This window comes from Caballeronia sp., assembly GCF_028292365.1.
Taxonomy (GTDB): Bacteria; Pseudomonadota; Gammaproteobacteria; order Burkholderiales; family Burkholderiaceae; genus Caballeronia.
The window spans coordinates 1-42,065 of sequence record NZ_JAQGMM010000651.1 but is presented as its reverse complement, the minus strand read 5'-3'; the positions used below and the strand labels follow the sequence as shown (position 1 = coordinate 42,065).

At 59.5% G+C, this 42,065-nt stretch carries 35 protein-coding genes; 19 read left to right on the top strand and 16 right to left on the bottom strand.

Features of this window, described 5'->3' with window-relative positions; genetic code table 11:
* Positions 1 to 411 precede the first annotated feature (411 nt).
* On the bottom strand, positions 412 to 2,199 hold the full coding sequence (locus JWR14_RS37685) for a thiamine pyrophosphate-requiring protein (RefSeq protein WP_299719790.1): 1,788 nt from the start codon (positions 2,197 to 2,199) through the stop codon (positions 412 to 414).
* 191 nt (positions 2,200 to 2,390) lie between these two features.
* Here JWR14_RS37685 and JWR14_RS37680 point away from each other — a divergent pair, with 191 nt between their 5' ends.
* The 4 genes from JWR14_RS37680 to JWR14_RS37665 all read left to right on the top strand — a co-directional run bounded on the left by JWR14_RS37680 (position 2,391) and on the right by JWR14_RS37665 (position 6,874).
* A complete protein-coding gene (locus JWR14_RS37680) occupies positions 2,391 to 4,703 on the top strand; it encodes an ATP-dependent DNA helicase (protein WP_299719787.1) in 2,313 nt (770 codons plus the stop codon).
* A 50-nt stretch (positions 4,704 to 4,753) separates the two neighbouring features.
* A complete protein-coding gene (locus JWR14_RS37675; protein WP_299719785.1) occupies positions 4,754 to 5,257 on the top strand; it encodes a hemerythrin domain-containing protein in 504 nt (167 codons plus the stop codon).
* Positions 5,258 to 5,385: 128 nt separating this feature from the next.
* Positions 5,386 to 6,000 carry a recombinase family protein gene (locus JWR14_RS37670; protein ID WP_299719783.1) on the top strand — a complete coding sequence of 205 codons (615 nt, stop codon included), beginning with the start codon at positions 5,386 to 5,388 and terminating at the stop codon, positions 5,998 to 6,000.
* A 151-nt stretch (positions 6,001 to 6,151) separates the two neighbouring features.
* Positions 6,152 to 6,874 carry a 2OG-Fe(II) oxygenase gene (locus JWR14_RS37665; RefSeq protein ID WP_299719792.1) on the top strand — a complete coding sequence of 241 codons (723 nt, stop codon included), beginning with the start codon at positions 6,152 to 6,154 and terminating at the stop codon, positions 6,872 to 6,874.
* A 33-nt stretch (positions 6,875 to 6,907) separates the two neighbouring features.
* Here JWR14_RS37665 and ribA read toward each other — a convergent pair whose 3' ends face one another.
* Positions 6,908 to 7,558 (bottom strand): GTP cyclohydrolase II, encoded by a 651-nt coding sequence (gene ribA, locus JWR14_RS37660; RefSeq protein WP_299719781.1) that lies wholly within the window; start codon positions 7,556 to 7,558, stop codon positions 6,908 to 6,910.
* Positions 7,559 to 7,903: 345 nt separating this feature from the next.
* On the opposite strand from ribA, the gene JWR14_RS37655 reads away from it, so the two are divergent.
* Entirely contained in the window at positions 7,904 to 9,562 is a 1,659-nt protein-coding gene (locus tag JWR14_RS37655) for an ABC transporter substrate-binding protein (protein ID WP_299719779.1), read from the top strand.
* 82 nt (positions 9,563 to 9,644) lie between these two features.
* Here the strand turns inward: JWR14_RS37655 and JWR14_RS37650 are convergent, their stop codons facing one another.
* A complete protein-coding gene (locus JWR14_RS37650; RefSeq protein ID WP_299719777.1) occupies positions 9,645 to 10,340 on the bottom strand; it encodes an NAD(P)-binding domain-containing protein in 696 nt (231 codons plus the stop codon).
* 307 nt (positions 10,341 to 10,647) lie between these two features.
* On the opposite strand from JWR14_RS37650, the gene ahpC reads away from it, so the two are divergent.
* The 3 genes from ahpC (at position 10,648) to JWR14_RS37635 (ending at position 13,682) form a co-directional block, all read left to right on the top strand.
* Positions 10,648 to 11,211 carry an alkyl hydroperoxide reductase subunit C gene (ahpC, locus tag JWR14_RS37645; RefSeq protein ID WP_299719775.1) on the top strand — a complete coding sequence of 188 codons (564 nt, stop codon included), beginning with the start codon at positions 10,648 to 10,650 and terminating at the stop codon, positions 11,209 to 11,211.
* 121 nt (positions 11,212 to 11,332) lie between these two features.
* Positions 11,333 to 12,934, top strand: a complete 1,602-nt coding sequence (ahpF, locus tag JWR14_RS37640) for an alkyl hydroperoxide reductase subunit F (protein ID WP_299719773.1) — start codon at positions 11,333 to 11,335, stop codon at positions 12,932 to 12,934.
* A gap of 271 nt (positions 12,935 to 13,205) precedes the next feature.
* Positions 13,206 to 13,682, top strand: a complete 477-nt coding sequence (locus JWR14_RS37635; protein WP_299719771.1) for a hypothetical protein — start codon at positions 13,206 to 13,208, stop codon at positions 13,680 to 13,682.
* Between the two features lie 169 nt (positions 13,683 to 13,851).
* On the opposite strand, the gene JWR14_RS37630 is transcribed toward JWR14_RS37635, so the two are convergent.
* From JWR14_RS37630 to JWR14_RS37620, 3 genes are read right to left on the bottom strand one after another with little or no spacing between them, the layout of a single operon-like run.
* Complete coding sequence (locus JWR14_RS37630; protein ID WP_299719769.1) at positions 13,852 to 14,718, bottom strand: hypothetical protein; 867 nt, start codon at positions 14,716 to 14,718, stop codon at positions 13,852 to 13,854.
* A complete protein-coding gene (locus JWR14_RS37625) occupies positions 14,715 to 16,256 on the bottom strand; it encodes a hypothetical protein (RefSeq protein WP_299719767.1) in 1,542 nt (513 codons plus the stop codon). The genes JWR14_RS37630 and JWR14_RS37625 overlap by 4 nt, the downstream gene beginning before the upstream one ends.
* A gap of 17 nt (positions 16,257 to 16,273) precedes the next feature.
* On the bottom strand, positions 16,274 to 17,929 hold the full coding sequence (locus JWR14_RS37620; RefSeq protein WP_299719765.1) for an OmpA family protein: 1,656 nt from the start codon (positions 17,927 to 17,929) through the stop codon (positions 16,274 to 16,276).
* Between the two features lie 403 nt (positions 17,930 to 18,332).
* On the opposite strand from JWR14_RS37620, the gene JWR14_RS37615 reads away from it, so the two are divergent.
* The 6 genes from JWR14_RS37615 (at position 18,333) to JWR14_RS37590 (ending at position 25,046) form a co-directional block, all read left to right on the top strand.
* Positions 18,333 to 19,409, top strand: a complete 1,077-nt coding sequence (locus JWR14_RS37615) for an LLM class flavin-dependent oxidoreductase (RefSeq protein ID WP_299719763.1) — start codon at positions 18,333 to 18,335, stop codon at positions 19,407 to 19,409.
* A 14-nt stretch (positions 19,410 to 19,423) separates the two neighbouring features.
* A complete protein-coding gene (locus JWR14_RS37610; RefSeq protein WP_299719761.1) occupies positions 19,424 to 20,020 on the top strand; it encodes a cysteine dioxygenase in 597 nt (198 codons plus the stop codon).
* On the top strand, positions 20,017 to 21,606 hold the full coding sequence (locus JWR14_RS37605) for a rhodanese homology domain-containing protein (RefSeq protein WP_299719759.1): 1,590 nt from the start codon (positions 20,017 to 20,019) through the stop codon (positions 21,604 to 21,606). The genes JWR14_RS37610 and JWR14_RS37605 overlap by 4 nt, the downstream gene beginning before the upstream one ends.
* 131 nt (positions 21,607 to 21,737) lie before the next feature.
* Positions 21,738 to 22,673, top strand: a complete 936-nt coding sequence (locus JWR14_RS37600; protein ID WP_299719757.1) for an ABC transporter substrate-binding protein — start codon at positions 21,738 to 21,740, stop codon at positions 22,671 to 22,673.
* A 25-nt stretch (positions 22,674 to 22,698) separates the two neighbouring features.
* The gene (locus JWR14_RS37595; protein WP_299719755.1) at positions 22,699 to 23,931 is read left to right on the top strand and encodes an acyl-CoA dehydrogenase family protein; all 1,233 of its coding nucleotides are present in this window, start codon (positions 22,699 to 22,701) and stop codon (positions 23,929 to 23,931) included.
* On the top strand, positions 23,928 to 25,046 hold the full coding sequence (locus tag JWR14_RS37590) for an LLM class flavin-dependent oxidoreductase (protein WP_299719753.1): 1,119 nt from the start codon (positions 23,928 to 23,930) through the stop codon (positions 25,044 to 25,046). The genes JWR14_RS37595 and JWR14_RS37590 overlap by 4 nt, the downstream gene beginning before the upstream one ends.
* Positions 25,047 to 25,085: 39 nt before the next feature.
* Here the strand turns inward: JWR14_RS37590 and JWR14_RS37585 are convergent, their stop codons facing one another.
* Positions 25,086 to 26,069: a CobW family GTP-binding protein gene (locus JWR14_RS37585; RefSeq protein WP_299719751.1), complete on the bottom strand. Its 984-nt coding sequence runs from the start codon at positions 26,067 to 26,069 to the stop codon at positions 25,086 to 25,088.
* On the bottom strand, positions 26,066 to 27,673 hold the full coding sequence (locus JWR14_RS37580; RefSeq protein WP_299719749.1) for an amidohydrolase family protein: 1,608 nt from the start codon (positions 27,671 to 27,673) through the stop codon (positions 26,066 to 26,068). The genes JWR14_RS37585 and JWR14_RS37580 overlap by 4 nt, the downstream gene beginning before the upstream one ends.
* A gap of 335 nt (positions 27,674 to 28,008) precedes the next feature.
* Between JWR14_RS37580 and JWR14_RS37575 the strand changes: the two genes are divergently transcribed.
* The 3 genes from JWR14_RS37575 (at position 28,009) to JWR14_RS37565 (ending at position 32,407) form a co-directional block, all read left to right on the top strand.
* Positions 28,009 to 29,325 (top strand): MFS transporter, encoded by a 1,317-nt coding sequence (locus JWR14_RS37575; RefSeq protein WP_299719747.1) that lies wholly within the window; start codon positions 28,009 to 28,011, stop codon positions 29,323 to 29,325.
* Between the two features lie 27 nt (positions 29,326 to 29,352).
* Positions 29,353 to 30,909, top strand: coding sequence for a PucR family transcriptional regulator (locus JWR14_RS37570; protein ID WP_299719744.1), 1,557 nt, complete (start codon positions 29,353 to 29,355; stop codon positions 30,907 to 30,909).
* Positions 30,910 to 31,012: 103 nt separating this feature from the next.
* Complete coding sequence (locus JWR14_RS37565; RefSeq protein WP_299719742.1) at positions 31,013 to 32,407, top strand: aspartate aminotransferase family protein; 1,395 nt, start codon at positions 31,013 to 31,015, stop codon at positions 32,405 to 32,407.
* A gap of 34 nt (positions 32,408 to 32,441) precedes the next feature.
* Here the strand turns inward: JWR14_RS37565 and JWR14_RS37560 are convergent, their stop codons facing one another.
* The 3 genes from JWR14_RS37560 to JWR14_RS37550 all read right to left on the bottom strand — a co-directional run bounded on the left by JWR14_RS37560 (position 32,442) and on the right by JWR14_RS37550 (position 34,523).
* Positions 32,442 to 32,936 (bottom strand): Lrp/AsnC family transcriptional regulator, encoded by a 495-nt coding sequence (locus tag JWR14_RS37560; RefSeq protein WP_299719739.1) that lies wholly within the window; start codon positions 32,934 to 32,936, stop codon positions 32,442 to 32,444.
* A gap of 45 nt (positions 32,937 to 32,981) precedes the next feature.
* Complete coding sequence (locus tag JWR14_RS37555) at positions 32,982 to 33,707, bottom strand: haloacid dehalogenase type II (protein WP_299719737.1); 726 nt, start codon at positions 33,705 to 33,707, stop codon at positions 32,982 to 32,984.
* A gap of 90 nt (positions 33,708 to 33,797) precedes the next feature.
* Entirely contained in the window at positions 33,798 to 34,523 is a 726-nt protein-coding gene (locus JWR14_RS37550) for a haloacid dehalogenase type II (protein WP_299719735.1), read from the bottom strand.
* Between the two features lie 274 nt (positions 34,524 to 34,797).
* On the opposite strand from JWR14_RS37550, the gene JWR14_RS37545 reads away from it, so the two are divergent.
* Positions 34,798 to 35,718 (top strand): EamA family transporter, encoded by a 921-nt coding sequence (locus JWR14_RS37545; protein WP_299719733.1) that lies wholly within the window; start codon positions 34,798 to 34,800, stop codon positions 35,716 to 35,718.
* Between the two features lie 59 nt (positions 35,719 to 35,777).
* Here the strand turns inward: JWR14_RS37545 and JWR14_RS37540 are convergent, their stop codons facing one another.
* The 5 genes from JWR14_RS37540 to JWR14_RS37520 form a co-directional block, all read right to left on the bottom strand.
* Positions 35,778 to 36,764: an NrtA/SsuA/CpmA family ABC transporter substrate-binding protein gene (locus JWR14_RS37540; protein WP_299719731.1), complete on the bottom strand. Its 987-nt coding sequence runs from the start codon at positions 36,762 to 36,764 to the stop codon at positions 35,778 to 35,780.
* Between the two features lie 94 nt (positions 36,765 to 36,858).
* Positions 36,859 to 37,581 carry an ABC transporter ATP-binding protein gene (locus JWR14_RS37535; RefSeq protein ID WP_299719729.1) on the bottom strand — a complete coding sequence of 241 codons (723 nt, stop codon included), beginning with the start codon at positions 37,579 to 37,581 and terminating at the stop codon, positions 36,859 to 36,861.
* Positions 37,581 to 38,450 carry an ABC transporter permease subunit gene (locus tag JWR14_RS37530; RefSeq protein WP_299719727.1) on the bottom strand — a complete coding sequence of 290 codons (870 nt, stop codon included), beginning with the start codon at positions 38,448 to 38,450 and terminating at the stop codon, positions 37,581 to 37,583. The genes JWR14_RS37535 and JWR14_RS37530 overlap by 1 nt, the downstream gene beginning before the upstream one ends.
* 154 nt (positions 38,451 to 38,604) lie before the next feature.
* A complete protein-coding gene (locus tag JWR14_RS37525) occupies positions 38,605 to 39,837 on the bottom strand; it encodes a sensor histidine kinase (protein ID WP_299719725.1) in 1,233 nt (410 codons plus the stop codon).
* A gap of 173 nt (positions 39,838 to 40,010) precedes the next feature.
* Entirely contained in the window at positions 40,011 to 40,970 is a 960-nt protein-coding gene (locus tag JWR14_RS37520) for a LysR family transcriptional regulator (RefSeq protein ID WP_299719723.1), read from the bottom strand.
* 120 nt (positions 40,971 to 41,090) lie between these two features.
* On the opposite strand from JWR14_RS37520, the gene JWR14_RS37515 reads away from it, so the two are divergent.
* Positions 41,091 to 42,023, top strand: a complete 933-nt coding sequence (locus tag JWR14_RS37515; protein WP_299719721.1) for a dihydrodipicolinate synthase family protein — start codon at positions 41,091 to 41,093, stop codon at positions 42,021 to 42,023.
* The last annotated feature ends 42 nt before the right edge of the window (positions 42,024 to 42,065 follow it).

Genomic DNA, 42,065 nt, shown 5'->3' with positions numbered 1-42,065 from the left:
AGATGTGCACGTCACGCCGCGCGTGGGCATCGGATCATCCGGCTTTTATCGTCAGAGGCACAAGCGGCGCTCATTATATTCACGCGGCATTTTTTGCGCGCGTAGGGGCACTTTTTTAGCGTGGCCGGCGCCAGCTGCCCGCTCCGCGTGCGCGCGCCAGAGTTGTTCGTAGTTAACCGAGGACTATTGAGCACGCCTGGGGAACGCGGCGTGGTGGACTTTAAATGCCCTGGTGCCCGCCTTCTCAGGTCAAGCAGCTCCATGGGATTGATCGGTCATTCTTGCTTCCTGTGCTCCGCGCAAGATGAGATAGACAATCCGCATACCAACTGGCTTTCTTTATATGAGCCGCAGTAAGCACCGACGCTGCGACTTGCTCGATTCTCCCGTCAAGCACGAGGACGACTTCCCTTAGTTTTTCGATCCGGGAAGGACGCTGGACAGCACCTGCTTCGCCGTGTCGACAATGACGCTTGCCTGCGCGGGATCGCCTTGCAGCAACGTGGACGCGAACGCTTTGGCTTGCTTGACCGTGATATGCGGTGGCAGCGGCGGCACGTTCGGATCCGTCTTCACTTCCAGCACGACGGGCCGATCAGATGCAAACGCCTCATCGAACGCGGCACCCAGCCGCGCAGGGTCATCGACGAAAATTCCCTTCAAGCCGATCAACTCCGCAAACCGGTGATACGCCACATCGGGGATCTGCTGGGAGGCTTCGAACTTCGGGTCCCCTTCCATCACGCGCTGCTCCCACGTGACCTGATTCAGATCCTGATTGTTGAACACGACGCAGACCCACGCCGCATCGGTCGGCTTGCGATACTTCGCGAGCGTAATGAGTTCCGCCATGTTGTTCATCTGCATGGCGCCGTCGCCGACCATTGCAACCACCGGCCGGTCCCTGTACGCGAGCCGCGCAGCGATCGCGTAGGGCACGGCGGCGCCCATCGACGCAAGACCGCCCGACAGCGAACACAGCATGCCGCGCCTGATTTGCACGTCACGGGCATACCAGTTAGCGCATGAACCGGAGTCGCTCGTGACAATAGCGTTGTCCGGCAACCGCGAAGACAGCTCGAACGCCACGCGTTGCGGATTGACCGGCGTGGCCGACTGCATGGCGCGATCCTTCAGTGTCTCGTGCCAACTGCGATTCCAGCGAAAAATCCGGTCGCGCCAGCTCCCGGTTGTCTTAGGTTCGAGCAGCGGCAGCAGCGCACGGAGAGTCTCGGCGGCGTCGCCTTGAAGGTTGACTTCCATCGGGTATCGCAGGCTTAGCATGTCGCCCTTCAGATCGATCTGGACACCGCGCGCCTGCCCTTCCTTCGGCAAAAACTCCGCATAGGGAAATCCCGATCCGACCATCAGCAACGTATCGCATTCGGTCATCAGCTTGTAGCTGGGTTCCGTGCCGAGCAAACCGATTGACCCCGTCACCCAAGGCAAATCGTCCGGCAGCGCGGCCTTGCCGAGCAGCGCCTTCGCGACGCCCGCCCCCAGCCTGTCAGCGACCGCGATGAGTTCCTCCGTGGCGTGCAACGCGCCCGCGCCGGCCAGAATGGCGACGCGCCGCCCGTCGTTCAGCACGGCGGCGGCCCGCGCGAGATCGGCATCGTAAGGGACCACCTTCGGTGCGGTCCATCCCACGCCCGAGTGCAGCGTTCCGTGCGCGCGTTCGGGCTCTTCGTAGGGCGTCTCCTGCAAATCGTTCGGCAGGATGATCGCCGTCACACGCCGCTCCGACAAAGCCGTACGGATCGCCCTATCGATAAGATGCCGCACTTGCGACGGCACGCTTGCTTGTTGTACGAATGACCCGGCCACGTCCTTGAACATGGACGCGAGATCCAGTTCCTGCTGATAGTGCCCGCCCATTGCCGAGCGTGCTTGCTGTCCGACGATCGCAAGCACGGGCATATGGTCCATGCGTGCGTCGTAGAGTCCGGTAATCAAATGCGATGCGCCGGGCCCTGAGGTGGCAATGCACACGCCCAGTTCGCCCGTGAATTTCGCGTGCGCGCACGCCATGAACGCGGCCATTTCCTCATGCCGCGCCTGAATAAACTCAATCTTGTCCTGAGCTCGACGCATTGCGCCGAACACGCCGTTGATGCCGTCGCCGGGATAACCGAACATTTTTCGCACGCCCCATTCATGGAGCCGTGCCACGATAAAGTCACCTACTGTCTGCGCCATTGCGCTCTCCTGTGCTTTAGCTATCGCCACGGTCCGGCTCTCGCGAACGAAGAACGCGGTTCGTTTCTCCGTGGGTCCATGGTTGCCATGGCTCCAACTTCGTATCCTGAATTCACAGCAACCGGCGTTCCACACGATGTTCCCAGCCGATGGCATCGTGATAATATTTACTGTATATCCATACAGTAATCATGTCCGACCAACCCGCCTACTCCATCGCGGTACGCGCGTTGTGCGAGTTCACCGCCAAGCGCGGCGACCTCGACCTGCGCTTCACGCCGTCGCCTACTGCGCAACAGGGCATGGCGGGGCATAAGCTCGTCACCGCCCGTCGCGGCGGGCGCTACCAAGCCGAACTAAGCCTTTCCGGCACCTTCGGTCCACTACACGTTCGCGGCCGCGCGGACGGCTACGACCCCGGCCTGAACCAGCTGGAAGAGATCAAGACGTATCGCGGCAAGCTCAGCGCAATCCCTGACAACCATCGGCATCTGCACTGGGCTCAAGCACGCATCTACGGCTGGCTGTGCTGCAAAATGCTTAATCTGCAGGAGATCCGCGTTGCCCTCGTCTACTTCAATATCAACAGCGAAGAGGAGACGGTCTTCACCGAACTGCAATCCGCCGACGCACTCCGCGACCACTTTCACATGCACTGCGAGCGTTTTCTGGATTGGGCGCAACAGGAGCTCGACCATCGCGCCAAACTGGACGGCGCACTGGCCGATATGGTTTTCCCTCACGCGTCTCTGTATCCGGGACAACGGGAACTGGCGGCGGCGATCTACCGTTGCGCGTTGCACGGCCGCAGTCTGCTGGCGCAAGCGCCAACGGGTATAGGCAAGACGCTGGGCAGCTTGTTTCCGTTATTGAAAGCATGGCCGTCCGCGCAGCTCGAGAAGATCTTCTTCCTCACCGCGAAGCGTTCGGGCCGCCAACTTGCGCTTGACGCACTCACCACGCTTGGCCGCAACACACCGCTGCGCGTGCTCGAACTGGTCGCGCGGGAGAGCTCCTGCGAGCATCCCGACAAAGCCTGCCACGGCGAATCCTGCCCGCTCGCACGCGGCTTCTATGACCGCTTGCCCGCCGCACGGACCGCTGCTCTTGAGGTTGGGCAATTTAACCGCCACGTGTTGCGCGAGGTTGCCATTGAGCACGCTGTTTGTCCGTACTACCTGAGCCAGGAAATGGCGCGCTGGAGCGACGTCATTGTTGGCGACTACAACTATTACTTCGATACCCACGCCATGCTGTATTCCCTCGCAGAGTCGAAGGAATGGCGCGTTGGCGTGCTGGTGGACGAAGCGCATAACCTGGTTGAGCGTGCCCGCGCGATGTATTCGGCCACGCTGGATGAAGTGCGTTTTCGCAGCCTTCGCCGCACCGCGCCGCCACCGTTAAAGCGCGCATTCGACAAGATCGCGCGGGAATGGAAAACCATTTCGAGTGAGCAGCAAACCGATTACGACGTGCATGCAGCCCTGCCTCGACGCTTCATTGAAGCGCTGGAAAACATGATTGCGGTGGTAACCGAGTTCGTGGGCGAACAACCCGCCGAGCTCGATCACGAGATGCTGCGTTTTTACTTCGACGCCATGCATTTCGTGCGTATTGCCGAGCGCTTTGACACCCACACTCTCTTCGATACCACCTTGTCCCCGCATGCTGCGACGCGGCGCAACACCGTGCTGTGCCTGCGCAACCGTGTGCCGGGACCGCATCTGAAATCGCGCTTTGCCCGCGCTCATTCAGTTGCGCTGTTCTCAGCCACGCTCACGCCCATGCATTTCTATGGCGACATGCTCGGTCTTCCTGAAACCTGCCTGCAAGTGAATGTGGAATCGCCCTTTCACGCGGATCAGTTGCAGGTGCGGGCCATAGCGAATGTGTCCACGCGGTTTCGCGATCGCGAGGAGTCCGTACCACCACTCGTCGATCTCATCGCGGCTCAATACCGGCGCACGCCCGGCAATTACCTGAGTTTCTTCAGCAGCTTCGACTACCTCGATCAGGTCGCCAGCGCGCTGCTTCGCGAGCACCAGGACATTCCGGTGTGGACGCAGTCGCGTTCAATGAGCGAAGCGGATCAGCAAGCTTTTCTCGCACGCTTCACGCAAACGGGTCGTGGTATCGGCTTCGCCGTGCTTGGCGGATCGTTCGGGGAGGGTATCGACCTGACCGGCACGCGGTTGATCGGCGCGTTCATCGCTACGCTTGGACTGCCGCAGCTCAATCCGGTCAACCAGCAGATGAAAGCACACATGGACGAAGAGTTCGGCGCCGGATTCGACTACACGTACCTGTTCCCCGGGCTGCAGAAAGTGGTACAGGCTGCAGGGCGTGTGATTCGAGGACAGACCGATCAGGGCGTGCTGTATCTCATCGACGACCGCTTTGCCCGTGCCGACGTGCGCCGCCTGCTACCCGCGTGGTGGAGGGTGGAGATCGTCCGGCACAGCGTGGCTTCGGCTCCTGCTGCTCGGGCATCCGTTTTGCTGTGAGTCCCGCGAGCGAGTCACCCCCACGCTCCCACTCCACGCGAGGAATCATCATGGCTGTCACTACGGCTGCAACTCACACGACCCGGCAGGATGCGCTCACGCTGCTTGAAGAAGAACATCGAGCGGTAGAGAAATTGTTCGATGCGTTCGAACGCGCCGCCGACGACGACCTGGAACGCAAGGCGACCCTCGTACAACGCGCATGCGAACTGCTCACCATGCATGCCATGGTGGAAGAGGAGATCCTTTATCCGGCGGCCAAGGAAGCGCTGGGCAAAGACGATAAGGACGATGTCAATGAAGCATTCGTCGAGCACTTCCTGGTGAAGACGCTCATCGAAAAATTCTCGACGATGAAAGCGGGCGACGAAGGCTTCGACGCGACCTTCAAGGTCCTGACCGAAAGCGTCAATCACCATGTGGAGGAAGAGGAGTCGGCGCTGTTCCCGGAACTGCGCAAGACCCGGCTTGATCTCGCGAAACTGGGTGAGCGGATCGCCGCACGCCGCGAGGCGCTGCAAAGCCGGATCACCCAAGTCGCAATGCAGCATTGAGGCCGCAGCATTGAGACCGCGTCGCGCATCGTCCGGCAGTTTGCTAACATGGACCAAGCCGCAGCCGCCGGAGGCGCCACTGCGGCGCTCCCGGCGGACTGTGCAAAGGCAATATCGGAGTGCGCCTCGTGACCCTCATCGTGTATATCAATACCGCCGGCAATCAGGACGGACGCGACAACGACCTGTTCCAGATCGACGCGGCCGGCTTCCTCGTCGACATGGGTTGCGTTCTGGTCGATCACTGCAGCCATGCCGTGAACGCCGCGTCGCGCCTCGCGCTGCAACGGGCCATCCGCCGTATCAAGCCCGGCGACACGCTGGTCGTCGCGCATCTCGGGTACCTGGGAAGCAGCATCAGCGACGCCGTGTCTACACTTACCATGCTGGCCGGCAAAGGAGCGCACGTCTTCTGCCTCGACGCAGGCAAAGCCGATCTTTGCGCGAGCGGGGAAGGCTCGCCCATCCGCATGCTTCAGCTGTCCGCCGAACTGGAGCGCGATGCCAAACGCGCGCGCGCGCTCGACGCGGCCGCGATCGCCAAGAAGGACGGCACGCATCAGGGACGTCCCGCCTCGTTGTCCGACTCACAGCGGCAACAAGCACTGAAGGCGCTTGCCTCTGGAAGCACCGTGACGGCGATCGCGCGGGTGCTCAGCACGTCGCGGCAAACGATCATCCGCCTGCGCGACGCGGCATCGCGCGATTCCGCTGCGGTGCAGTCACCGCCAGTGGAGCACTAACGCGCCGTCCTGTTCGGGAAGGTTTCAAGAAGGCCTTGAATTATTCATCATACGATTACGCACATCTAATATGAACGCAACATCCGGAGTGTTTTAAAGCGCCGTGCAGCGGACACTTGGGGTCATCAAAACCTGCATGGAGAAGCTGCCAATGGATGCCCTGGTGACGAATATCGAAGCCCGCGTGAACGCCATCGACTGGCATGCGGTGCAAGAGGAACTGGATGATTTCGGCTGCGCGACGGTCGAGCGCCTGCTCACACCCGCGGAATGTGACGCATTGAAAGCGCTTTATGTGCGCGACGAGTTGTACAGAAGCCGCGTAGTCATGGCACGCCACGGTTTCGGGCGCGGCGAGTACAAGTACTACGCTTATCCGCTGCCTGAGGTGATCGGCACCTTACGCGAAGCGGTGTATCCGCACCTTGTTCCCATTGCTAACCGATGGAACGAGATCATGCGGATCGACACCCGCTATCCACCGGACCACGCCGCGTTTATCGATCGATGCCACGCTGCCGGCCAGCTTCGCCCCACACCGCTGATCCTGCAATACGCGCAGGGCGACTACAACTGCCTGCATCAGGACTTGTACGGCGAGCACGTGTTTCCGCTTCAGCTTGCGTGTCTGCTGTCGGTACCAGGGCGAGATTTCACTGGCGGGGAATTTGTGATGACCGAGCAGCGGCCGCGCATGCAGTCGCGGGCCGAAGTCGTACCGCTAGCGCAAGGCGACGCCGTGATTTTCGCCGTTCATAACCGGCCGGTGAACGGGACGCGCGGGGCATATCGCGTGAATCTCAGGCACGGCGTGAGCCGGCTGAGATCGGGCCACCGCCATACGGTAGGCGTCATTTTTCACGATGCAACCTGAAGCTCAAGGCGTCGAAGCACGCCTTGCAGTCAGCTATTCGTTTTCGTCGAAGTAGTGACCGAAGCGGACCTGCTTCGTCTTGATGTAGCGCTCGTTTTCCTCACGCACGGGAATGGCCAGCGCCACCCGTTCGCAAACCGGGATATCGTGCTTGAGCAGCGTGTCGAACTTCGACGGATTGTTGCTCATCAAGCGCACCGAGCGCACGTCGAGCGCGCGCAGAATAGCTGCTGCCGAGTCGTATTCCCGCGCGTCATCGGGCAAACCGAGATGCAGGTTGGCGTCGACAGTGTCGTACCCCTGCTCTTGCAGCGCATACGCACGGATCTTGTTTGCGAGCCCGATGCCGCGCCCTTCATGACCCCGCAAATACAGCAAGATGCCGCGATTTTCAGCCGCGATATAACGCATCGCGAGGTCCAGTTGCTCGCCGCAATCACAGCGATACGAGCCGAATACGTCGCCCGTGACACACTCGGAATGCAGCCGGCACAGCACGGATTCGCCGGCACTGACATCGCCCATGACAAGCGTCAGATGCTCCGCGCCCGTGCTTTTCACCCGATACACATGCGACTCAAACACGCCGTAACGCGTGGGAATCGTGGCCTTCGCCACGAGTTCGACGCATTCTTCGTGGGCTGCTACGGCAGTGGCTGCCGGTGAATCAGAAACGTTTTTCATGTTCTCTTGTACTGCATAGGAGGGCGTGGGCCGCGTGCCGGTCATTAATCGGTAACTTTAGCAAGAAGCCGGAAAAAAGCGGGAGCGCCCGGTCCGACATGTTAAAACGCCCGGGAAATATTTGCAGCCTGCGGACCCATAGGCCCTTGGCGGCTGAATGAAAAGCTGCGTGAAAAGGCGCGCGAAAGGGTGCATGAAGTTGCCCCAAATACCCACGGCTGATTTCCTTATATCTAAAGAAGAACGTATCGCTTCGTCAAAAATTCCGTGGTTGGTAAAGTATCCGGTTACTTCGGCACGCTTGGTCGCCTCCGGGCGCCGCCTCTCAACCTTCACCGACCTTACATGCCACATAAAAGCCTGCCGTCCGACTCATTCCTCGCCCCCGCCCGCAAGCTGGCCCGCACCGCCGTTTGCACCGCCGTTTGCGCATTTGCGGCCCTTGGGGCGCTCGCCGGCACGGCCCACGCGGCGGGCAAAACCCTGGTGTTCTGTTCCGAAGGCAGTCCGGCCGGCTTCGATTCCGCGCAGTACACCACCAGCACCGACTTCGACGCCGGCGCGCACGCAGTCTACGACACCCTGGTCGAATTCGAGCGCGGTTCGCTCAACCTGGTGCCGGGTCTGGCCGAGTCATGGGACGAGTCGCCCGATGCCAAGACTTTCACGTTTCATCTCCGCCACGGCGTCAAGTTTCAGACCACACCCTGGTTCAAGCCCACGCGCGACTTCGATGCGGACGACGTCGTCTTCACGTTCAAACGCATGATCGATCCGGACAATCCGTTCCAGAAAGCGCATCCGGTCAGCTTCCCGTATCTCAGCGATCTCGGCTACGACAAGAACATTGCATCGGTTGAAAAACTCGACGACTACACCGTGCGCTTTACGCTGCACACGTCGGACGTGGTCTTCGTGCGTAACATAGCGATGGAGTTCGCCTCCATTGTGTCGGCGCAATACGCCGACCAGTTGCTCAAGGCCGGCAAGACAGAAGACCTGAATCAAAAGCCCGTGGGCACCGGCCCATTCGTGTTCCGTGACTACCAAAAAGACGCGATCATCCGCTACGACGCGCATCCGTACTTCTGGAACAAGAAGGACGTGCATATCGCGAAACTGGTGTTTGCCATCACGCCCGACGCGGCTGTGCGCATGCAGAAGCTCGCAGGCGGCGAATGCCAGATGACAGCTTTCCCGCGCCCCGCCGATATCCAGACCGCGCGCAGCAATCCCAAACTCGCGGTGCTCTCGGGAGTGGGTTTCAACGTGGCCTATGTTGGCTACAACACCACGCATAAGCCACTTGATAACGTGCTGGTGCGTCGTGCTCTGGACATGGCCGTCGATAAACCGGCCATCCTGAAGAGCGTCTACGACGGGGCCGCGACTGTGGCTTCGAATCCGATGCCGCCATCGCAATGGTCGTATAACAAGGCGTTGAAAGACGCTCCCTACGATCCCGCGAAGGCCCGTGATCTGCTGAAGCAAGCGGGTTTTCCGAACGGCTTTTCGATCACGCTATGGGCCATGCCCGTGCAGCGCGGCTACAACCCGAATGCTCGCCTGATGGCGCAATTGATTCAATCGGACTGGGCGAAGATCGGCGTTAAAGCGAACATTGTGACGTACGAATGGGCCGAATATAACAAGCGCGCGAAAGAAGGCGGCGAGCACGACGCCATCCTTTACGGCTGGATGGGCGACAACGGCGACCCGGACAACTGGCTCGGCACGACCCTCGGCTGCGACGCCGTGCATGGCAGCAACGTGGCGAAGTGGTGCAACAAGCAATTCGACGATCTGCTCGGCAGAGCTCGGCTGATTACCGACCAGCCGACCCGCACCAAGCTGTATGAGCAGGCGCAGGTCGTGTTCAAGGATCAGGTCCCGTACACGCCGATCGCCCACGCCAACGCGTTTCAGTTGATGACGAAAGACGTCAAGGGCTACGAGATCAGCCCGCTGGGCGGTCATCGTTTCGACGGCATCTCGCTCGACTAAGAAGTTGGCTTCACCCGCCGGCTTCAACTTTCGGTTTGAACCACGCGGCGACGGGCTTTGGAAGGCCCGTCGCCGTGCGGCTTCATGCGGGGTGATCGAAGCTTCCGGGGCTCTTGTCCGTCGCACTCCATTGCGGCTTGCGAGCCCGCTCCGCCTTCTGCAAACCGGCCTTCAGGCCTTCTCTGTCGAAATCCTTCGTGTAGACCGGCGTGCCAGGCTGCTGACGCCAGGAGTCGCCGATGCTGCCGTTATCCACCGGATCGAAGCCCATCTCATTGACCAGTTGCATCACGACGGCTTTCGCATCGGCGGTATCGCCCGAAACCGGCAACGCCACGCGTCCCGGCGTGCCCTCGGGCTTGCCGAGATCGCGTAAATGCGCCGCGTAGATGTTGTTGAAAGCCTTGATGACCGGACGCCCGATCTGCTGCGCGACCCATGCGCTTTCCATCATGCCGGACTCGATGCCGTCGATACGGCCATCGCGCTCACGCGGATAGTAGTTCCCGGTATCGATCACGACCGTGGTTTCCGGCACATCGTTGAACAAGCCGGCTGGCAGATTCAGCACTTTCTTTTCGGGGATCGTGACGACGATTACAGCGGCGCCGCGTACCACGTCCGCGAGCTCCGCCGGCTTCGCGCCGGTTTCGCTGGCGACGTCGGCCAGCGTGTCCGGCCCTCGCGAGTTGCCGATCAGGACCTCATGCCCCCGCTCGACCCAGCGCAGCGCCAGCACGCGACCAATATTACCCGCGCCAATGATGCCAATTTTCATACACCCTCCTGGTTAATTCAGTTAGCTAAAGCGGCATGCGCGCAACGCCCATGCCCGTGGTGTTCGTTCACCTGCCGTGCGGCCACGGTACTGGCAACAGGTTCCCGGTAACGATAAAATGCGGCCCCCGTTCATGCGGCGGCCTGCGTGTTCGACTTCTGACGTCGCATGATGATGCCGTGTTAACCCTGATAGCCTCACCACATCGACCCCATTAAATCATTCGATTTTCCATATTGGGCGCCCCCCTTCATACTTCGTTCACTTCTCCCTAACCACTTAATCACTTAACACAAGGACACGCGCAATGCCGATTATCAACAGCCAGGTCAAACCGTTCAAAGCCAACGCTTACCACAACGGCGACTTCACCACCGTGACCGATGAAAGCCTGAAGGGCAAATGGTCCGTCCTGGTGTTCTACCCGGCTGACTTCACGTTCGTTTGCCCGACCGAACTCGGCGATCTGGCCGACCGTTACGCTGAATTCAAGAAGCTCGGCGTGGAAATTTATAGCGTGTCGACTGACACCCACTTCACGCACAAGGCATGGCATGACACGTCGGACACGATCGCCAAGATCAAGTATCCGATGATTGCTGATCCGACGCTGGTGATCTCGCGCGCCTTCGACGTGCTGATCGAAGAAGAAGGTCTGGCGCTGCGTGGCACGTTCGTGATCAATCCGGAAGGCGAGATCAAGCTGTGCGAAATCCACGACAACGGCATCGGCCGTGACGCTGGCGAACTGCTGCGCAAGGTGCAGGCAGCGCAATACGTCGCAGCACACCCGGGCGAAGTGTGCCCCGCCAAGTGGACGCCGGGCGCTGAAACGCTGACGCCGTCGCTCGACCTCGTTGGCAAGATCTAAGCTGCTTCACAGCTCTAATTCCTCGCTGTAATGCGCTGTACCATCCGGGCCGTTCGCGGCCCGGATGTCTGTCAGCACGTCTTTTGCAAGCAAATCATCTTTAAACGGACTCGAAACCGCCATGCTGGAAGCCAACCTCAAGACTCAGTTGAAAGCCTATCTGGAAAAGGTCAGCCGGCCGATCGAGATCGTCGCTTCACTGGACAACTCGCCGAAATCCGTCGAGCTGCAAGGTCTGCTGCAAGAAATCGCGACGCTGTCGGACCGCATTGCGGTGATCGAAAAGCGCGACGATGCACAACGCAAGCCCTCGTTCTCCATCGGCGAACCGGGCAAACCCACGGGCATCCGTTTCGCGGGCATTCCGATGGGCCATGAATTCACGTCGCTGGTCCTGGCGCTGCTCCAGACCGGCGGGCATCCGGTCAAACTCGACGACGCGGTGATCGAACAGATCCGCGCGCTCGACGGTGACTATGAGTTTGAAACGTATATCTCGCTCTCGTGCCAGAACTGCCCGGAAGTCGTGCAGGCGCTGAACGTAATGGCCCTCATCAATCCGCGTATCCGCCAGGTCACCATCGACGGCGCGTTGTTCCAGGACGAAGTCGAGCAACGCCAGATCATGGCCGTCCCGACCGTCTACATGAACGGCGAAGTATTCGGTCAAGGCCGCACTGGCGTGAAAGAAATCCTTGCGAAGCTCGATAGCAACGCCGGCGCCCGTGCCGCGAAAGAGCTCGAAAAGAAAGGCGTATTCGATGTGCTGATCGTTGGCGGCGGACCTGCCGGCGCGGCGGCGGCCATCTACTCGGCGCGCAAGGGCATCTCGACCGGCGTGGCGGCTGAACGCTTTGGCGGACAAGTGCTGGATACACTCGCCATCGAAAACTTCGTCTCGGTGCAAGCAACTGAAGGACCGCAATTCGCAACGGCGCTTGAGCAGCACGTGAAAAGCTATGACGTCGACATCATGGACGTGCAGCGCGCCGAAGCACTCGTGCCGGGCAAGATTCACGAAGTGCGCCTCGCCAACGGCGCGGTGCTGAAAGCGAAGACGATCGTGCTTGCCACGGGTGCCCGGTGGCGCGAAATCAACGTGCCGGGCGAGAAGCAATATCGCAATCACGGCGTGGCGTATTGCCCGCATTGCGACGGCCCGCTGTTCAAGGGCAAGCGTGTTGCGGTGATCGGAGGCGGCAATTCCGGCGTTGAAGCCGCGATTGATCTGGCTGGACTGGTCAGCACGGTGACGTTGCTCGAATTCGGTACGGAGTTGCGTGCCGATGCCGTGCTCCAACGCAAGCTGCGTAGCCTCAAGAACGTGACCATCATCACGCAGGCGCAGACCACGGAAGTCACCGGCGACAGCAAGAAGGTCAACGGACTCTCGTATAAGGACCTGAGTTCGGGTGAAGCGAAACACATCGAGCTGGAAGGTGTATTCGTGCAGATCGGGCTGGTGCCGAATACGGAATGGCTCAAGGGCACGGTCGAGTTGTCGCGTCACGGCGAGATCGTGGTCGATGCGCGGGGCGCGACGTCGGTGCCGGGCGTGTTCGCGGCCGGCGACGTCACTACCGTGCCGTTCAAGCAGATCGTGATCGCGGTCGGCGAAGGGGCTAAAGCGTCGCTCAGCGCATTCGATTACCTGATCCGGAATTCGGAGACGGAAACGGAAACGGAAACGGTTGAGGCTGAAGCCGAGGAAGCGGTCGCCTGAAGCGATAGCTCGAAACGTTTTACCTTACGGATAGTTATTTAAGCGTCCGCCTGGTTGCTGCAACTGAACGCCCGATAATCACCTACCATGTTGATTACCGGGCGTTTTTTCGCCTTTTCTCCAGCTTTCATCGTGTAAAAAATACCGTTAATTATGCGGTCCATAAAAAGCCTAAAGAATTGCCTCCAGTTGCCGTTGATACCGAGAGTGAGACGCTGCTCTCACGCCAAGTGCACGCCGATGAACAAAATCATCTCGAGGTCATGACGGTATGGGAATTCTCGGAAACACCTTCAGCACGCTCTTTCGCGGCCACGGGCGATCGCAACCCGGCATGGCGCAAAAGCTCGAGCGCGCGCTTCGTCGGGAAAGCGATTTGAAACGCGAACTGACGCAATTGCGGCTCGGTACGTCATCGGATGCGCCTGGCATCGACGTCAAGATGGACCTGATGAAATTCGACGTCGCGCAGGAGAAAGCGGCGGTCGCGAGTTTGACAGCGGCGTTGCTCAGCGCGCAGGAAGACCTGGAACTCGAGAAGGCGAACCGGTCGGCAGCCGTTCATCTGTTGAAGAAACACGGCGTGATCGATGGCGTGGCGTATGCGAGTTTCACGCGCGAGCAACGGGTCGAGTTGATCGCCGTGGCAATGGATGAGGTGGCGGGGAGAGAGATGACCAGCCGGTGGCGGGCACGTTCGCCGGCTAGCGCGAAGTCGGGGTCGTCGGGGAAGAGTAAGGGGGAGTAAGGGCTACGTAGTGGTGGGTGGGCGACTGTCCAGATGGGAGAGCTTCTTGGAGCAGCGTACCTCTGCTCCACCAGAGTTGTTGCGGTTGTTGGCTTGAAACGGAGGGCTGGCCACGAACCACTAGGACGCTCCTCGTGAACAGCCTCCCCGGTACCACCATCTGATCGTCCTACTTCGTTCCCACCGCGCCGAGCAAGGCGGGCTCACCAAACTCGACCAGGTTAGCGTTCGACTGTTTAAAGTACTCGCTCCAAAACTGTTTTAAGGCAGCCATGGTTAGCGGGTCGCGGTAAACCTTTGTCTTCTTTACGTCCTCTGTCAGAAGGCCTGCGCCAAGAACGTACACTCGGGCCCCGCCAAAGTCTGCAATCAACCCCGCCGCTGTCGCTTTCTTGAGTTCGGCAGCCGCATCAATCCTACGCACCGCATTGCGTGAATAGAAGCTCGATATGGATGAGTTCTCGAGCATGTCAGACGCGAGGAACAGGACTTTGTCCGACGCGGGCGACGTCCTGATCTTGTCGCTTATGTCCTTCAACGCGGCAAGGATATCTGACTTCGCCAGATCGTTCGTTGCACCGGCTTCTATCTGCTGGATCGTTGCGACTATCGATTTCTTGGCGAATGCAGTCTGACCTCCCATGCAAGCATCAAAACTTCGTAGAGCCCGCTCGCTCACGTCATCCCGGTTCTTCTCGGGGAACTGTGCCTCGACCACGCCGCGGGTGACAACCTCCGTATATCGCCCCTGCGAAAATGCCGAAAAATCAAGCACCGTGTAAGCACTTGCCGGACGCACCGACCTAAGTGCGTTATCGACAATCTGCGCACGCAGACGGTCGTCAAATACCGTGGTTTGATCGATTGCCAGGAAAAACTCTTGATCGAGCCTCGTAGTCGGGACCTTGAAATGATTTGCCAGATAGCAACTGGGAACGTCGTTCACCACTCCGGCTGAGACAGCATCTGCACAGAGACCGAAGACCACGGCGACGAAAAGGTAAGCGACACGTTTTGACATTGCGTTCTTGCTCATGCTCTAAAGAGATCGTCCAGCTCGTTGTGGAGAGTCGCCTTGTTTTGCTCGGCGCGTTCTTTGCGCAGCTTCAATTCCTCGACCACCTTCGTACGAATCGGTGCATCGAGCTGCAAGACGAGCTGTTTCTTCCGATTGACATCGGACGTGGCTTCGATTTCAGACACAATTGCATCGAGGTCACCCAGAGAATCGTCGGTCAGGTTATTCGCCGGTTCGGCAAGGGGAGCGATTGCAGCGGCATGAGCTGCCGACGCAGGGTTCAACACAGCTGTGTCGCGTGAAGCCGTTTCAGTTAGCCCGGCGATGTTGGAAACGGTAATGGCAACCGGCGGAGCCCCATCCAGGTCGGCCAGTTGGCGCTGTTCAATGACGTAATCGCGAAACGTCTTTGAGAACGATTTCCCAGCTATGTCCGCATGCTCAGCCATTGCTTTTTGAAGATTTTCAAGTTGCGACTGCGCGATGGATCGAAAGGGTGCGTAGTAGTTGTTGTAGTCTTCGAACGTCTTGAAACCCTTCGTTGTCTTCCACGCGGCGAGGCTTTCACGCCCGCCGAATCCCCACGCGAATCCCCCGAATATGCCCACGATTTGCGTCACAACAAAGATAACGCCGAGTGTGATAAAAGCGGCCGCACCTTCGCTTCGTGTCGACGAACTCTCTTCAGCCTTGGCGCGATCGTCCGCTGCTTTTTGACTCGAAGAGAGTTCGGCGGGAATCACTGGCGCGGTCGCGAACGGATTCCCCGCATCGACACCCTGGCTTGTCCCCATCGCTTCGCGCGTTTGTTCCGCATTCAAATTGCTCCATCGCATCCACGTCGACGTGCCCGCGATAACGATGATGACTGCAATAGTCAGCCCAACCATAAAGTAGCTATGGTCTGTTCCGACGCGATTTGCGGTTTGCGTGTAGTCCGGCTCCGCGTTATCAACAGACTGATCGTCATCTAGTTTCACCTTTCGGCTCGAAAAGCGCGGCTGTGAATTGTCTTGCTTCCATTGCTTGCGGCAACGCGCGACGAGATTCGACCGGTACAGCTGGTGTCCAGCGACGTGCGTCAGGAAGACCATGATCACGCACAATACGAAGACGATTGCGAGCATCAGCAACGTATGTGTGTTCGCGCTGCCATCTCTTGCCATCCAGCTTCCCAGCAGATAGGAGAACCCGAGGCCCTCCGCGATAACCAGCACCGACAGCAACGTAAGCAACCAGAGCGGGGTGGGTGAGCGGCCGCTGTCATCTGACTTGGCGAGGTACTCGTTACGCTTACTGAATTCGGCCTTCGACAAGTAAGAGATGAACTTGTTGTAGTCGCCACAAAGCGTGCGCTCCGAGTCAGTCCAACCGCTTCGGTCGTGGACACCGTTGCGCGCTAGCCGTGCCGTTTTTCCAAGTATCGGAAACGTGTATTTCCAGTGATTCAACCAGAACTCAAGCGTTGAACGAAATGAAAATGCACCGATTGCGAGCAAAACTGCCACCACGCATCCCACGAGCCAGCTTAGATTTGCCTGAATAAATTCCATCATGAGTTACCGCCGTCCTCTTAAGTTCGTGCAATGGTTGGCACGTAATTCACTGTGAAATACTTCCCGCCTTTTCCGCGCACCAGTTCGCCCGATGACGCCCGGCCTTTGGAGAAGAGAATGTCGGCGCAGTCGAAGACACCTGCCTGCTTGACGAACACGCGATAGAGGACTCCCTCCTTCACTGCATATGCATTGACGTCAGGTGTCAATCGCAGTTGCGGTGGCCCGGAAAGTCCGCCGTTTCGTTCGTAGTCTTTCCAGACGATCAACGTCGGCTTTGCGCCAGGTGCAGTTCCATTCTTGAGAACCGATACGTCCTTTAACGCGAGATACTGTCCGTTCAAGGCGGCACCCCAGCTGCTGCCGTACAGATTTTGCAAATGATCACGAACCGGGACCGCTTGATCGTTCGCGACTGATTTGATCGACTTTGATATCCGCGGCCGGTCGTTCAGGCAGCTCTTTGAAACGGGGACTTCGTCGGCCACAGCTGATGAAAAGAAAAACGACGATGTTTGCGCCGGTATCATCGCGAACTGAAGTCCGAGGGAAGTCGGGTTCGCTTCGGTCCAGCCGAAATCAATACCGTCCATTGCGCTCCCCGTTGTGATGCTGGAGCTCGGATTGGAATCCGCTGGCGCCGCGCCATTGCTGGATGCATTAGCAGCCGACTCTGTCGCCTTTGGAACAGCACGCACGCTGGCGGGTTTTGATCGGGGAGTTGCGGGCTTGACGGAAGCGACCACACTGCCAGGCTCCGAGGCTTCCTGAGCGGATGCGGCTCGATAGTACTGATACTTTGGCTGCCGGCTGTCAACGTAGCTATCGAGGATGTCAGGCCGCGCCCCGGTCAGGTCGACGATCTCCACCCGGCGGTTTGCAGCGCGCCCTTCCGCTGTGTGATTATCCGCGACCGGTAGTGTTTCCCCTGCACCCTGATAGAACACGTTCTGGGCAGCGATTCCATGCAACGAAAACAACTGGGCAACAGCTCGTGCGCGCCGCTCGGACAGGTCGGCGTTCAGTGAAGAGCTGCCGGTGTCGTCAGTGTGACCGATCAGTAAAATCTTGGCGTTCGCGGCTGCCGCCTGATCTGCCTGTCCGGAGGCTTGGGAGACGCGAACCGACGTGCGGTATTGCTCAGCAACTTCACCGAAATAAATCTTGGCTTCGGGCGTCAAGTTGGCCGATCCGGTTTCAAACTGTGCGTGGCTCGGCGCGTCGACAAGCGTAAATGTCGTGCCGACCTGTTCTGTCTTGCCTGTTTCCGGAACCTTTGCTTCCAGTGTCTGCGACGAATAAACCAGATTGTGCTTTTGAGCGATTTTTGAGAGCGCACATCGACGGTTATCCAACGCGTGTCCCACCATGCCGCCAGCTAGTCCACCAGCAGCCGCGCCAATTGCAGCACCAGCCACCTTGTTTTTGTTAGCGACGACCGCTCCCAGAATGGCGCCGAGTCCCACCCCGACGGCGACGCCGATATTCCTGCTGTTATTCGCGCAAGGGTCAGGATCGGCAAAAGTACTTTCAAATACGTTAAGGTCATTGCCGGAATGGTTGAGTTCGTCACCACCGCCGGATTGCTGCATTCCCGGACCTGCGCAGCCGGAAATGGCAAAAACAGTCGCAGTGGCCAGCCAAATCGATTTGGCTCCTCTTATATCTTTCATTAACAACCCCTCGGACATCGTTTATTTATTTTTGGAGAATGCGGATCGATGTCACTTGAAGAACCAACACGCTTATCGTCGTGCTGTGTCCTTCACATCAATTAGCCGGTGCCATCAACGTTAACGGCAAAGAGCGAATAAACCTTAACGTCAATTTGAAAAACAGTTCACTGCGATAGCAAGAGCGCCAATGGTTTATGCGGATTTTGTGTGTCGAGTCCACTTACACGCGCCTTCCGCTCTAATCCCCCACGCGCCCATTCACCCCCACCCCATATCTTTAGCTCGTTTTGATATTTAAGATCTGCGTCAGCCGATGTTAGCCTTTGAATCTATCGGCAGCGTCATGAAGCGTCTCTTCACGCACTGCTCAACAGTGTGAGTTAAACGAGGAGCGTCTTTCGTGAGCGTCGAATTCATCGGCATGATCCAGCAGCAAAAAGTGTCGGAAACGCATCTGGCGCGCGGCCCGGCAATCGATATCGACTACCTCCGCGACTTCGCCCAGGCGCACGAAAAAGCCGGCTTCGACCGCATTCTCGTGCCCTATCAGTCGACCAGCCCCGACGCCATGCTGACCGTCGCCTACGCGGCCGGCGTCACGCAGCGCATCCACTTCATGCTCGCGCATCGCCCCGGATTCGTCGCGCCGACCCTGGCCGCACGCCAGCTCGCCACGCTCGATCAGCTCAGCGGTGGCCGCCTCGCGGTCCACTTCATCTCGGGCGGCAGCGATGTCGAGCAACGCCGCGATGGTGACTTTCTCTCGCACGACGAACGCTACGCCCGCACCGACGAATACCTGCAAATCCTGCGACGCGTGTGGACCGAACCCGAACCCTTCGATCACGAAGGCCGCTATTACCGCTTCGAAAAAGCCTTCTCTGAAGTAAAACCCAAGCAAGCCCCGTATGTACCGATCTATTTCGGCGGTGCATCGGCCCCGGCTATCGAGGTCGCGGGCAAACATGCGGACGTCTATGCGCTGTGGGGCGAATCGAAAGAACAGGTGCGCGAACAGGTCACCCGAGTTCGCGCAGAAGCAGCCAAACATGGCCGCAACGTGCGCTTCTCCGTGTCGTTCCGGCCAATTCTTGCAGCAACGGAAAAGGCCGCGTGGGAACGCGCTGAACATATTCTTGCTGAAACGCGGCGGCTGCGTGCGTTGCAAGGTCTTGGTGAAGCAACCCCGCAGCAAAGCGAAGGCGCGCGCCGCTTGCTCGCCGCAGCGGGTGACAGCGTGCGTGCAGACGATCGCCTGTGGACCGGCGTGGCAAAGGAAATTGGCGGCCGGTCGAATTCAACGGCGCTCGTTGGCACTCCGGATCAAGTGGCACAAACATTGGCCGAATATCACGCGCTCGGCGTAACCACGTTCCTGATTCGCGGCTTCGATCCGCTGGAAGACGCGCTCGATTATGGCCGCGAGCTGATCCCGGCCACGCGTGAACTGACATCGCAAATTGCACACGCGGCGTAACGCTACAGTCAGCGATGAGCCATGAAAAACTGCGCGGATTTGTCAGCGAGATTGCGCAACTCGTCGATTCAAATTTACCTGAAGCGCACCTGCTTGAAAAAGGGGCCGTTGCGCTCGGCAAGCTGATAGCCGAAGACGATTGGCTGCCCGATACCTACGCGCAACCGTCGCCTGATCGCTATCAGCAATTCCTGCTTTATACCGATGCCCGTCAACGTTTCTCGGTCGTCAGCTTCGTGTGGGGACCGGGTCAGCAAACGCCCGTCCACAATCACACGGTGTGGGGTCTCGTCGGCATATTGCGCGGCGCGGAAGGCGCACGCTCGTATGCACGCAACGACGACGGAGCGCTCGTTACATTGGGCGAAGACCAGTTGCTCGAACGAGGCGCTGTGGCTGCGGTGTCACCCTCCATCGGCGATATTCATCGCGTAAGCAATGCGTTCGACGACCGTGTGTCCATCAGCATTCATGTGTACGGTGCGAACATCGGCGGTATCTCGCGGCACGTCTATCCCGCTGACGGTCCGCCAAAGCCCTTCATCTCCGGCTATACGAACGACACGCTCCCCAACCTCTGGAACCTTTCGAAGGAACGACTCGACTCATGAGCGCCATCTCCCAGCGCAGCTTCAACGACGTGCGCGACGCCCTGCTTTCAAAGCGCGAAATAGCCTTCCTCGATGTCCGCGAAGAGGATCCGCACGCGCAACGTCATCCCTTGTTTGCTGCGAACGTGTCGTTGTCCAAGATTGAATTTGACGCCTTCACGAAGCTGCCGCGCAAGAGCGTGCCGATCGTTCTGCTCGATGACGGCGAAGGTCTAGCGGAACGTGCCGCGCGCAAGTTCGAAGAACTCGGGTATACCGATGTTGCGTTGTTCGAAGGCGGTCTGAAAGGCTGGGAACGCGCAGGCGGCGAAGTGTTCCGTGATGTCAACGTGCCCAGCAAGGCGTTCGGCGAGTTCGTGGAAGCGAAGCGGCATACGCCGGCGTTATCGGCTGAAGCAGTCGACGCATTGCTGAAAAGCGGCGAGGACGTAGTCGTGCTGGACGCACGCCGCTACGACGAATATCAGACGATGAACATCCCGGGCAGTATCAGCGTGCCGGGCGCCGAACTCGTGTTGCGTGCCCGTGCGCTCGCGCCCGATCCCAAGACACGCGTGATCGTGAATTGCGCGGGGCGCACGCGCAGCATCATCGGCACGCAGTCGCTGGTGAATGCCGGCCTTCCGAACCCGGTGGCGGCGTTGCGCAACGGCACGATCGGCTGGCTGCTCGCAGGGCAGTCGCTTGCGCATGGCAGCGCGCGGCAGTTCGCCACCGACGACGGCCGCACCGACGCCGCTTCCCGCGAAGCGGCCCGGGCCGTGGCCGATCGCGCGGGCGTGAAACGCACGACGTTCGCAGAGGCGAAGCGCTGGGCAGACGATGCGAACCGCACGACGTATCGCTTCGATGTCCGCACGCCGGCCGAATACGAGCACGCCCATGCAGCGGGTTTTCAAGGCGCGCCGGGCGGGCAGCTCGTGCAGGAAACGGAGATGTTCGCACCGGTCCGAGGCGCTCGCGTGGTCCTCTTCGACGACGACGGCGTGCGCGCCAACATGTCGGCATCATGGCTTGCGCAGATGAACATCGACGTCTATGTAATCGACGATGCAACGAGCGCCGACCTGACCGAACAAGTCCCGTGGCGCGCTGCAAAACCGCTGCCCGCCCCCACGCCTACGATCACCGCGAATGAACTCGCCGCGCTACTCGATAATCCCGCGAGCCAGACCATCGTGCTCGACTTCACGGCAAGCGCCAACCATGTGAAGGGACACATTCCCGGCGCATGGTGGACCGTGCGCTCGCGGCTGGCGCTCGACTTGCCCGCGTTGCCGGACGCAAAGCAATACGTGGTCACGTGCGGATCGAGCGCGCTTGCTGCGTTCGCCGGACCGGACGTGGCGGCGCTTACATCAAAGCCTGTCCTGTTGCTCGAAGGCGGTACCGCTGCATGGATTGCGGCAGGCCTGCCGCTTGCGAAAGGCGAGACCCATTTGGCGTCGCCGAGGATCGATCGGTATCGGCGTCCGTATGAAGGCACCGACGCTCCGCACGAAGCGATGAACGCGTACCTTGAGTGGGAGTACGGGCTCGTCGCGCAACTCGAACGTGACGGCACGCATGGCTTCTTCGTGATCTGAAATAGCTGGAGTGACGTGGCGCGGTTCAAGCCGCGTCATTCCAATTTAGGCGCTTAGCAAAGCAGAACAATGCGTTTGTCTAATGCCGCGGCGGACCGTATCGTTAATGCTTTTTCCTGCATGGAAGATTCATGAAACGACTCAGCCTCCTGTTGATCGCCGCGCTTGCCTCATTCACCGCGCTGCATCCTCTGACTTCGGTAGCCGAACCCGTTCTGAAGGTCGGCGACCAGCAGTTGCAGACACGCGGCGTTCTCGAAGCATCCGGCCAGTTGAAAGACGTGCCGTACCAGATCGAGTGGTTCAACTTCCCCGCCGCGCAACCGCTCGGTGAGGCCTTGAATGCAGGCGCAATCGATATAGGCGGTCTCGGCGATGCCCCACTGATCTTCGCTTACGCCGCCGGCGCACGCGTACGCGCGGTAGCGGCAACCCGCTCCCAACCCGTCGACCTCGCGATCCTCGTGCCGGCCGGCTCCCCCATCAAAAGTGCAGCCGATCTGAAGGGCAAACGAATTGCGACCACGCGCGGTTCCATCGGCCATTTTCTGGCCATCGCGACGCTCGAACGCGCGGGCATCAAGCTCTCTGACGTGACGCTTGCGTTCATGCAACCCGCCGATGCGAAGTCAGCGCTCGAATCGGGCAACGTCGATGCGTGGTCCACGTGGGACCCGTATGTCGCGCTCGGTGAATTGCGCGATAACAATCGCAGCATCGCGAATGGTGTGGGCCTTTCATCGGGACTGAGCTTTCAGGCGGCTACCGATGAATCGATCAAGACCAAACGCGCGCAAATAGATGACTTCGTGCGGCGCGTAGCGGCCGGTCAACAATGGGCGTTATCGCATCCCGACGAGGTCGCGGCTATCCAGTCACGCGTCACGCACCTGCCCGCCGATGTGCTGAAGGTGGTGTATCAGCGAGCGCAGTTGAAGCCGATCACGATCGACAGCAAGGTGATCGCCGAACAGCAACGCACCGCCGATCTCTACGTTCGCGCCGGCGTGATCAAGACAACGCTCGACGTCACGCCAAGTTTCGACGCCCAGTTCACAGCGCATTAACACTCGTCAACTAACGGACTTTCCGATGAACGTACGGCATCCGCCCACAGCGCTGCGAGACCCGATTGCGCTCAACGCCCTCGCCGATCTCGACAGCACTGCCGCCGATCAATGGCTCGCCGCGCTCACTCAGGATTTCGCTGCGAGCGCTGGCTTGCTGGATCGTGACGCAATCTTTCCCCACGACAACCTCGCGCGTTTGCGAAGCGCTGGCTTGCTCGCGCTGACGGTGCCGCAAGCGCTCGGCGGCAGGCAGGCGACATTGCCGCAAGTACTCAAAGTAGTGCGTGCGATTGCGCGTGGCGAGCCGTCGACGGCGCTGATCCTCGTGATGCAATGTCTTTACCATCTGCGCCTGCAGGCCAACCCGAACTGGCCGCAAGCGTTGAAGGAACAAGTCGCCCGCGATGCGGTAGAAAACGGCGCGCTCATCAACTCGCTGCGCGTGGAGCCGGAGTTAGGCTCGCCCTCGCGCGGTGGTTTGCCCGGCACGATCGGGCGCCTGACCGATAACGGCGAGGCGTGGATCCTCAACGGCAGCAAGATCTATTCGACGGGCAGCCCGGGCCTGACTTGGTTCGCTGTTTGGGGCCGCACGGACGAAAGCCCGCCTCGCGTGGGAACATTCCTGGTGCATCGCGATACGATTGGCATTCGGTTCGGCGAACCGTGGAATCACCTCGGCATGCGCGCAACCGGCAGTCACGAGGTGATCTTCGAGAACGTGCGTGTTCCTGCTGCTCACGCAGTCGATTTCAACTCTCCCGAGATCGCCGCGAGCGGCATGGACCCGCTCACCACGCTGTGGATGAACGTGCTGCTTTCATCGATCTACGACGCCGTCGCCCAGTCTGCCCGCGACTGGTTTGCATCGTGGGCCTCTGACCGCAAACCCGCCAACCTCGGTGCACCGCTGTCGAGCTTGGGCAGTTTCCAGCAGACGCTTGGTCGTATCGACGCGTTGCTGCTCAACAACCGCGTGCTGCTGGACGCGGGCTCGAAGGGCAACATTCCGCTGCATGAAGCACCCGCCATCAAGTATCTCGTGACGCAAAACGCGATCGCCGCCGTTGAACTCGCCGTTGAGGCCAGCGGCAATCCGGGGCTAAGCCGCAACAACCCACTCGAACGCCATCATCGCGACGTGCTGTGCTCGCGCATTCATACGCCGCAAAACGACGCGCTGCTTAGCGCATTCGGGCGCACCGGTTTCGCCACGCTTCAAGCTAGACAATCTCTTAAGGGAGCACCACTATGAGCGTTGAATTCATCGGCTATGTGAGCCATCAGGAATCAAGCGAAATCCACTTGCCGCAAGGACCCGCGGTCAATCCGCCGTACATTGCGGCGGTCGCGCAAGCGCATGAATATGGTGGTTTCGACCGCGTGCTGATCGCTCATTCAAGTGCGTCGCCGGACGGCTTCCAGATCGCGTCGTTCGTGGCGCAACAAACGAAGCGTTTGGGCATCCTGCTTGCGCATCGGCCGGGGTTTGTCGCGCCGACGCTCGCCGCCCGTCAACTCGCCACGCTCGATCACTTCAGCGCAGGCCGCACCGCCGTCCACATCATCTCCGGCGGCGACAATACCGAGCAGCAACGCGACGGCGATTTCCTCGAGCATGACGACCGCTACAAGCGCACCGATGAATATCTCGACGTCGTTAAACGCTCATGGACCAGCGAAACACCGTTTGATCATGAGGGCACGTTCTATCGGGTGAAGGGTCACCGGTCGCTCGTTCGTCCCGTGCAGAAGCCGCATCTGCCGGTGTATTTCGGCGGTTCGTCGGAAGCGGCAATCCAGGTCGCGGGCAAGCATGCCGACGTTTTTGCGCTGTGGGGCGAGTCGCTGGCCCAGGTCGCTGAGACCATCGCCCGGGTGCGCGCAGCCGCCAGACCGTATGGGCGTGAGAACGCTATTCGCTTCAGCCTTTCGCTGCGCCCGATCATCGCTTCGACGGAAGATGCCGCCTGGGCACGTGCGGAATCGATCCTCGCACGCGCTACTGAGGTGGTAAAAAGCAATCCTAACTTTACGCGTCGCCCGACAGAACCCAAGAACGTCGGTGCGCAACGTCTGCTTGCCGAAGCCGCTAAAGGCACCGTAGTGGACAAGCGTCTGTGGACCGGCATCACCGCGCTGACAAAAGCGGCCGGCAACTCCACGTCGCTCGTCGGCACGCCCGAGCAAGTGACGGAAGCGTTGATCGAGTATTACCGCCTGGGCATCTCGACGTTCCTGATCCGGGGCTTCGATCCGCTGGAAGATGCATTAGGTTATGGGCGCGATCTGTTGCCGCTGGTGCACGCGGCAGTTGCACAGGCAGACAGCAAAACGAGCAGGAATGAACTCGAAGCAGTTCAAGCCTGAACGATATGGGGCAACGTGAACGGTGCTGACATCGGGCGGTTACCGTTGCAGCGCCGTCCACGCAACCCCGCACGCGCCATCGACCTGTTGCAATTCCACCATCGCACAGTCGCGAACAATAAACACTGCTGCAAGGTCGTCAAACGCCGTCGTCGCAAGACGTCTGGGTGCGGCGAATGTCGTCCCTACGCTCTGAAGCAAAACGCGATCGGCGCCATGAGGGCCGGCAACGATCGCCTTCATGCGCAGCAGTCGATCGCCCGTCGTGCCGGCTATATTTTCGAGCCATTCGAGAACATCTTCCCAGTTTGGTTTCCGGGTGAATCGCGCACGGAACACGCGCACGCGAGGATGGAGCAAGGTCTCCCCGACGAGCGTCGGTGCGGTGCCCACGAGTTGCGGTATTGCTGACGTATCGACCTCCGCAAAAGCCTCACGCGCCCGGATCGCTGCCGCAAATTCGTCGACAATACGAGCCATCGGGTTGACGCCCGCGACTACACTACGCGCCTGCGCGCGTCGTTCAGGACTGACAAGATCGATCTTGGTCAGCACCACCGTATGCGCGGCAGCAAGCTGCGCGGAGACATCTTCGAAATCGTGGTCGAGCGGTGGGCGGCTACAGTCGTAAGTACCAACAATATGCAGCCGAAAACGCAACGTGGCGAGTTGTTCCAGTGAACGCATAACCGCCCCCGGACGTGACAACCCACTGCATTCCAGAACGATGCGCTCGAATGGCTCTTGCCCTTCCTCCGCGCGCAAAGCGACCAGCTCTTCAACTGTCGTCACCAGATCACTTGTCAACGAACAACATACGCAACCGTTGCTGAGAGTTGCCATCGTCATGCCGCGGGCCGACTCCGAAAGAACCGCCCCATCGATGTTGATCGCACCCACTTCGTTCACGATGACCGCCGTCGATGCACCGTTGCCCAAGTCGAGCAACGCTTCGAGTAACGATGTCTTGCCACTCCCCAAAATACCGGCGAGGACGACAAATTGCGTCGAGGCGGTATTCACACCTTTTGTCCGAACGGAGTCTCGCCCTCGGGCCACGTGGCTGACACCATCCCGCGCACATCAGCGAGCAGCTCCTCGGCGTCGAACACCACACCGCCCTTGATGGTCAGTTCAATCGACCGCTTTTGTTCCAAAGAGCGCAACTCGTCGTTCAACCGCAAGGCGCCAGTTCCATAAAGCAGCTTGAAATCGGCCAAAGGGTTCTGGTCATGCACGAGGATGTCCGCACAGCGACCCACTTCGAGCGCGCCGGTCTCGTCTTCTATGCCAAGTAACTCGGCAGATTGCGCCGTCGCCGCGTGCAGCACTTCCAGCGGCGAGAATCCTGCTTCCTGAAACAGCTCGAGTTCCCGGACATAACCAAATCCGTAGATCTGAAACATGAACCCGGAGTCGCTGCCCGGACATACACGGCCGCCCCTGTTCTTGTACTCATTGAGGAACTGCATCAGGATATGAAAACTCTCGCGCCACTCGACTTCGTTCGTGACCGACCAGCGATAGAAATACGCCCCGTGGCCGCCACGTTGCGGCTGGAAATACTTCCACGTGGTGTTATCCGTATACGCGTCATGCCATTCGGCCCTGCGCGCACGCATGAGATCCCGGTTGCCGTCATACACGTTCATCGTAGGGACAAAGGTATGACCGACTGCGAGAAACGCATCCAGCACGTCATTCCACTTCTGACTGCCCGGCTTTGCCGCCTGGAGGAAGGTTTGACCGGCAGTGGAGAATCTCAGGTATTCATCGTTGTAGTTGTAGTCGTCGCCAATCGTTTGCAGCGTCCTGCCCTCGAAGAGCGCCTCCGGCAAGCCGTACGCGTGCTCGGTGCTTGTCAGCCCCCATTGCGCCGTCTTGAGCGCGTTCATACGGCCCACCGAAAGCTGCGCATGATGGCAACACGTACGGAGTCCCAACAGCTTGCACTCGTCCAGAGCTGCTTGCATGATGGCCGGCGGTGCGCCGAAAAACTTCACGCCCTTTGCGCCTCGCTCGCTGACTCGTCTCAGCCACTGCCGACCTTCTTCAGGACTGTAGATCGTCTTGAGGTAGTCGTTGACAGCAGGAAAGTAGACGTACGGGTACAAATGCGGCGCCGCGATGCGGTTCTCATCCGCCGCGGCCTTCTGCTCACAGGTCCATTCAAGACCGTTCATGCAGCCCGCTTCGCGCACTGAGGTCACACCGTGTGCAAGCCAAAGTTTGTACACATAGTCCGCCGGCATCATCTCGCCGTTTTCCGCATGAAACGGGGTGCCGATATGCGCGTGACAGTCGATGAATCCCGGTGTCACGAACTTACCGGAGCAGTCGATCTCGTGATCACCTGCGGCTGGCCTGCGCTGCTCGTTGATTGGAAGGCCGGGCACGCCTACGGCTGCAATTTCCGTGATCCGGTCGCCTTCGATGACGATATCGGCCGGTCCCCAAGGAGGCGCCCCAGTGCCGTCGAGAACCGTTGCTCCGCGCAGGACCAGCCTGCGAAACGGACCGTCGCCGCGATCTCGCGACGAGGAGCGACGAACCTGGCCAAGCCCCTTCCTTGCAAAGCCCGCGACCATTTCCTCGCCTACTTCAATGGTGATGTTTGGCGTCGTCATTGTTCCCCCCCGGTTTCCGCCACGCCCACAACCAGTCCGATCCTGATCGCCGCGAGCGCTGATTGATGAATGCCATGTCAGAAGACTTTCGTCCCGGGCACAGGGTAGAAAATCAAAAAGATAGGAGATACCTATCAAACATATGAAACGCACAAGAAAAATTCCTTTTTTCTGGCGCTTATTCTATGTTTGATACAAATTCAACCGTGTTCATTACGATGTTTTGAGGGTAGTTGTGCGAATTGTGGCTGAGTCCAATGACTAACAGGGAGCGCACGGACAGCAGGTGCGTTCAACCTCATGGACGAAGTCAAACGCATGCATCAGGAGTGGAGATGAACACGGTAGATTTGACGGCAAGCTACGACGAAGACCGGACGATCCGGCGACGCGCCATTGTCGCGACGGTACTGGGCAATGGCTTCGAATGGTTCGACTTCATGGTGTACGGTTTTTTTGCCATCACCATCGCCAAGCTTTTTTTCCCTACCGGAAACGACCTGAGTTCGTTGATGCTCTCGGTTGCGACCTTCGGCGTTGGCTTTCTGGTCCGCCCGTTCGGTGGCATTTTGATCGGCATTTACGCGGACCGGGCCGGTCGAAAGGCGGCACTGTCACTGACCATTTTATTGATGTGCGCGGGCACCGCGCTGATCGGCCTTGCCCCCACCTACTCGCAGATTGGCGTCGCGGCGCCTTGCCTGATTGTGATTGCACGGCTGCTCCAGGGATTTTCCGCCGGCGGGGAAATGGGCACGGCGACCGCGTTCCTGACCGAACATGCGCCGAAAGGGAAGAAGGCTTATTACTCCAGCTGGATCCAGACGAGCATTGGCTTCGCCGTGCTGCTCGGGGCATGTTTCGGCACGGGTATCACGTTAGGACTCTCGGCACAGGACGTTGAAAGCTGGGGTTGGAGAATTCCGTTTCTCTCCGGTTTGCTGATCGGCCCGATCGGTTTCTTCATCCGCCGAAACCTCGCGGAAACGCCGGTCTTTCTGAACGCCACCGACAAGTCCAAGACGCCGCTTGCCGATGTTCTGCGTGACTATCCACGGCAGACGTTCGCGAGCTTCGCGATGGTCGTGCTGTGGACCGTGTGCATCTACGTCATCCTCTTCTACATGCCGACGTTCTCGGTCAAGGTGCTCAAGCTGCAGCAGTCCGCCTCCTTCATTGCAGCCATGGTGGGTGGCGTGGTGATTACGGTTTGCTCGCCGATCACGGGCTGGTGGTCCGACAAGATCGGCCGGAAATGGCTCCTGGCATGTTCAGCCGCCGCCATGCTTGTGCTCGCATGGCCGATGTTCGCGATGATCGTGTCATCCCCGTCGCTTGCCACGCTATGCATTTTCCAGGCCGTATTTGGCGTGCTGATTGCCATCTACACAGGCCCGATTCTCGCTGCGCTGTCCGAAACGTTTCCGACGAAAGTATTGTCTACCGGCTTGTCAGTCGCGTACAACCTCGCTGTCATGACATTTGGCGGATTCGCCTCGCTGATCCTGACCTGGCTGATCAGCAAGACCGGCACGGCCATGGCGCCCGCCTTCTATGTGATGTTCGCGGCGGCTTTCAGTTTGCTCGGCGTATTGTTGGGCTACCGCCAACCCATCGCGAGCAGATCACCTGACATTGCTGTGCCCTGCTAGCGCGTCACGCTGCATTTACGGAGAAAAATGAAACTCGATACCGCCATAAGGGAGACGATATTACGTGACGCCGAAGTAGTGGCAGGTTCGCACATGCTGGACCGGGAGATCACGTGGGTTCACATGGTCGATCACCCGGACATAGCGCAATGGGTGAAGCCGGGCGAGTTGTTGCTGACGACCGGGTACAACTGGCCGAGCGACGAAGTTTCCTCGCGAGAGCTGGTCAGAAACCTCAGCAAGGTGGGGCTTGCAGGCGTGGTACTCGCCGTGCCCCACTTTCGCGAACACTTCCCGCCCGAGGCGCTTGAAGAGGCCAACCAGGTTGGCTTGCCGCTTCTCGAACTGCCCTGGGATGTTCCGTTCAGCGAGGTCACGCACGAAATACTCGCGAAGATCATCAACTTCCAGGGCGACATCATCGAGCGGTCGGAAAAGCTGCACCGGGCACTCACCAACGCGGCCGTCTCCGCTACCAACCTGTCCGACATCGCAGCCGCGCTGACCAGCCTGCTCGGGCGTTTCGTGACGTTCACCGATCCGGCCGGCGGCATCCTGGGGGGATCGGATACGGTTGAAGCGCTCACCCTGCTCGAACCTCAATTTGTTGGCGCGGTGCACGGTGGCTCGCTGCCCGTCGACCTCACGGCAATGCAACGGCCGCTAGCGGTGGCGTTCACCACGGGGCATCGAATTGTCTTCCCCGTCCGTCTGCACGATACCGTCGTCGCACTCATCTGGCTTGACCTCGCGGGCGACGAAACGCAAGAACTCGATGCGCGAGCAATCGAACATGCAAGCGTCGTGGCAGCGCTGCACATGATGCACCAGCGGCAACTCGCCCAACAGGAAGACCGCCTTGGGTATGCGCTTGTGGCAGGTCTTCTGGATGGCGAATTTTCAGCGACGGCCGCTGCCCTCGAACGGGCCCGGGTATGTGGCTGGAGCGATTCAAAGGCTTATCGCGTGTGCCTGGTTCTACTCGATGAGCCAATTCCATTGACGCCGGAAGGGCTCGAACGACGCGAGCGCTGGGTCGACTCACTCAAGCGCGAGTTGCGTGCCAGGAAGCTTCCCGAGCTCATCGCGATCTGGCTGAACCAGCTCAAGTTTATCGTTCCGGAAGATGCCTCGGCATTGTCATTGTGGGAAGCGCTGTCGGATAAACGCTCCGCCATGGCGATCAGCCGGATTCACACTGGCGTGAAGGGGATGGCAGTTGGCGCGCAGGACGTCGACGCGCTTGTACCGACATTACGCCCCGGACGCCTGCATCAATTCGACGAAATTCTTTTCCCTCGCGCGTTGATGGGCGATCCGAACGCACGTGATCTGCTGGTCGAGCGACTGATCGGGCCACTCTCCGAGAAACGGCGTGGGGAATCGCTGCTGGAAACAGTGTGCACGCTAGCGGACGAGGGCTTCCAGCTCGCCAACACGGCAAAGGCATTAGGCATTCATATCAGCACGCTGCGTTATCGCGTCGAGCGCATCGAAAGCATACTGAAGCTGTCACTCGAAGATCCGAAGATGCGGTTTCAGTTGCAAGTCGCGGTGGCGCTGTATCGTCTTCGAGAAGATTAACTGGTTTCTTTCATACGCTTCGTAGGATGACCGCCGTCATATTTCACGCTTTAATCTGAGGAACCGGCTCATCCATCAAGCACTTCCGAAACGAGGTACCCCCATGTCGATCAAGTCACTCACCGAAGCCGACCGCAAGCATCTGATCCACCCGGTCGTCAGCTATCGTGCACATGAAGCACGCGGCGTCACCATTCTCGAGTCCGGCCGGGGCGCTTACCTGCGCGACGCAAACGGCAATGAACTGCTCGATGCCTTCGCCGGGTTGTGGTGTGTCAATGTGGGTTATGGCCAGGACAGTATCGTCAAAGCCGCATCTGAACAGATGGCCCGCCTGCCCTACGCGACCGGCTATTTTCATTTCGGCTCGGAGCCGGCGATCGAACTTGCGGAACAGCTCGTCAGTAAGGCTCCGCAATCCCTGCAACACGTCTATTTCACGCTCGGCGGATCCGATGCAGTGGACTCCGCCATTCGCTTTATTACGCACTACTACAATGCGACGACACGCCCGTCGAAAAAACACATCATCGCGCTCGAACGGGGTTATCACGGTTCATCCTCCGTGGGTGCGGGATTGACCGCGATTGCGAGCTTCCATCGCAACTTCGACGTGCCGCTGCGCACCCAGCACCACATTCCGTCGCCCTACCGCTACCGCAGCGCGACACCCGACAATCCGCAAGCGATTATCGCGGCGTCAGTCGCCGCCCTCGAAGCCAGGGTCGCCGAACTCGGCGCCGAGAACGTCGCGGCATTCTTCTGCGAGCCGGTACAGGGTTCGGGCGGGGTTATCGTGCCGCCCGCAGGATGGCTCAAGGCAATGAGTCAAGTTTGCCGCAAGCTAGACATCCTGTTCGTGGCTGACGAAGTGATCACCGCGTTCGGCCGTACAGGCCCGCTCTTCGCTTGCGAGACAGAAGGCGTGGAACCGGACCTCATGACCGTCGCCAAGGGCCTCACCGCCGGCTATGCGCCGATGGGCGCCGTGCTGATGTCTGACGCGGTCTATCAAGGCATAGCGGACGGCGCGGACAAGTCGGTTGTGATCGGCCACGGCCAGACCTATTCCGCGCACCCGGTCAGCGCCGCAATCGGACTTGAAGTCATGCGCCTTTATCACGAGGGAGGATTGCTGGCCAACGGCATCGCACAGGCGCCGCATTTCGCAAAAGGACTCGACGCGTTGCTGACACATCCGCTAGTGGGTGACTCGCGCCATATCGGCCTGCTCGGCGCGCTCGAACTGGTGTCGGACAAAGAGTCGAAGAAGGGATTCGATGCATCGCTCAAGCTGCCTGAACGCATCTTCGAAACCGCGTACAAGAACAAGATCATATTCCGCGCATTCGGCGACAACATCCTCGGTTTCGCGCCCGCACTCTGCTACACACAAGACGATTTCGCGCTGATGTTCGAGCGTGTGGAGAAGACGCTGGACGACCTGCTCGAACACGCAGATGTACGAGCGGCGTTGCGCAGCAAAGCCATTGCTTAAGCAACGCCGCGATCGATTGCCGACGTGACGGACCTCATTGTTCGTCCGTCAGCAGTCTGTCCAACGGCGCGACGTGCTTCACGAACGGCGACCTGATGACGATGTAGCTGAAGTACTTCTCGATGCCGAGGTTGAGATCCAGCAGCCGTTCCACCACCTCCTGATAGTGGCCAATATTGCCGACGAGAAACTTCAGCAAATAGTCATACCCTCCGCTGACCAGATGACATTCGATGATCTCGTCGATCTCCCGGACATTCGCTTCAAACCGGATGAAATCCTCGCGCCGGTGGTCTTGCAGCATCACCTCGGTAAACACCGTCACCGTAGTGGTCAGCTTGGCAAGATTGAGGTGCGCACCGTATCCGGAGATAATGCCCGACGATTCGAGCCGTTTGACTCGCTGAAGGCATGGACTCGGTGACAGCCCGACGGCGTTGGCCAGGTTTGCATTCGTTATATTGCCGTTCTTCTGCAGTTCCGCCAGGATCTTGATGTCGATCCGATCCAGTTTTTGTCGAGTGGTCATGTCGGGCTCTCGCGTCCGGTGATTTTTTCAGGCGGGTCTATCCGGTCACCCTCTGCTTAGCTCTTCGTGGTGCGCCTTCACCAGTTGCGCCATGCTCGTAAACTTGAACTCGACCGACGGCTCATTGACCGTGCGCATGGTGGCGCCAAAGCCCCGTTGCTCGAACCGGCGGTAGATCCAGCAGGATTTTATGCCAAGCTCGGCTGCCGGTTCATGATCGTGGAATATGCTGTCCGCAATGTGCAGCGTCTCTTCCTTGCGCACACCAAGGGAAGGAAGGAGTTCAAGCATGTAGTCGAAATTGCGGTGCGAGGGTTTATAAGAACCGACATCTTCCGCCGTGATGACCGCGTCGAAGTCTACTTGCAACATCGACCTGCTGCCGGAGAAACTTTCATTGTCGACGTTGGACAGGATGATCAGCTTGAAGTACTTCTTCAGATATTGAAGCGTACTCGCGGAGTCGGGGAAAGCGGGCCACTGCCCCACTGAGCGTCCGTATTCATATGACTCTTCCATCGTATAGGGAACGCCCCATTCCTCTGCGAGCCGCTTGAAGACGACTGCGAGCAACTCCCTGTATGGCATCTCCGGCGTGTAGCGCTGCTGAGAAGACTCATGACGCGCATGCGCCTCAAGCACCTCGTCACGCGTCAACGGCCGCTCAAGGCGATTGATCAGAGGCATGAGACCCGCTGTTATGCCGCGTTCCCAGTCGATCAACGTGCCGTAACAATCGAAGGTGAGCGCCCTGAATTCAGTGAGTCGCACCTGAACCTCCTAAAAAATAAATCGCATTGGACTGCGCAGGCCGCGACCTGCCGCGCAACATCCTCTAGCGCGGCAGACGCTATTCAGGCGTTACTTTTCCAGCAAGGCTTCCTGATGCGCTTTCACAAGCGCCGCCATGCTGTTGAAGCGGAAGTCCACCTTAGGCTGCTGGCCCGGATTCATTGTCGCACCGAAGCCCTCCTTGTCGTGGCGGCGATAAATCCAGCAGGATGCCAGGCCAAATTCGTTGGCCGGCTTGTGATCGTGAAACAGGCTCTCGGCGGTATGCAGGATTTTCTCCTTGCTGATCCCGCGGTCACCCAGCTTCTCCAGCATATAGTCGAAATTACGCGGCGACGGCTTGTACGATCCCACGTCTTCGGCTGTGATGATCGCGTCGAACTCGACCTGCAGTTTCGCATTGCTGCAGGTGAAGCTTTCGTTATCGATGTTCGACAGGATAACGAGTTTGTAATACTTCTTGAGGTATCGCAGGGCTTCTGCCGAATCATCGAAAGCCGGCCAGTTCTGCACTGACTTTCCGTACGCTACGCAGTCCTCCAGCGTGAACGGCACCTGCCATTCTTCAGCCAGCCGCTTATACACAATGGGGAGCAGTTCCTGATACCGCTTGGCAGGCGTGTATTTCTGCTGCGAGGATTCGTGACGTGCATGAGCCTCAAGGACCTGATCGCGTGTCAGCGGCTGCTTGACGCGCTCAAGAAGGGTACGCAGGCCTTGAAAAATCCCGGTCTCCCAGTCAATCAAGGTCCCGTAGCAGTCGAACGTCAGCGTATCGAAGTCGGTGAGTTTCATAACAATTTGCCCTCAGTTGTTCACAGGATGAGACCACAGTGTATTGACTCGTGGCAGCAGCCGTTACTGATGTCGAGATCAGCATCAGCATCCGCTTTCGTGTGACAACGGGTCGGCAGCAGATTCTGCTGTCGCGTTTCCAGCCTCGCGAATACCGATCAACGAAAGCGCCCGCCGCGCAGCATGCGTGCACTGAATTCCGCCCCTCTCTCCTACTTTACCCGCAAGATACCGCTCGCCTCCCGCTGCGATACGCCGGATGACTCGAACGGAGATGTACCGCAGAGTCAAGCGCTTTGGGGTTTCGTTGATGGCTTTATTCGGAGTCATGGTCACGGTACTGATGTGGAGCACACTGGCATCATGCGTCGTCGTGCTCGGTCATCTACCGCCCCTGTTCGTCAACGGCGTCGCCCTGACAGTGGGCGGTTTGCTGGGGTTACCCTGGGCGCGCGACTGGCGGATACCACCGCTACTCGCGGTCGTTGGATCTGCGGGCATGTTCGCATATCACGTCGTCTATTTTTACGCGCTTCAGCTCGGTGACCCAGTCGGCGTCAGCCTGATCCATTATCTGTGGCCGATACTGATCGTCATTCTCTCACCCGTCTTCACACGTGACGTCCGCATCAGCTGTCGCCATCTCGTGCCGGCCGTCATAGGATTCGCGGGCGCAATTTTGGCCTGCGTAGCATCTTGGGGAACGGCCTCGGGAAGCGGAACAGATCCGACGGCATCGGGGATAGGCCATGCTGGAATCGCGACGACATGCGTCGCCTACGCGCTGGCCTTGTTATCCGCTTTTGCCTGGGCTGCCTACTCGCTGTTGGGCACGCGCTACCGGCAAGTCCCCAGTCACTCCGTTGGGCTTTTCTGTTTGAGCGCCGGCCTCGGGTGTCTTGCCCTCTACTTTTCCAGCTCTTCGTGGCCGCACGTGACAATTGCCGATGCCGGCGTTCTCATGTACATGGGGTTGGGCCCCATGGGAGGAGCGTTCTACCTCTGGGATTTTGCAATGAAGCGAGGCGATCCACGCAAGACAGCCGTCCTGAGCTATGCAATCCCGGTCGTGTCGACGCTCTTCCTGTCGGCTTACCTGCGTGTTCCAATGACACCGGCGCTGTGGGCCGGCGCTCTTCTGGTGACGGTGTCTGTGGCGATGGCGTCGCGCAGCCAGATCTCGCGCGGTGCTTGAGCGCGCGAGGCAAACGCACCTAAAATGTCGACGGCTCGTCACAGCATGCCCCGCGTCAATCAAACCTTCGCGAGATACTCCGACACATTGATCTTCTGCGGCAGGACGCTGCGCGCCGCCAGCCAGTCCGCCGCTTTTTGCAGATCCTGCACGAAGGCTTTATCGCCGACACCGTGCATGTTGAACTTGCGCTTCATGCTGCTAAGCGTATTGCGGACTTCATCGCTGTAATGACCCTGCTGCTGGGCGATCGTCTCCGCTTCGAGTGAGTTCTCCGATGCCCATTTCGCCTCCTGTCCGTATGCAGCGTTGACCGCCTTCACCAGATCGGCGTTGTCCTCGGCAAACTTGCGCGTGGTCACGTAGGAATTGAAGTCGATCTGGAAATCCAGGTCCCGCCCTTCGAGAAAGATGTTGTGGCCTTTGTAGTTTGCACGCGCAATATCCACGCCGGGACTCCACATCGACCACGCGTCGATCTTGCCTTGTGAGAATGCGGGCGCAGCATCCGGCGGATTAAGGTAGACGAACTTCACTGCATCGCGCGGTACCTTGTGTTTTTCGAGTGCGGCCACGAGCAGGAATTCGCCGAGTCCCGAACGATTCACCGCGACCGTCTTGCCCACCAGATCTTCCACCCGGTCAATGCCCGATCCGTCCTTCGCGATGATTGCCGTGCTGCGCGGATCAACGACGCAAAACTGCGTGAATACGAGCGGTGAACCCGCGATCATGGCCGCCAACGCCGGGGTCGTGCTGCCGCCGAAGCTGAAGTCTGCGCTGCCGCCAGTGACCGCGGCAAGCGATGGCGCGTGATTGGGGAATGGCCCGATCCACTCCACTTTGACATTGTCTTTCGCGAGGGTTTTTTCGAACTCGCCGCGGACTTTTGCGAGCATCGGCAAGCCGCCGAGCCCCCAGCCAAGGCGGACCGTATCGGTTTTGCGGCTGCCGCAGGCGGCCAGGCCCGTGGCTAACGCCGATGCAGCCACGGTGGTTTGAAGGAAGCGGCGGCGCGACCAGATAGAGGAACTTGGATTTGACATGGTTGAGTTGGAGTCGGACAGATGAACGGAATCACACCCGCCATTGAAGGCAGGCGAGAGGCAATACGAATTGAATGGGAGATGACGCCCTGGACTAATGAGTGGCGGTGTCGGCAGCGGTGTCAGCATCGACGCCGAGTTGCGCGAGCAATGTCTCCCGCAGTGCGGGCCGGGACGCCTCCGTCACGCGATACTCGGCGGCAATCGCACCGCCACGCATGATCAACGCACGATCCGCAAGGGCAATCGCCTCGTCCACGTCGTGCGTAACGAGCAATACGCCGGGCTGATGGCGCTCGATCAAATGCTTCACCAGACGCTGCATCTTGATGCGCGTCAGTGCGTCGAGCGCCGCGAACGGTTCGTCTAGCAACAACAGTTGTGGCTCCTGCACGAGCGCACGCGCCAGCGCCACGCGTTGCGCCTGACCACCGGACAAATTTCGCGGCCAGTCTTCCAGCCGTTCACCCAGTCCTACCTCCGCCAGCGCCGCTTGTGCGGCCGCCAGGCTTTGCGGGCCCGGGGCGAGCCCAAGCGCGACGTTGCGCGAGAGCGTCTCCCACGGCAACAAACGTGGCTCCTGGAACACGACAGCCGGCAAACGCGGCCCGTCGATCGAACCACCATTGATAGGATCAAGCCCCGACAACGCCCGCAACAAGGTAGTCTTGCCGCAGCCGCTTTCACCCAGCAACGCGACGAATTCGCCCCGTTCGATTCGCAGGTTCAAACTATCGATAACGATTCGCTCTCCGTACGAACGCCGCAGATTACGCACGACCACTGCTGCGCCCGACGGCTTCAAAGGTGCACTCATCAGCGGGACGCCTTCGCAAAATTCACATGCCACGAGAGCAACCGGCGTTCGAGAAAACGCGCAAGTTGATCCGCCAGAACGCCAATCGCCGCATAGATCACGATGGTCATCACGATCACATCGGTACGCAGGAATTCGCGTGCGTCCATCGCGAGAAAGCCGATGCCCGTACTGGTCGCAATGGTCTCCGCAACCACCAGCGCGAGCCACGCCGTAGCCAGCGCATAACGTACGCCTGCCAGCACCGACGGCAATGCGCCGGGCAACACAATGCGCCGGATCAGTGTCCAGTTTGACAGCCCGAGCACGCGGCCGAGTTCGATGAGTTTGGGATCGACCTGACGAATCCCGAGGACGGTGTTGATGTAGATCGGGAACATGACGCCAAGCGACACCAGGAAGATCTTGCCTGCCTCGCCCACGCCGAACCACACGATCACCAGCGGCAACACCGCAAGAAACGGAATGGCACGCAACATCTGGATGTTGCGGTCGAGAAATGCCTCGGCCACTTTGGAAAAGCCCACGGCCGTGCCGAGCATGAACCCGATCGAGCCGCCAATTACGAAGCCGGTTGCGGCACGCAGCAGACTCACGGCCATGTCGCCGATCAAACGCCCCTCTTTCACCAGTTCAAAGGCGGTGAGAGCGACCTTCGATGGCGCGGGCAGCACGTTCGGCGACAAAGCCCCGAGACGTGCGAACAACTCCCACGCGATCAACAGCAGGACCGGCATGCCCCACGACACATAACGCAGCCAGGGAGACACCGGGCCCGCATGGTTGGGCTTGTGCGTGACGACGGGATTCGCTTCGGGATCAAGCTGCGAATGGAGAACGGATGCTCCGCGGGCCAGTACGTCTGCCATCGGTTGAAGATTCCTTTTGTCCGGGTGGCTCGCCGCGCCCAATGCGATAACGAGCATCAGCAAATGCTAGCCACACGATGTTAAACAAAAGGAAAAATACTGGAACCACATAAAACTTCTATGCTTAGCAGCGGTGCCGCGAAACATCGAAACATCAGCCCACTGCAGCCCCGCCATCAATTTCAAGCACCAGCGGAAAACGCACTTCGAACACACTGCCCCGGCCTTTGTACGATTCAAAACGGATCACGCCCTGTAGTTCGAGCGCAAGTTCCTTCACAATTGCCAGCCCCAACCCGGTGCCGGGAATCTCGTCGGAAGCCGCGCGTTCGAATTCCTCGAACACGCGTTCGCGATCCTCTTCGCTGATCCCCATACCCGTGTCCGACACGCGCAGCGTCCAGTGCTTCGCGTCTGACACGACGATCGCCAGTTCCACCTCGCCCGTCGTGGTGTATTTGATCGCGTTGGACAGCAGGTTAAGCGCGATCTGCTTCATCTTCAGCCGGTTGGACGTGATCATGCTTAATGCCGGATCAACGCGCCCTTTGAGCGTCAGCCCCTTCGCGCTGGCCGACCCGTGGCAGAGCTGCATGAGTTCATCGAAGAATTCGGTCAGGTCGAAACGCTCGACCGTCAGGATGGAGTCATCGCCGAGCACTTTCGAGTATTCGCCCATTTCATCGACGAGCGTGGCCATGTCGGTCACTTGCCGTTTTGCTAGCGCAATTGCCCGTTCGTTTTTCGCCTGTGAGCGCCCGATCAGTTGCAGCGCGGTGGCGAACACGTTCAGGAAGTTGCGCAGGTCATGAGCCACGCGGCGGGCGACCTGCATGCGGGTTTCGTAAAGGTCGCTGATCAACTTCTGCCGGAGGGTCAGTTCCTGATTCGCGCGTTCCAGCATGCCGGTGTATTCGTCGAGTTTCCGGTCGCGCTCGCCCACCGCCTCGCGAACGGACGTGAGCGTAACGAAACTGAGTGTCTGGTCGGTGATCAGACGTGCGCGTTCCTCGCGCTTGCGGTCAAATGAGCGATTGTGCTCTGCGTAATCGCCAATGGCCGCGAGCAGGACCTGACGGAACAAGTCCAGTTCGCGAACCAGTTCGTCAACGCGATAACCCTGCTGCCAGCGCCATTTCCCGTGTTCGCGCGCGTCATGTTCGATCGCGTGTTCCTGCGTATCCATGTCTTGCGATTCGAGTACGAGACAGATTTCATCGAAAATGCGCGGGACGTGATCGGCAAGCTGCCGGTAGGTGAGGTCGTCGGAATGCTCTACCTCGGCGTCGCCAAAGACGAGCTGCATCCAGCGGTCGGTGAGCTGCGTCTGCTGCCCACGCAAGGCGGTGGCGAGGCCGTTCAAGGCGCCGATGGTGATTTGGCTCATGCCCGAGATCCGTAAGCTGTAGTGCGCCGGGTCGGCGCCTGGGGTCATGCTGATGCCGGCAGGGGTGGATGGCGCCCGCCGGAACGCTCGGTCCGGGTATTGGATGCGAGTGGGTAAAGTATAAGACGACGCCATGGCGGGAAGCGGATTGGTTTGCGCGTGCCCGGCCGGCGTCAGTTCCCGCTTGCCGCGGTGAGTGACATCGGCGTGCTTGCGTCCATCAGGCGTTGGACAAACTGGCGCGCCGACGGCGACAGCACGCCCACCTTGCGCGTCACGATCCCGAACGTCTGCGACTTCGACTTGAATCCGATCGGCAGCGTACGCAGCATGCGATGCTTGCAAAACAGCCGGGCAACTCCCGCCGGCAACACCGAAACCAGGTCGGCGCTACATTGCAGCAACGCGACTGTCACGAACGTCGACGCCGTCGAGATCGCGCTCACCGGCACCTGCGCCCCCGCCAGGTCCATCTCGCGCTGCAACAGCGCCTGCATGGGCATGGCGCTGGGATATGTGACCCACCGATGCCCGCCCAGATCGGCAAACGTCAGCTCATTGGCTGCAAACGGCGGGTGATCGTAGCCCACCACCACGGACAAAGGCTCATCGCCCAGCGGCCGATACATATATCTCGCGGGTTCATCACTGACGATCGAACGGCCGACAACCAGATCCAGCCGGCCTTCATCGAGCAGCGCCAGCATCCGCGCGCTCGTGTCCTCGACTATTTCGATCGATAAACCCGGGTTGCTCACCTGCAACTCGTTCAGGATCGGCACTACCAGGTCCGGCACCGAGCCCATGATCGCGCCCACCGCCAGACGGCCGCCCGTGCCCGAGCGGATATCGGCGACTTCCTGGCATAGCGAGGTCAGGTCGGCCGCCAGCAGCCGCGCGTAGCGGATGACGCAAAAACCGAACTGGTTCGGCACCAGCCCTTTCTTCGCGCGTTCGAACAACGGCGCCTCCAGCATCGATTCCAGCTCGGCAAGCGCCTTGCTGGCCGCCGATTGCGTCATCGACATCGCGCTCGAGGCTTTATGCAGCGACTTGTGGTCATCGAGCGCAATCAGCAACTGCAACTGCTTCATGCGCAAGCGGCCCATTAATACATCCAGCGTGGATTTCATCGCGCGTTCGTCAAACCTTCAAGGTGAGTCGCAAAAGCGATCACTAGATGGAAAGGTTTCACTATACAGCGCCTTCTGCCTGCACCTATAGTGGTCTCAAACAGATAATGGAGACTCTCAATGCCCAATCCGACTAACGGCGCAATCTACCGCGGCGTGTTCCCGGTCGCCCCGACGGTCTTCGACGCCTCCGGCCGCCTCGATCTCGACGGCCAGCGACGCGCGATCGATTTCATGATCGACGCCGGATCGCACGGCTTGTGCATCCTCGCCAACTTCTCCGAACAATTCGCGCTCACCGACGACGAACGCGCCGTGGTGCAGAAAGCCGTGCTGGAACACGTGGCCGGCCGCGTACCGGTGATCGTGACCACCACGCACTTCAGCAGCGATGTCTGCGCGGCCCGCAGTCGCGCCGCGCAAGACGCAGGCGCCGCGATGGTCATGGTCATGCCGCCGTATCACGGCGCGACCATCCGCGTGGGCGAACGCGGGATTTATGAGTTCTTCAACCGCGTGTCCGACGCCATCGACATCCCGATCATGATCCAGGACGCGCCGGTCGCCGGCACGCCGCTCTCCGCGCCGTTTCTGGCGAAGCTCGCGAAGGAAGTCGCGAACGTGTCGTACTTCAAGATCGAAACGGCGCAAGCGGCGTCAAAGCTGCGCGAACTGATCGAACTGGGCGGCGACGCGATCATCGGTCCGTGGGACGGCGAAGAAGCCATCACGCTGATCCCGGATTTCGATGCCGGCGCAACGGGCGCGATGACCGGCGGCGGTTATCCGGACGGGATTCGCAAGATTGTCGACGCTTACACATCCGGTGATACAGAAGGCGCCGCCAAGCTGTATGAGCAATGGCTGCCGCTCATCAACTACGAGAACCGCCAATGCGGTCTCGCAGCCTGCAAGGCGCTGATGATGGAAGGTGGCGTGATCCACTCCGACACCACGCGTCACCCTTTTGCGTCGATGCATCCATCGACTCGCGCCGGCCTGCTGAAAGTCGCACGCCGCCTCGATCCGCTCGTGCTGAGCTGGGGCAAGTAACGCAATCCGCACGCTCAATTACTCCAACAGGATTCAAACCAT

Coding starts and splice junctions, on each gene's coding strand:
- JWR14_RS37575 (WP_299719747.1), top strand. CDS start 28,009: ATGAACACGGTAGATTTGACGGCAAGCTACGACGAAGACCGGACGATC.
- ribA (WP_299719781.1), bottom strand. CDS start 7,558: ATGAAAAACGTTTCTGATTCACCGGCAGCCACTGCCGTAGCAGCCCAC.
- JWR14_RS37675 (WP_299719785.1), top strand. CDS start 4,754: ATGGCTGTCACTACGGCTGCAACTCACACGACCCGGCAGGATGCGCTC.
- JWR14_RS37595 (WP_299719755.1), top strand. CDS start 22,699: ATGAACGTACGGCATCCGCCCACAGCGCTGCGAGACCCGATTGCGCTC.
- JWR14_RS37535 (WP_299719729.1), bottom strand. CDS start 37,581: ATGAGTGCACCTTTGAAGCCGTCGGGCGCAGCAGTGGTCGTGCGTAAT.
- JWR14_RS37680 (WP_299719787.1), top strand. CDS start 2,391: ATGTCCGACCAACCCGCCTACTCCATCGCGGTACGCGCGTTGTGCGAG.
- JWR14_RS37610 (WP_299719761.1), top strand. CDS start 19,424: ATGAGCCATGAAAAACTGCGCGGATTTGTCAGCGAGATTGCGCAACTC.
- JWR14_RS37650 (WP_299719777.1), bottom strand. CDS start 10,340: ATGAAAATTGGCATCATTGGCGCGGGTAATATTGGTCGCGTGCTGGCG.
- JWR14_RS37685 (WP_299719790.1), bottom strand. CDS start 2,199: ATGGCGCAGACAGTAGGTGACTTTATCGTGGCACGGCTCCATGAATGG.
- JWR14_RS37620 (WP_299719765.1), bottom strand. CDS start 17,929: ATGAAAGATATAAGAGGAGCCAAATCGATTTGGCTGGCCACTGCGACT.
- JWR14_RS37655 (WP_299719779.1), top strand. CDS start 7,904: ATGCCACATAAAAGCCTGCCGTCCGACTCATTCCTCGCCCCCGCCCGC.
- JWR14_RS37600 (WP_299719757.1), top strand. CDS start 21,738: ATGAAACGACTCAGCCTCCTGTTGATCGCCGCGCTTGCCTCATTCACC.
- JWR14_RS37625 (WP_299719767.1), bottom strand. CDS start 16,256: ATGATGGAATTTATTCAGGCAAATCTAAGCTGGCTCGTGGGATGCGTG.
- JWR14_RS37515 (WP_299719721.1), top strand. CDS start 41,091: ATGCCCAATCCGACTAACGGCGCAATCTACCGCGGCGTGTTCCCGGTC.
- JWR14_RS37525 (WP_299719725.1), bottom strand. CDS start 39,837: ATGAGCCAAATCACCATCGGCGCCTTGAACGGCCTCGCCACCGCCTTG.
- JWR14_RS37580 (WP_299719749.1), bottom strand. CDS start 27,673: ATGACGACGCCAAACATCACCATTGAAGTAGGCGAGGAAATGGTCGCG.
- JWR14_RS37665 (WP_299719792.1), top strand. CDS start 6,152: ATGGATGCCCTGGTGACGAATATCGAAGCCCGCGTGAACGCCATCGAC.
- JWR14_RS37545 (WP_299719733.1), top strand. CDS start 34,798: ATGTACCGCAGAGTCAAGCGCTTTGGGGTTTCGTTGATGGCTTTATTC.
- JWR14_RS37605 (WP_299719759.1), top strand. CDS start 20,017: ATGAGCGCCATCTCCCAGCGCAGCTTCAACGACGTGCGCGACGCCCTG.
- ahpC (WP_299719775.1), top strand. CDS start 10,648: ATGCCGATTATCAACAGCCAGGTCAAACCGTTCAAAGCCAACGCTTAC.
- JWR14_RS37565 (WP_299719742.1), top strand. CDS start 31,013: ATGTCGATCAAGTCACTCACCGAAGCCGACCGCAAGCATCTGATCCAC.
- JWR14_RS37520 (WP_299719723.1), bottom strand. CDS start 40,970: ATGAAATCCACGCTGGATGTATTAATGGGCCGCTTGCGCATGAAGCAG.
- JWR14_RS37560 (WP_299719739.1), bottom strand. CDS start 32,936: ATGACCACTCGACAAAAACTGGATCGGATCGACATCAAGATCCTGGCG.
- JWR14_RS37590 (WP_299719753.1), top strand. CDS start 23,928: ATGAGCGTTGAATTCATCGGCTATGTGAGCCATCAGGAATCAAGCGAA.
- JWR14_RS37540 (WP_299719731.1), bottom strand. CDS start 36,764: ATGTCAAATCCAAGTTCCTCTATCTGGTCGCGCCGCCGCTTCCTTCAA.
- ahpF (WP_299719773.1), top strand. CDS start 11,333: ATGCTGGAAGCCAACCTCAAGACTCAGTTGAAAGCCTATCTGGAAAAG.
- JWR14_RS37550 (WP_299719735.1), bottom strand. CDS start 34,523: ATGAAACTCACCGACTTCGATACGCTGACGTTCGACTGCTACGGGACC.
- JWR14_RS37570 (WP_299719744.1), top strand. CDS start 29,353: ATGAAACTCGATACCGCCATAAGGGAGACGATATTACGTGACGCCGAA.
- JWR14_RS37530 (WP_299719727.1), bottom strand. CDS start 38,450: ATGGCAGACGTACTGGCCCGCGGAGCATCCGTTCTCCATTCGCAGCTT.
- JWR14_RS37635 (WP_299719771.1), top strand. CDS start 13,206: ATGGGAATTCTCGGAAACACCTTCAGCACGCTCTTTCGCGGCCACGGG.
- JWR14_RS37630 (WP_299719769.1), bottom strand. CDS start 14,718: ATGAGCAAGAACGCAATGTCAAAACGTGTCGCTTACCTTTTCGTCGCC.